The organism is Candidatus Desulfatibia sp. (assembly GCF_036446775.1).
GTDB lineage: Bacteria > Desulfobacterota > Desulfobacteria > Desulfobacterales > UBA11574 > Desulfatibia_A.
Window position 1 is genome coordinate 1 of record NZ_JAZFTO010000087.1, and the last position, 41,955, is coordinate 41,955.

Sequence of the window (41,955 nt, forward strand, 5' to 3'; positions counted from 1 at the left end):
CGGATTTGTGGAGTACGTCCTCGACCTCATCTTCCCGCACCTCATGTCTGTAAATGTGAGGAAGCCCGGATTCTTTATCAATATAAAAGCGAATCTTCATTAATTATACCAAAATACAATTTTTAGTCAATTCTTGGGGCATAACTATTGAGTGGTGCGCAAAAACGCGCAATATTACCGATGCATCAACTATATGGATATAACTAATTATTGTATTTTCAGACTATTATTAAATATTTACGTAAATATTGAAACCAGAAAAATGAGCGATTTTGCTTAATATCCCAATATTCAGACAAAAATGCACAATATCACTGATATACAGACAAATTTAGGAAAATATTCTCAATATTCAAAAAAAGTAGATACCCACGGGCTTACGCCCGTGGCACTTAAAATTTGAAATCGAAGCTTAATTGCAATTGCCCTTTATCCATTTTTTCTTGAAACTCTACATATTTTTTAATGACGTCTTCATCGATACCAACTGTGGACGAAAAGAAACCAGGAGACCAAAATTCATTGCGCTCATACATCTTTCTTATCCATTTGAAATGCTGTCGTATCTCTCGGCTTGTATTGGCCTTAATTTTTCCAATGATGCTCGAAACCGAATATTTGGGCGGAATGATAATCACTATATGCAAATGATCGTCTTGAATACTGTATTTCTCAACCTCGATATCCGGATGATACTTTTTGCGTTCGCGGCGCTCCATGTCTCCACTAACGGCGGCGGCTGCAATCCCTTGTGCATTAAAAGCGGCGGCTACACTGCGGGCATGGGCTACATCCACACAGAAACATATGGTCTGCCGGCTTTCAAGATGGCTGCGAAAGACCTTGACAACCAGATCATTGCGCGCCTCAACATTTACGGCCCGGGATAAATGTGAGACCACAAAATCACCCATCCGCGTTTTGACCCTCGACAGATCGATATCGGTCTCGATGCGATACCCCGCCATCGGCGCCAAGTAGCCGGCCTGGATCATCTCCGGCAATCCCTTGGAAAACACAATTTCCTGGAATACGGCGTCGAGTCCCTTGCCGTCACCGCGCTTGGGAGTGGCGGTGAAGCCGACCAGCAGCTTGCGGGTGTCAGGGGAAAACACGCCGAAGTATTCGAGGACTCGAATGTAGGTGGCTGCCGTGGCATGGTGCGCTTCATCAACCACGATCAAAAAGAAACGGTCCGGGTCAAGGCGCTGTAAACGTTTTGATCCTTTACGGCCCAAGGTGGGCACGCTGGCCACCACGACATCGCAATCGGGATCCGCGCTTCGTCCGGCCTGCTCCACCGCCACACACAGATTGGGGTTTGCGCGCCTGATCTTATCACAGGCCTGATCGAGAAGCTCCCGGCGATGAGCCAACACCAGCATCTGCTTTTTCATGCTGAAATAGCGGGGAAACTCAGCAAATATCACAGTTTTACCGGACCCGGTGGGAAGGCTTGTGAGCTGGCGACGCACACCGGCCCGGTAACGCTCAAGAATTGATTCCAGGCACTCTCTCTGGTAATCGCGCAGGCTGAAAATTATGCCGGACAAATTCTTTTTTCCTTAGGGTATCCTTGTAATCGGGGATATCTTTGATGCATAAATATCAAAGGGCAAGTAAATTTTAAGCGTTTAAGATATTAGGCTATTCAGCATCTATTACGGCTTTGACGGCGGCTTTAATAGAGGTTAAGATATCGGGTGAAACCGAGCCGAGTTTTTTGATAAATCTGGCGGTGGACACGGACCTGATCTGAAAGGTATCAATGGCGGATGGTTTTGAGAGTTTGTTTTCGATGCCCGGCTCAATTCTTACCATCCAGACGGCCCCGCTGAATTGATTCTTCCATTCTGTTACGGGGACAATTACTCTCAGAGGCAAAACTCCAATGGAATCATCATTTATTATCACTGCCGGGCGTTTCTTCTTAATTTCAGCGCCAATAGTGGGACTCAGGTTTATTTCCCATATTTCGCCTTGTTTCACCGGAAATCCTCCCCATCTAAATCGGTAAAGGCGGTAAGCTCTTGGTCTTGTGTGTAGTCAGGCAGAAGTTCTTTGGCTTTCTTTTGCATCAAGGCCTTACGCTCTTTTGTTGTTATTTCCCTTATGAACCGTGTGAGAGCTGCTCGAACAATGCTGCTTTGATCTGAAAATCCCCACTTTTTGTATTCAGCTAAGAACTGTTTTTGATCAAGGCTGATTGAAATCTTTTTTTGAGTCAACGTTTCCATAATAACGCCTCCAAATACTATTTCAATTGAGGTACTAATACTTACCCCAAAATAGTAGCCTAAAAAGGGCCCAAAGTCAACAGATCATAAATTGAGCGTTTCAAATCAAGTAGATGTTTCCTGCACTTGGAATGCGTTGTGTCAGCTACACATAACACCGGCAGCAGGGCTTGACACTAATATGATAATCTGATTTAGTAGGATTATCTGATAATCTAAAGCCTGCATAAAGATCTTAAAAAAAGATTTCTTTTTTGATTTGCATAATTTAAGTAAAAGACGGGGTGTAATCATGGGAATCATGACGGCAACGGAATTTGCCAAAAATCTGAAACGAGCATTGGACAGGGTCGAATTTGGCGGTGAGGAGATCATCATCGTTAGAAATAACCATAAGATCGCCCGCTTGATACCAGGCCCTCCTCACATGACGGCCCTGGAAGCCATGGCGGATCTTTACCGGACATTACCTCAGGATGCTGCCAAAGACTGGTTGGATGAGAGCCGCATGCCCGCAACCTTATCTGAAGAGCTTCGTGATCCATGGGATTCCTGATCGATACGTGCATTTGGATAGACGTCGAAAGAGGTTTGATTGCACCGGCCGATGTAACCAGGTATACCGGAGAAGACCCTGTGTTTATTTCACCGGTTTCATTGGCTGAATTGGCATTTGGGGCCGAGATGGCCAAAAACGAGCAGATTCGCCAGAAACGCCTGGCATCACTGGATCGGTTGCGAAAGAAGCCTTTTGTTATCATTGATGAGAATACCGGCTGGATCTTCGGCCGACTTGCCGCCTATCTCCGCAAAGAAGGAAGAGACCACCGCTATCGTGTACAGGATTTATGGCTGGCAAGCCAGGCAATTCAGAACGGGCTTACGCTGCTGACCGGAAATGAGAAGGATTTTAAAGGTATTCCAGGTTTGAATCTGGTGATTTATACCTGAACATCGCATTTAAATTTCGAAAGGCGAGCCGTTAGATAAAATGATCTGTGTTAATCTGCGTAATCTGCGGATAAGGTTATATAAAAAATTAGGTAACCGTTCATGGGTTCAAAGGTTCAGGGTTCAGAGGTTCAACGAATAAAGACAACCCTGAACCTCGCCTGCCGTCGGTCGGGCAGTGGTGAACTCTAATTCTGTGAACCCAACAGGAAGGTAACCCTGAACGTTGAACACTGAACCTGTGAACGCATACAAGAGTTGTTAATATTATGAAACCGATTGTCGCTATTGTAGGCCGGCCCAATGTGGGCAAATCCACCCTTTTTAACCGCATAACCCGCTCCCGCGACGCTATTGTGGATAATATGCCCGGCGTTACCAGAGATCGTCATTATGGTGATGCCGCCTGGGACGGTGTTGATTTTACGCTGGTAGATACGGGAGGATTCGTCGGTGAGGATCAGGATTGTTTTGCGCCCGAGATCCGCTTCCAGATCCTGCAGGCCATCGAAGATTCCGACGTTGTCGTTCTGCTGTTGGACGGCAAGGGCGGAATCTCTCCGTTTGATGAAGATATCGTCAAAATTCTGCGTGAAGTCGCCAAGCCGGTTTTTTATGTGGTCAACAAGATCGACGCACTTGAACAGGAGGTAAAGCTCTACGAATATTACAGCCTGGGTCTGGAGAAATTGTATCCTTTGTCGGCTGAACATCGCTACGGCGTGTCCGATTTTTTAGATGACCTGGTGCGGGTATTGCCGCCAACGGATGCCGCTGAAAGCGACGACATGGTCAAACTGGCAGTAGTGGGCAAGCCCAACGTGGGGAAATCTTCTTTGATTAACCGCATCCTGGGCCAAAAGCGCCTGGTGGTCAGTGAAATCCCGGGCACAACCCGCGATGCCATTGACTCAGCCGTCAAAATTGACGGGAAGTCATATTTACTTATTGACACCGCCGGTATCCGGCGTAAAAAAAAGGTGTCAAAAAAAATCGAGAAGTTTTCCATTATTAAAGCGTTAAAGAGCCTTGAACGCTGTGATGTGGCCCTGATTGTCATCGATGCTTTTGAAGGGGTTACCGAACAGGATGTCAATATCGCCGGGTATGCTTATGAGCGCGGGTGCGGATGCATTCTGCTGCTGAACAAGTGGGATATTGTGGAAAAAGACAGCAAAACCGAAAAAAAATACCGCGACCAGTTACGCATGGAGGCCAAATTCATAAGCTTTGCGCCGGCCATGACGATTTCAGCCCTGACGGGACAGAGGGTTGCTAAAATTTTCAAGATGGTAGATGAGGTCTACAACCAGTACACACGGCGCATCGGGACGGGGCAGATAAACAGGATCATGGAGCGCGCCATGGAGCGCAACGAGCCCTCGCTTTACCGGGGAAGACGCCTGAAAATTTACTATTTCGCCCAGGTGTCGACCAGGCCTCCCACGTTTGTCTGCTTTGTTAACTATCCGGAAGGCGTACATTTTTCCTATAAACGTTATCTTGCCAACCAGATCCGGGCCGGGGCCGGGCTTGACAAAACACCGCTTCGAATCATTTTCCGCAAGCGGACAGGACGAGGGCGGTGATCCCGTCTTCGCCAAGGCTACGCCGGGCAAGCAGTGATCGGCAACCCGAAACGGATAACGAGCAACTTGTAACGAGGAACGAGGATAAATTGGATCTGTTTGAATTTTCAGCCAGAAAAGCTGCCGATGAATCAAGGCCGCTGGCAGACCGCGTGCGCCCTGTAAATCTGGATGAATTTGTAGGGCAAAAGCATGCGGTGGGGCCGGGGACCCTGATTCGTCACGCCGTCGAGCAGGACCGAATTTTTTCCATGATTCTATGGGGGCCGCCCGGTTGCGGCAAAACAACCCTTGCCCGCATACTGGCTGCCGAAACCAGCAGCCATTTTGTTCAATTCTCGGCGGTGCTGTCAGGTATCAAGCAGATCCGTTCGGTGATTGAGGAGGCTGGAAAGCAGCAGAGCCTGTACCGCAAAAGGACGGTCCTGTTTGTGGATGAAATCCACAGGTTCAACAAGGCCCAGCAGGATGCCTTTCTCCACCATGTGGAAAGCGGGCTGATAACCTTAATAGGTGCGACGACAGAAAATCCTTCTTTTGAGGTGATTCCGGCCCTCATGTCAAGATGCCGCGTGATAACTTTAAATGCCCTGGGGCCGGATGAGCTTGAAGTTATAATTGACAGTGCCCTTAAAGCCAAGCAAAGGGGTCTTGGAACTTTGGAGTTGACTATCGATCCACAGGCAATGGCCCATTTGACACGAATTGCCGACGGCGATGCCCGCGCGGCCTTAAACAGCCTCGAAATAGCAGCTTCCCTGGCGGTTTCCGGCCAAGACCCGGACCCAGAGGGTAAAACCACAGGCATAACGCTTGAAAGCTTAGAGAAGGCTTTAGAACAAAAGGCCCTGGGATATGACAAGGATGGTGAAGAACATTACAATCTTATATCAGCCTTGCACAAAAGCTTAAGGGGCGGTGATCCGGATGCGGCTCTTTATTGGCTCGGTCGCATGCTTGCGGCCGGTGAAGACCCCTTTTATATTGCCCGCAGAATGGTCAGGTTTGCATCCGAGGATGTTGGCAATGCAGACCCGTACGCTCTCAGGCTTGCGTTGAGTGCCATGGAGGCTTTCAGATTTTTAGGGCATCCCGAAGGTGAACTGGCACTGGCCCAGGCCGCTGTTTATCTTGCCACGGCTCCCAAAAGCAACAGCATATATAAAGCCTACGAAGAGGTCAAAGCGTGTATTAAAGATACAGGTACGCTGCCTGTTCCTTTTTCTGTCCGCAATGCACCCACCGATCTGATGAAAGGGATGGGTTACGGCAAAGATTACAAGTATGCTCATAATTATAAAAATGCGTATGTTCCCCAGCAATATTTGCCCGATAAACTCGAGGGCGGTCGTTTTTACTCCCCCACCGGTCGAGGATACGAAAAAACCATTAAGCAGAGACTTGCTAAATGGCGCCGCCTGAAAGATCGGCAAAAACAGGGCAAAAACAGCTGAAAAATCAGCCTTTAGCACCCCAATTTCCAAGCTACTTTTTTTTTGTTTGACAGTCGCGCTGAAATCATTTACATTCATATTTCCTGTCTGGAATTTCATTAAAAATATATTCCGTGAAAAACCTCTTAACATTAATTGATTATCTGCCGATATAATTATTAGACAAAGAGCGAATCGGAATTGTGGCCGACCTGTTGCCTTTCGCGCAGCACTCCCATCAGAGAAAACCCGTCCTTTAAGACGGGGTCGAGGGGCCATTAAAATTTAATACTTCCTTTCCGGGCTGCGAAGCACTGCTGTTAGGTACAACCCCCTTCTTTTAAGCGGGTTCAAATTTTCGATTTATGTTTTTTTTTATTAAGGCAGCGGGTTTATCTTAATATATCTGGAGGTCTAAATGAATGATTTTCTTCACAATCTGCGCAGCGGTAAATTCAGGCAAAATGAAAGAAGCGGCCGGTCCTACAAAGATCCTCAACATCGGAGGTCACAATGGCGGGGAGATGCCGACGGCCGAAAGAGCCCCCATCACGCTTCGAGTGACATTGTTTTAGAACTTAATAAGGCTCTGAAAGATATTGCCGCCAGCCATCGACGCTTTGCCGATGCCTTTGAAACTATAGTTAAGGCAGATGAGCGCAGAGCCGCGGCCATGGAAAGTATTGCCGAGTTTCTAAAACAACGATTTGGAAGCGGCTTGGAGTCCATAGAGGAAGATCGAGCCGGTTCAGAATCGAAATCGGAGCCGGGGACCCCGGCAATACATGCTGGGCAGACCGTAAAAACCACCGATTTTAATCGCAAGAATTTACCGAACTATATTTTAGAGTTGAGAAAAGATGGTATGAGCTTCGACAAGATCGCACAGCACCTGGAATCGAATAGCGTGCCGACATTATCAGGCAGAGGCACATGGCGCGGGCCGGCCATTAGCAAGTTGTGTAAGGAAATGGAAGCAACAGGTTAAGGTTAAGGTCGAGTTGTCTGGGCCCAATGTCTTACGGCTTGTTAGTGCTTGTTATTTTTTGGATAATATCCTGACACTGTTTCATTTCCTCCAAAGCTTTTATATCGGCATCAACCATCAAGCGTACCAGTTCTTTAAAGCCGACCTCTGGTTCCCATCCCAGGTTTTTTTGGGCTTTACCGGCATCACCTAAAAGAAGTTCAACCTCCGTGGGCCTGAAATACCTCGGGTCGATTTCCACATACTCTTTCCAGTCTAAATCGGCATATGAGAAAGCTTCCTCCAAAAATTCCCTGACAGAATGGCTTTGGCCGGTAGCAATCACAAAGTCTTGAGGATCATCCTGCTGCAGCATCAACCACATCGCTTTTACATAATCAGGAGCATACCCCCAATCCCTTTTGGCATCCAGGTTGCCGAGATACAATTTGTCCTGCAGCCCAAATTTGATACGGGCGAGCGCCCGCGTAATTTTTCTAGTAACAAATGTTTCGCCGCGCAACGGAGATTCGTGGTTGAATAAAATACCATTGCAGGCAAACATATTGTAACCTTCTCTATAATTCCTTGTCATCCAGTAAGCATATACCTTGGCGGCTGCGTACGGGCTTCGGGGCCAGAAGGGCGTGTCTTCATTTTGGGGTGCCGGGGCGTCGCCAAACATTTCACTGCTGCTGGCCTGGTAAAACCGGGTTTTTATACCGCTTCGGCGTATGGCTTCCAGGATTCTGGTTGTCCCTAATCCTGTGATATCTCCGGTGAACTCAGGCATATCAAAGCTGACCCGGACATGGCTCTGAGCACCCAGATGGTAGATTTCGTCAGGGTGAATATTGTAAACCAGGTTGCTAAGCTGACCGCCGTCGTTCAGGTCCCCGTAGTGCAGGTAAAATTTTCCCTTGGGATCATGAGGATCGACATAGATATGATCGAGCCTATGGGTATTAAACGTACTGGACCGCCGAATAAGCCCATGGACTTCGTAGCCCTTGTTGAGCAGAAGGTCAGCCAGATAGCTGCCATCCTGGCCGGTGATTCCTGTTATTAGTGCTTTTTGAGGCATGGCTTTCTCCAGTGTTCTTGGAAAGTTTTATTTTAAAGAGGTGTAACTATAAATAAAATGTGACTATAGTGTCAAGCCCAACGGCAGGAGATTATAGCGATTCTGAAAATAGCGTTCCGTTTTCGCCGCCGGATAATTTCGTTTAGGTCGGCAAGAACTCGCCAATAAAAGCGCCTAAAAGCGAACATGGCTATGGTGTTAAGAATAGAGTACAACAAATTGATTTTATTCTCCAAATGGAGACACGTTGATGATGTTCGCTTTAACGCGCTCTAATTTGCTCAGACAGCTTCCCGACCTAAACGAAATCATCCGGCGGCTTTACTAAAACTATGAACCCAAGTGAATCAATCGGAACATGTTTATGGAAACCGGTATAATAATTCGTATAAAGCCGAATTCATCACGTTTTAGGTTTCAAGTCCGCCGCAGGCGGACGCTTTATAAAATCGTACAGCGATTTTATTTTTATAACTTGACAGTGGTAGAAAATGAAAATACAAAGCAGCTAAATTGCTGATCCGGCAGTTTATTTTTTTTACGGAATTGGTGATGTAGCAAGGTGGAAAAACTCGAAGGAATTGTTGCAGTTGTAGGAAATTACGGTAGTGGGAAAACCGAGGTTGCCATAAACTTTGCAGTGGACCGCAAGCGTGCAGGTATTGACGTTCGTATTGCGGATCTCGATCTTGTCAATCCTTATTTCAGAATGCGTGAGGCCCGCGGGCCGCTTTCTGATTTGGGGATAGATGTGGTATTGCCTCCGGAAGAACTTCTGCAAGCCGATCTGCCCATATTGAGCCCTGCTGTAGCCGGCATGCTCCGCCAAAGGGGCCGGCTGACAGTACTGGATGTCGGGGGCCAAGACTTCGGAGCCAGAGTGCTGGCAACCCTTGCTGACCCGTTGCGGGACAAGCATGTTAATATGCTGCTGGTTGTGAACCCGTTTCGACCTTTTACCGATACGGTGGCAGGATGTCTGAAAATTCGTGATAAGATCGAGAAAGCTTCCAAAATAGCTGTAACCGGTATCATCGGCAACGCTAATCTAATCGATGAAACCTCGCTGGAAGATGTCTATAAAGGTTACGATTTTGTCAGAGCCTTATCAAAAGAGAGCGCGTTACCGCTGATGTTTATTACCGTAGCGGCAGAACTGTTGCCGGCAATAGACAGTAAACGTTTTGACTGTCCGATTTTAGTCATAAAAAGACAGCTTGTTCCGCCGTGGAAAAAACCTGTGAGATTCAAGCAAAGAGGGTGAGATGTGCGGGAAAAAGGAGTTATAAGTTTATGGGATATGAACATATTATCGACAAAGATACGTGCAAAGGCTGCGGGCTATGTGTAGCCGTCTGCCCCAAGAAGGTTCTGGAAATCTCTGAAGAAGTCAATCCGATGGGTTACTTCCCGGCACATCAAGCACGTCCGGAGGACTGTGTTTTCTGCACAACCTGCTGTATTATGTGTCCTGATGTAGCGATTACAATTAATAAAACCGTTGAAGATGCCACCGAACCGGAACTGCAATAACAAGCGCATTTCCCGTACGGCTTTTAGTCCCGCCGTCAGCGGTACGGGGGTCTTCAACAAGTGGAGATAAGTCATGGGCAGAATATTGATGAAAGGAAATGAAGCCATCGGTGAGGCTGCCATAAGGGCCGGGTGCCTGAACTATTTTGCCTATCCGATTACACCTCAATCTGAAATCGCGGAATACCTCTCCTGGCGGATGCCTGAAGTAGGCGGAGTATTTTTACAGGGCGAAAGTGAAGTTGCTGTAGGATACATGGTTTTTGGAGCCGCCGGGTGTGGAGCCAGGGTTTTTACCACGTCTTCAAGCCCGGGTATCAGCCTGATGAGCGAAGCCATAAGCTATATTGCAGGGGCTCAGTGCCCGGCAGTTTTTGTCAATATTATGCGCGGCGGACCGGGACTGGGGGGCATCCTTCCATCCCAGGCGGATTATTTTCAGGCGACCAAAGGGGGCGGGCATGGTGACTACAGATTGCTGGTCATGGCGCCGGCAGGTGTTCAAGAAGCCGTTGAAATGGTGATGAAGGCATTTCCATTGGCTGAAAAATATCGTAACCCGGTGATGATTCTGGGGGATGGCTTGATCGGCCAGATGATGGAGCCCGTGGAATTTCCGGATGAACTCAAATCCGAGCCGAGCAATAAGGATGACTGGGCCACCAACGGGATGGAGACTCGCAAAAGCAGCCGGCGCAACCTGGTCAAGTCGCTTTTTCTGGATTCAGAGCAGTTGGAAGCCCATAATCGTGTCTTAAAGGCCAAGTATGATCGTATGCGACGCGAAGAGGTTCGCTATGAGTCTTATAACCTGGATGCCGATTACAAGGCACTGATCGTCAGCTACGGCACCATGAGCAGGGTGTGCCGTACTGCTATCGATATCTTAAAAGCTGAAGGATTCGAAGTGGGCATGGTAAGACCGCAAACCCTCTTTCCGTTTCCGGAAAGAGCCATTGAGGAAGCCGTCCGGCGAAAAAGCTGTAAGGTAGCCGTGAGTATTGAGATGAGCATGGGACAAATGGTTGAAGATGTAGAGCGCAGTGTTCGCGGCCGATGCCCGGTTGAATGGTTTGGGAAAGCAGGAGGCGATGTGCCGATCCCGGAAGAGATCATCGATGTGATTAAATCTTTCGTTAAGGAGCTGATATAATGGCAAAAACATTCAAAAAACCCGAAGCCCTTTCCGACCAGGCCACCCATTACTGTCCGGGTTGTACCCACGGGATCGCTCACCGCTTGATTGCCGAAGTCATCGACGAGCTGGGTATACGGGGGCGCACAGTCGGTATTGCACCTGTAGGATGTGCGGTTTTGGCCTATAATTACTTTACCTTTGATTTTCAAGAGGCTGCTCACGGACGAGCTCCGGCAGTGGCCACCGGCATAAAAAGGGTTCGACCTGACCTGGTTGTTTTTACCTATCAGGGTGACGGTGATCTGGCAAGCATAGGGATGGGAGAAATTATACATGCTGCCAACCGCGGCGAAAAGTTTACCACTATTTTTATCAACAATACGGTCTATGGTATGACCGGCGGCCAGATGGCGCCGACAACTCTGCCGGACCAGCGCACCACGACTTCTCCTGCCGGGCGCAAAGTTGAAGAGGTCGGAATGCCCATTAAGGTTGCTGAGTTGATTTCCGCCTTGGTGACACCGGCATTTGTGGCCCGACAGGCCGTGATAAAGCCAAAATATATTGTCAGGGCCAAAAAAGCCATCAAAAAGGCTTTTCAGTATCAGCTCGACGGGCGCTGCTTCAGCCTGGTGGAACTGATCAATACCTGCCCGACCAACTGGGGGCTTACTTCTTGGGAGGCGGTCAAATGGGCCGAGGAGAATATGCTTCCTTATTTCCCGCTGGGGGAATACAAGACACCCGAATAGTTAGGAGAACTGCATGCAGAAAGAAGTCATGTTTGCCGGTTTTGGCGGGCAGGGAATTTTATTGATCGGAGAGATCCTGGCGCACGCAGGTATGGAAGCGGGCTTCGAAGTGGCCTGGATCCCTTCCTACGGCCCGGAGATGCGGGGCGGGACCGCCTATTGCCTGGTGGTGATAAGTGACAGAGCCATTGGCTCTCCGGTTATCAGAAACCCTTTGCACTTGATTGCCATGAACCGGCCTTCTTTGGAGAAATTTGCACCGCTGGTGAAACCGGCCGGTGTGGTAGTGATTAACAGTTCTTTAATTTCCATCAATACGGGTCGTGACGATGTTGACGAGCTATTAATACCGGCCAACGACATTGCCCAAGACGTTGGGAGCGTAAAAGCGGCCAATGTTGTAGCATTGGCTGCTTTTGTTGCCCGCAGCAAAATTGTTGATTTTGATTTGCTGCGCGAGTGTGTCAAAGAACATTTTGCCGGTCGCGAAAAGCTTATTCCCATCAATCTGGAGGCCCTGGAACAGGGCCGCAAAGCGGCACTGCGAAACGGGAAATAGAGCCTGCTGACAAATTTTCTTTCGTGCTTTCGTACTTTCGCGTTTTCGTGATTAATGTTACGGTTTACAGCCACAAAAATACACAAATCTTGGCATTAAACGACTAAATTCCAAAGACGTCATATGAAAATATCCATTCCAGAAAACATTTTATCGATAAAGCCCTACAAGCCCGGAAAGCCTCTGGAGGAGCTTGAACGAGAATATGGTATTGCTAAATCCATTAAGCTTGCTTCCAATGAAAATCCACTGGGCCCGTCTCCAATGGCTGTTAAGGCCATGCAGGAGGCTTTAGGCAAACTCAACCGTTATCCTGATGGAAGCGGTTATGATCTTATCAAGAAAATGTCCCAACATCTGGAAGTGTCACCTAAGAATATCGTTTTAGGTAACGGTTCCGATGATATTATCGGTATGTTGACCTGGTCACTGCTGCAACCGGGCGATGAAGTGGTTCTGCCGCAGCCTTCTTTTCTAATGTACGATATAATGGTTCGAAGCGCCGCCGCAATACCCGTAGCGGTTCCCTTAAGTTCTCTTTCCATCGATTTGAAAGGGATGCAGGCTGAGATTACATCCAGAACCCGCATGGTTTTTTTGTGTAATCCCAATAATCCCACGGGAACCGTTATATTTAAAAAAGACTTTGAGAACTTTATGGCAAGCTTGCCGCCTGAAGTGGTTGTTGTCGTAGACGAGGCCTATTTTGAATTTATAAGAGATCAAAAAAACTGTGCCAGCGGCATTGAGTACCTTGACGAAGCCAGACCTCTGGTTACACTGCGTACATTTTCAAAAGCATACGGCCTGGCAGGGCTGCGAATCGGCTATGGTATCATGCCTGAAAAAATTGCGGGTCTGCTGAACAGAGTCAGACAGCCCTTTAATACCAGCTCTCTGGCCCAGATCGGCGCAAAAGCAGCGCTTGATGACAAAGCTTTTTTAAATAAGACCTTAAAACTTACTCATAAAGGTCTCGATTATTTGCATGCTGCCCTGGACCGGCTGGGGATTAAATATTTTCCAACTCAAACGAACTTTTTCCTCATTGACGTAGAAAAAGACGCTGATGAAATTTTTGAAAGCATGCTCAGACATGGAGTTATTGTACGGTCGATGAAATCATATGGGTATCCCCAATATATCAGGATTAATGTCGGTCTTGCCGAGGAGAATGCCCGCTTTATAGAAGTGTTGGAGAAAGTATTTTAAAACTATGAGGCGTCTTCTTGTTACAATAGACGGGCCTGCCAGTGCAGGCAAAACAACCGTAAGCCGGATGCTGGCCCATCGTCTGGCTCATAAATATATCGATACCGGTGCGCTGTACAGGGGGGTCGCGTTAGCGGCAATATCAGCAGAATTAAACTCGGACGATGATAAGGGCCTTGAAAAACTGTGCCGCACCCTGAAAATAAAATTTGTAACAGGCGAACAAGGTTTGCGCCTATTATTGAATGATGCGGATATTACGGATAAAATCCGTACACCCGAAATAACCATGTTTGCTTCGGCGGTTTCCGCCAGACCGGTAGTCAGAGGGTATCTTTTGGACTTGCAAAGGGAAATGGGACAGGAAAAAGGCGTTGTTTTCGAAGGGCGAGATATGGGTACGGTGGTGTTCCCGGATGCTGATATAAAGTTTTACCTGGATGCATCTCATAAAACAAGGTCTCTCAGGCGATACCGGGAGTTGGCAGGCAAAACCCAACAGACCTTGGAGGAAGTTGAGAGGGATATGGCCAGGCGGGATAAAAATGACAGCACCAGAGATTTGGCACCCTTGAAACCTGCCAAGGATGCGATAAGAATAGATTCTACTGAACTTTCTGTCAAAACGGTTGTCAAGTTGATGTTGTCTAAGATTGAGGCATTGTAAAAATAATCATTGTTTTTTCAAAATGAGTCTGATATCAAGATCGGTTATGCTGCCGCAGGCAGAGGATAGTATAAAAAAAAATGGTTAGGGGGTATTTTGTTTAATGGATAATCTTGAAAAAAACGATTCAACTAAAGAGTTAGAGCAAAAACAATCTTCTGAGGAGCCTGTTCAGACAAAATCAGACGCTGTTGATATGCAGTCAATAGAAGAGATTGATACAGATACATCTGTTGATAATGTGTCATCGGAAGCAGTCCAGGACCTGAGTGCAAAGACAGATGAAGTCCAAGAAACGGCTGATGACTTAGCATCGGAAGCAGTCCAGGACCTGAGTGCAAAGACAGATGAAGTCCAAGAAACGGCTGATGACTTAGCATCGGAAGCAGTCCAGGACCTGAGTGCAAAGACAGATGAAGTCCAGGAAACGGCCGATGACTTAGAGGAAGTCCAAACTGTGTCTGACACTGAAGAGGAGGTTCAAGCGACAACGAACGATATCGAAGAACCTCAAGCGGCAGTTGATATTGCGGAAAAAAATCAGGAAACAGTTGATACTTCAGAAAAGGTTGAGACAACTCCTGACAGCACGAAAGAGGCTAAAGACTCTCCTGGTAACATGGAAGACTTAATGGACATGTACGAGGAAAGCTTTAAGCGTTTTGCGGAAGGGGAGGTTGTTACCGGTAAGATCATTTCGGTGGACAAGGATCATGTCCTGGTTGATATAGGGTATAAATCAGAGGGTCAGATCCGAATAAATGAATTCAAAGATGAAGATGGCAACTTAAATGCCGAAGTCGGTGACCCTGTAGATGTTATGGTTGAATGGTGGGATGAAGAAGAAGAGCGCGTCGTCCTTTCAAAGGAAAAAGCCACCAAGGTTAGAGTATGGGAAGAGATCAAGAAATCGTATGATGAAGACGGAGTGGTCGAGGGCGTTATTGTAAATCGTGTCAAAGGTGGATTTTCAGTAGATATAGGGGTTCAGGCCTTCTTGCCGGGTTCCCAGGCAGACTTGCGGCCGATTCGCAATCTTGATGATATGGTTGGCGAAACGTTTTCTTTTAAAATATTAAAATATAATCGAAAACGCAGCAATATCGTTTTATCCAGAAGGGCTATCCTTGAACAGGAACGCGAAAGCCAACGAGCCGAGACATTAGCTGCTATTCATGAGGGAAAACTTGTTGAGGGCATTGTCAAAAATATTACAGAGTACGGTGTCTTTGTTGATCTTGGCGGAGTGGACGGTCTGCTGCATATTACCGACATTTCATGGGGACGGGTAAAACACCCTTCGGAACTCTTTGCAGTCGGCGACGAGATAACCGTAAAGGTTCTTAATCTTGATGTTGAAAGGGAGAGAGTCTCATTGGGCATGAAGCAGCTGACAGAGGATCCCTGGTCAACCGCTACTGAGAAATATCCGCTGAGCACCCGCGTAAGAGGGAAGGTTGTCAGCCTTACGGACTATGGTGCCTTTATAGAGTTGGAAGAGGGGATCGAGGGATTGATTCATGTTTCGGAAATGTCATGGACTCGCAAGGTTCGGCATCCTTCCAAAGTAGTCTCCGTGGGAGAGGAGGTTGAGGCTGTCGTCCTTGACATCAAGCCTGAAAACAGACGCATATCTCTGGGCATGAAGCAGGTGGTTCCAAATCCGTGGGATGTCATCAGCGAAAAATATCCGGTTGGTACGACCATAGAAGGAAAAATCAAAAACATAACCGATTTCGGTCTTTTTATCGGTATCGACGAAGGTATTGACGGTCTTGTACATATTTCAGATATTTCCTGGACAAAGCGCATAAAACATCCCTCTGAGATATTCAAGAAAGGTGAAGTTATACAGGCTGTAGTTCTTGATATTGAAAAAGAGCATGAAAGGTTCTCGTTGGGGATAAAGCAGTTGCAGACAGATCCCTGGACAACTGTAGCTGAGCGCTATGAAGTTGGCAAAGAAATAACCGGTACGGTTACCAACCTTACCGATTTTGGAGTTTTTGTAGAACTGGAAGAGGGCATCGAGGGGTTAGTGCATGTGTCTGAAATCAGCAAAGAAAAAATTAAAACCCCTGTTGGCAAATTCAACGTTGGGGATGTCATCACCGCCAGGGTTATGAATATCAACAGCGATGAAAGACGGATCGGCCTTTCAATTAAAAGACTTGAAATGGAGGACGAGCAGAACTTACTGAGTGACTATGTAAACAATATAAGGCCCACGACTTCAACTTTTGGAGAAATCTTGAGAGAGAATCTTCAAGAAAAATTAAACGGAGAATAGTAACCGAGTATCAAAATGTTCTCTCGCAGACACCCATATCTTTTTTTTCTTCTTACCTTCACATCTATCGTAGCGGTTGCAATGATAGTAATGGCTCTGCTGTTTGTAGTGGGTACCCGGACCGCTGATTTTGAATTTGGAGACAAAGTCGGTATTATTGAGGTCATCGGAATCATTACTGATTCTAAAAATGTTATCCAAAACCTGAAGCGCTTTCGGGAGGATAATTCTATTAAGGCGATCGTCATTCGGATCGATTCCCCGGGAGGCGCCGTGGGGCCTTCACAGGAGATTTTCAGGGAGATTAGAAAAACTTCAAGCAAAAAGAAAGTAATCGCTTCCATGGGTGCCATTGCAGCCTCCGGCGGATATTATGTTGCTGCCGGCACCGACGGGATTGTTGCCAACCCCGGCACGATAACGGGCAGCATTGGCGTTATTATGGGATTTACAAATTATCAGGAGCTGCTTCAAAAAATAGGATTGGTGCCTATTGTAGTAAAAAGTGGGGAATTCAAGGATATAGGCTCACCGGTCCGGGAGATGACGGCCAAAGAGAGGACTATTCTCCAGGATTTTGCCAGAAAAATTCACAGACAATTTATTATGGATATTGTTGCAGGTCGCAAAATGGATCAGGACAAAGTTGAATCTCTGGCTGATGGCCGTATTTTTACAGGAGAAGAGTCCAAAGATTTGGGGCTGGTTGATCGTCTCGGGAATCTTGAAGATGCCATCGAATGGGCCGGCCGCCTGGGCGGAATCAAAGGAAAGATTTCCACGGTTTATGCCCGGGAAAAAAAGTTCTCCTTTTTAAAATACCTGTCGGGATTATCCACAACAGAGTTTTTTAACCGCATCTTTCACCCCTTTTTGTCGGCGCAGTATATATACCGTCCCGCATAAACCCTTAATAAACCAGACCGGATCTTTATCCGGAGCAGACTCACATTCAGCACGGCGCTCCTTTTCGCGAGCGTTTTTTTTATTTAGACAGGATCTATCCCAGTACGATAGTTCCTACCTACGGGACAGGCAGGATTTTCAGGATTTTTTTGCCTTTCCCCCGCTCTGCGGAACAGGCCGCAGAAAGGCAAAAACCGATATCCCCTTTTAAATGAAAATGCCGACATCGCCTCTACCTTCGCGGATGACTTCGGGTATGTCATTAATCAGTGATATAACACTTGAAGGATATCCGGGAACAGGTCCACCATCAATGACAATATCAATTCTGAATTGAAAATAATCATGAATCAGAGAGGGGTCAAAAAAAAGAGTACCATCGGGCATGGAGGCGCTGGTGCTAATAATCGGATTTCCCAGCACTTTAACCAGTTCAAGACAAATCGAGTTGTCCGGCACCCGTATCCCGGCGGTTTTGCGCTTGGTAAGCATGATTTTGGGGACCAGCTTGGAACCTTCCAGCACAAAAGTATAGGGGCCCGGCAAAAGCCGCTTCATGGTTTTATAAGCATAGTTTGAAACTTTGGCGTAATGGCTGATGTTTTTGAGGTCTGAACATAGAAAGCTGAAAGGCTTAATTTTATCGCGCTGCTTTAAGAGATATATCTTCTCGATAGCCTTTTTGTTCATTATATCGCAACCAATTCCATAGTAAGTGTCGGTTGGATAGGCGATGATACCCCCTCTTTTAATAACGTCAACCACCTGTGTGATGAGTCGTTGCTGGGGGTTCTTGGTGTTGATTTCAATCAGCATGGCAATTTTTTACCCTATGAAAAATCAATTTTTTCGAATTTAAAATATTACGAGTACACTTTGAATGTCAAGGAGACAAATAAAGATTGCTAAAGCTAAGCCCTTTTGTTATTCGAGTTCAAAACACGCATTTTTCATAAAAGATCTATCTGAAATATTAATCTAATATCAACAAGCAATGAGACCTTTGATGGAGGGCTTTATGCTAAAAATACTGCCTGAAGAAGCTTATTCCTTTGACGATGTTTTATTGATTCCGGGGTATTCAGACGTATTACCAAGCGATGTTAATACCACTACCCGATTAACAAAAAACATTACCCTGAACATTCCCATTGTCAGCGCCGCGATGGACACCGTTACAGAATCACGCACATGCATCAGCCTGGCTCGTGAAGGCGGCGTCGGTTTTATACACCGGAATATGAGTGTCCAAAGTCAGGCAGTTGAGGTTGACAAAGTTAAAAAATCTGAAAGCGGCATGATTGTTGATCCTGTAACAATTCACCCGGATCAGCAGGTTTATGAAGTGCTGAAGCTGATGGAGAAGTATCGTATTTCAGGAGTTCCGGTTACCCAAGGCGAGCAACTGGCGGGTATTGTCACAAACCGGGATCTGCGATTTGAAACTGACCTTGAAAAGAGTGTTTCCGAGGTTATGACCAAGGATAACCTGGTTACGGTTTCTGAAGGAATTACGCTGGAAGATTCCAAAATGCTGCTGCATAAACACCGGATAGAGAAGCTTCTGGTGGTCGACAAAAATGAGCGGTTGATAGGCATGATAACCATCAAAGACATTGAAAAGATAAAAAAATATCCGAATGCATGCAAGGACGAGATGGGCAGGCTCAGAGTCGGTGCCGCTGTGGGTGTCGGCGCCGATATGGAGCAGCGCACGGAAGAACTTTTGAAGGCCGGAGCGGATGTTATTTTAATCGATACTTCTCACGGTCATTCCAAAAACGTTATTGAAGCAGTTAAAAGATTAAAAAGCACTTTTAAAGATTTTGAACTGATTGCCGGCAATGTAGGTACGGCCAAAGGGGCTGAAGACCTTATTAAAGCAGGCGTCGATGGTGTAAAAATCGGCATCGGACCAGGATCAATCTGTACCACCCGTATTGTAGCAGGTATCGGTGTACCCCAGGTAACCGCAATACTGAGTTGCAGACCTGTCTCCAGCAAAACAGGAGTTCCTTTAATTGCCGACGGCGGCATCAAATTTTCAGGTGATATTACCAAAGCTATCGGGGCCGGCGCTCATGTTGTAATGATCGGCGGACTTTTCGCCGGAACCGAGGAAAGCCCGGGTGAGTTGGTTATTTACCAGGGCCGCAGCTACAAAGTCTATCGGGGCATGGGCTCCATTGAAGCCATGCAAAAGGGTAGCAAGGACAGATACTATCAGGCTGATGATTTTGAAGGCGACAAACTGGTCCCGGAGGGTATTGTTGGGCGCGTTCCTTACCGGGGCAGTCTTTCCGATAATATCTTCCAACTTGTTGGAGGATTAAAGTCCGGTATGGGCTATGTGGGGTGCCGCACTCTGGAAGAACTCAAGGAAAAGGCCCGCTTCGTGAAAATCAGCACTGCCGGTATGCGCGAAAGCCATGTTCACGACGTAATCATTACTAAAGAGGCCCCCAACTACCGCCTGGAAGTTTCGACTTCATAATGAGACCTTTGAAAAACGCCCCCTTTTGCCCAATTCCGGCAAAATATTTTCGCCACCAAGACACCAAGACACGAAGTTAAATTATAATAAACAGTTGTTCTTTGTGTCTTGGTGCCTTTGTGGCTATTCTTTTAAAAAATTGTAAATATAACAATGCCAGATACGCCCTCCGATTTTGTTCATCTGCATGTTCATACCGAGTACAGCCTCCTGGACGGTGCTTTGCGGATAGGCCCTCTTTTAAAACGAGCCCGTGATTTTGGTATGGAAGCTGTGGCTATTACCGATCACGGCACCATGTTTGGCACCCTGGAGTTTTATCAAAAAGCCCACGGAGCCGGAATAAAACCGATCATAGGGTGCGAATGCTATGTGGCGCCTCGCAGTATCTCAGATCGAACCCCGCAGGACAATAAAGGCTTGACCCACCTGATTATTCTGGCTGAAAATCAGGAGGGGTACCGCAATCTGTGCCGGCTGGCCACCATAGCCCAACTCCAGGGATTTTACTACAGACCCCGCATAGATAAAGATGTTCTAAAGCAGCACAGCACCGGTCTTATCGGTCTGTCGGCCTGTCTGCACGGCGAAATTCCCAGGCTCGTTCAAGAAGGCAAACCAGAGCAGGCTGATGAAGCGGCACGCTTTTATCTTAATATCTTTGGTGAAGGCAATTTTTTTCTTGAAGTTCAAAACAACGGTATCGCAGTTCAGGAAGAAGTGAATCAGGCGCTGTTGGATATGAGCAAAAGACTTTCCATTCCGTTGGTTGCCTGCAATGATTGCCATTACCTCAACAAGGAAGATGTTCGGGCCCATGATGTACTTTTGTGTATCCAGACCGGCAAGACCGTTGACGACACGCAACGCTTAAAGTTTAGAACCGACCAGCTTTATTTTAAATCAAAAACCGAGATGCATGCCGCTTTTAAGAACTATCCGGGTGCCCTTGAAAACACCGTGGATATTGCCAAACGCTGCCATCTTGAATTCGATTTTGATAATTATTGTTTTCCCAAATTTGAAACTTCTTCGGAACAGACCCTGGCTGAACTTTTTGAAGCCAGTGTTCGGCAAGGGCTGGAAAGCAGACTGCAGCGTATGAAGGCCAAGAATGCCGATTTTGACGAAAAACCTTATATCGAACGTATCGAAAATGAGGTTGCCCTCATCAATTCCATGGATTTTGCCAGTTACTTTCTGATTGTGGCCGATTTTATACGCTATGCCAAAGATCATAACATTCCCGTGGGACCCGGCCGGGGGTCGGCGGCTGGGAGTCTTGTGGCCTATTCGCTTGGAATTACAGATCTGGATCCCCTGGAGCATGGCCTGATTTTCGAGCGTTTTCTCAATCCGGCTCGCAAAAGCATGCCGGATATTGATGTTGATTTTTGCATAAACGGAAGGGAAGAAGTCTTTAAGTACGTGGTAGATAAATACGGTGGCAATGATTTCGTTGCGCAGATCATCACTTTCGGAAAACTCAAGACCCGGGCCGTAATTCGTGACGTAGGCCGGGCTTTGGATATTCCGCTTTTTGAGGTGGATGCCATTGCCAAGATGATTCCGGATGTATTAAATATCAGCCTTGATGAAGCTCTTCAGCAGGAATCGCGACTTAAAGATCTGGTGCGGGAGAAACCTGAAATTGCCGATTTGATAAACATCTGCCGTGTTCTCGAAGGGCTCCCGCGGCATGCCTCAACCCATGCAGCCGGTGTTGTCATCGCCGACCGGCCGCTGGTGGAATATCTCCCGCTTTACAAAGGCAAAAAGGGTGAGGTTGTGACCCAGTTCGACATGAAATGTGTCGAGAAGATAGGGCTGGTGAAATTTGATTTTCTGGGCCTTCGCAACCTGACGGTTATTGCGGGTACCCTTGCGCTTATTGCCGAACAGGGCGGCAGCCCGCCCGACCTTTTAAGCCTCGATTTAAATGATCTTGACACATACAGTCTGCTTGCAGCCGGTAATACTACCGGTGTTTTCCAGCTTGAAAGCAGCGGCATGAAAGACCTGCTTGTCAGGCTCAGACCGGAAACCTTCGATGATATTATCGCGCTTGTTGCTCTATATCGTCCCGGCCCCCTTGACAGTGGTATGGTGGATGATTTTGTGGAAAGAAAGCATGGTAAAAGAGCGGTCGAATATATTGTACCCCAATTAGAATCGATTCTTAAAGAAACATACGGCGTTATTGTTTACCAGGAACAGGTTATGAACATTGCCGGTGACCTGGCAGATTATTCCATGGCTGAAGCCGACGATTTGAGAAAGGCCATGGGAAAGAAAATTCCAAAGATAATGGCCGAGCACAGAGAGCGCTTTATGCAGGGTGCCACAGCCAACGGCATACCATCTGACAAAGCCGGGAAAATCTTTTATCTCATGGAAAAGTTCGGGGGGTACGGGTTCAACAAGTCTCATAGCGCCGCCTATGCGCTGATTGCATACCAGACCGCCTTTCTTAAAGTACATTTTCCCGTGGAGTTCATGGCGTCACTGCTTACCAGTGAAATGCATTCCATTGACGGCGTCGTCAAATATATAGCCGAATGTCGCAGTCAGGGCATTGAAGTCCTTCCGCCGGATATCAATGAAAGCGGTAAGGAATTTACCGTTTCCGGTTCAAAAATAAGATTCGGACTTGTGGCTGTTAAAAACGTCGGCGCAAGTGCCATTGACGGCATTATTGAGGCCAGAAAAGATGGAAAATTCAACTCATTGTTTGAATTTTGCGATCGTGTTGATCTGAAAAAAGTGAACAAGCGTGTTGTCGAAAGCCTTATTAAATGCGGTGCCTTTGATTCCACCGGGCAGTACCGCAGCCGGATGACGGCGTCTTTGGAAGAGAGTCTCGAATATGGGCAGAGGCTCCAGAGGGAGCGGTCGGACCCACAGATGGGATTGTTCGACATGGAGGGCAGCCGGCCGGTTATCAACTTGCCGTCGGTACCGGTAATCGAAGAATGGGATGAAAAACAGATGTTGGCGTCTGAGAAAGAATCTCTGGGTTTTTATATTAGCGGGCACCCATTGTCCAGATATGAGGATATACTGGAAAAATTCGCCAATACCGACTCTGTGGGACTGCAGGAACGCAATGACGGAGAAATTGTCAGAATCGGCGCCCTGGTCAGAAATACCAAAACAATAAAGACCAAAAAGGGCGCTTTGATGGCTTTTGTGGCCATTGAGGATCTGCGCGGCTCGGTTGAAGTTGTGGTTTTTTCTTCAGTATATGTAAAAGTTTATGATTTGCTTGTCGATGATAATCCTATTATCGTTCAGGGGCAGCTGCAAAAGGATGAAAACTCGCTAAAAATTTTGGCAGATATAATCATACCCATAAAAAAAGCCGAAGAGACCTGGAGCGCAAGCATTCATTTCAATCTTGACATCAGCAATACGGATAAGGCCTCGTTGATTCAATTGCATAAAATATTTCAAAGACATCCGGGATCATGCCGGGGGTATGTTCACCTGCTGAGTCCCGGAAAGACAGAAACGATTATCGCTTTATCGGATACCCTGAAATTAAGGGCGGGGCGGGCCCTGACCCGGGAGGTTAATGGACTGATCGGCTATAATGCCGTTGAAACTGTTTGCAGCCCGGCCACATCTTCCGGAAGACACAACTCGAACAGGCTGATAAAAAGCAGGCAGTAATTTAGAAATTCTTTTGTGGAAGAAGCACAAATGCAAGTACCTTTACTCGACTTGAAAGCTCAGTACCAAACCATCAGGGCAGAGATCCTGAAGGCAACGGGTGAAGTCTTTGAGAGCCAGTATTTTATCCTTGGCCCCCAGGTTGAGAGGCTGGAAAAGGAGATTGCGGCGTATTGCTCTTCAAAGCACGCCGTGGGGGTTTCATCCGGAACTGATGCGCTTCTGATTGCACTGATGGCCGTTGAAATCGGACCGGGAGACGCGGTTATTACAACACCCTACACTTTTTTTGCAACAGCCGGGTCCATAACCCGAACAGGGGCCAGACCGGTTTTTGTCGATATTGATCCTGATACTTATAATATCTCTTGCGAACATTTAGAAAGTGTCTTATCTGCTATGACCAGCACGGAGCGGGCAAGTCTTAAAGCCGTTATTCCGGTCCATCTCTATGGTCAGTGTGCGGCCATGGACCCCATTTTAAAGGTTGCCGCTGAAAACAATCTTGTGGTTATAGAGGATGCCGCCCAGGCCATCGGGGCGGAATACAGAGGGCGGCGGGCAGGCTCCATGGGTAATTTCGGCTGCTTTTCATTTTTTCCTTCCAAAAATCTGGGCGCTTTTGGTGATGGAGGGGCTGTCACAACAAATACAGACGAATTTTACGATAAAGTGCGCACGCTGCGGGTGCATGGTTCCGGCCCTAAATATTACCATTCGCTCATAGGCGGAAATTTCAGGCTGGACGCACTGCAGGCAGCCGTTATTTGCGTAAAGTTGAAATTTCTTGACGACTGGACTGAAGTCCGCCGGGAAAACGCACGCAAATACAAAGAATTATTTACTTTGGCCCGACTTGATGATGTCGTCCGGATTCCGGCTGAAAGCCAAGACCGCCACGTATATAATCAGTTTGTCATCGGCGTCAAGGCCAAAAGAGACGAGCTGCGCGGGTTTTTAAATGCTGCCGGCATCGGCACGGAGGTATACTATCCGCTCCCTCTGCATCTACAGGAATGCTTTGCAGAACTGAATTACAGAAAAGGGGACTTCCCGGCAGCCGAACACGCCGCCGGCCACACCCTGGCCCTGCCTGTATATCCCGAGATGTCAGATGATCAGCAAATCTATGTGGTGGAAAAGATTAAGGCGTTCTATTCTTAAAAGTTGTATATTTTATAGCAAAACTTGTTTTTTTGCCACGAAGACACCAAGGCACGAAGATTATAGTACTAATTTAAATTGTCCGATTGGTTTTATTGGTTTAATTAGTTTTATTTGTTAACCAACCAAACCAATGGAACCAATAAAACTGAATCATTAAGGTTGATAATCCACACTCTTTCTTTGTGTCTTTGTGCCTTGGTGGCAATTTAGGTATTAGGCAGCGATTTTTTTATTTCTTTTTCATAGGCCTGGCGGGCCTCTTTTTCCAAAAGGTGCTCCCGGCCGGTGTATCTGGGAGAGAAATGGAAAGGGGTGAATTGTTTTGCCCGGGCCAGGCCGGCGATGCGGCCGGCCTGCCAGGCGGTAAGATGACCTTTTTCCCCGGCAATATCCCGGTCCTCTTCCAGAAAAGCGGCTTCAATAAAGAGGTGGTCCGCATCCTTGGCAAGCCTGACAATCTTTTCCACATTCGATTTGCTGTAAGCAACATCCGCGATATACGCTACTATCTGCCCCGGGGTAATAAGGGCAATCTGTTCAGCAAGCTCACCCATGACAAATCGTTTTTGTATTGAAAGGTTTTTCCCACATTTGACTTCAAATTCTGAATGCGGGTCCTGACTGTTGAACAGGGCCTGTTTGAATGCATTCAACCAGGGACCGGTTTCAAGTCCAAGCCGGGCAACACTCTCTTTCATAATGTTGATGTGAAAGCCTTCCTGGAGTCTAAAGCCGAGGCAGGGGATATCGTGGTCCAGCAATTCGGCACAAACAGACAGGCCGGCTTCCTGGTGCAGCATACCGTCAAAAGGTTGCTTGATATCCTTTTGGGCCGGGAGAAATCTGTTGTGGCACAGGTACTCTTTTGTTATCAAGTGGTCGGGGTGAACCTCGCTGACCTGTAAGCTGAATCGATAGCTATAATGCTTGGCCAGGTTCCAGGAATACCCGGCCAGTTTGCCCTCAACGTTTTGTATAAAGCCTTCCGGACCGTACATATAGATCGATTGATCTCGGCCGAGGAACAGGCGCAGCAGCCGGTCAAAGCCGATAAAATGGTCCATATGGGTATGGGTAATAAAGATATGGCTTATCTTGTGGATATCCCGCGGCGAAAGAGCGTGAATGTCGCCCAAATCGAACATGACAGCGCGTTTTTCGAGCAAAAAGGGCACGAACAGACCGGGGTCGTCAAAAGGTCCGTTCACCAGCTTGGGATAGAAGGAAGGGCGCATTGTTACGGCAGGAATTTAGTGACTTGCTGATTTATACAGCGGTATATTTCTTCGTCTGAACCGTAGATATCGACAACAACTTTATGGTTAATAAGGGTTTCGATTACAAAAGCGGTTACGTAAAGACTGACGACATGTGGCTGGAGCACAATGCTCCGAAAAGGTGCAGTTTGATAATCAATGTCAAAGTCTTCAGCACGGGTTAGCCTCCCGAGGCACTTTAAAATTTCTTCCTCAAGGGCGTCTTTGCTGGTGGTTTCCACCAGATTGCTTTCAACAAGTTTCATGGCGATGGCATTGGAAAGCGGTTCATCACAATCTCTCACGCCAGCTATCGCCTTTCGGCGGGCGTATTCTTTTGCAGATTCGATTTTCGATAATATGGTTGATTCGCGTGTACTCGTTCGGAATATTTTAGGCATATGTAATCACCTTTAGGGGCCTTTGAAAAACATCCCCTTTACTCCTGAGAATGGCATCGATTTTTAAGCATTGATCTTTGGGATAATAATGTCAAGCAATATGGATTGCAAGTAAAATATTGCACCCGGATTTTTCTATTGAAATCGAAAGTGATATGGTGATACCCTATTTGTGATAAATCACAAATAGGTGTTATCCGTTATCCGTTATTGGTTATTTGTTTAAGGTGAAACATAAGGGCGCTTTAGCGACGTTGGAAACCATCAAGCAATATTATCGTGTTGATCGGAGAGAAATCGCCTTTCTTAAATTTATTTTTGAGGCCTATGACGGTTTAGCAGTCTCATCAACACTCGATCCGGAGGCGGGCATCGTGATGTTTCAAATTGCACCCGGATGCGAGGCGGATGTCGAGATGATTTTGCAGGACCTTAAAAAAAATATCATGATTGAACAAGTACCTTCAATCTAAAGGTTCAGATACAAAGGCACCCCGGTTAAATAGCTTTCAGATTTAACCCCAGTACCATCTGCCGGAGCTACGGGGCAGGCTGGGCCGGCAAAGACATAAATGTAAGTGATCAGTTATCAGTTTTCCTTACTGATCACTACTCACTGATGACTGCTCACCCTTGATTATTTTAGTGCCTTTGTGGCTGAAATATTATGCGGCAGGGAAGCAGGGGGGGCTGGATTTAGAGGGTAATGGATACAAAATATCTATATATCAACACCATTGGATGTCAGATGAATCATTATGACTCCGATCAGATTGCAGCGGTTTTAAGGCCCCTTGAGTACCAGATGACCCCGTTGATGGAGATGGCGGATCTGATTATTGTCAATACCTGTGCAATTCGGGAAAAGGCTGAACAAAAAGTCTTCAGCTTTTTGGGGCGTCTGGCCGATATTAAAAGATCAAAGCCTGATCTTTTAATCGGCGTTGGAGGATGTGTGGCCCAGCAGGAAGGCGCCGGGATCATGGAGCGCATGGGACATGTGGATCTGGTTTTCGGGACAAGTGCCATCAGCCGGTTGCCGCGCTTAATAGAGCAGATCGAATCAGAAAGATGCCAGGTTATTGATGTTGACATGTCGGAAGGCATTGACGAATTTGATTTTGTCGGCAATGAATCTGACAATGGAGAGGTTACGCGTTTTGTGACCATCATGCAGGGGTGTGACAATTTTTGTTCATACTGCGTGGTCCCGTATGTGCGAGGCCGGGAAACCAGCCGGGAATCCGGGAAGATAATTAATGAAATCCGTACCCTGGTTAAAGCAGGTGTGCGTGAGGTTACCCTCCTGGGCCAAAATGTAAACAGCTACGGAAAAAAGGAAGGTCTTTTAACATTTTCACGGCTGCTGGAACTTGTGAACGAAGTTGACGGGCTTTTGAGAATTAAATTTACGACTTCGCACCCCAAAGACCTTTCAAAAGATCTTATGTTTGCGTTTAAAGATCTTGAAAAGCTGTGCAAGCATATTCATTTGCCCGTACAATCAGGATCAAACAGGGTCCTGGAAATGATGAATCGGAAATATACGCGCGAGTTGTACCTTGAAAAAGTAAAAAAACTGCGTACTATATGTCCTGAGATCGCTATTACATCCGATATTATCGTGGGATTTCCAGGAGAGACAAAACATGATTTTGAACAGACCCTGGAGTTGATCAAAGAAGTAAGATTTGACGGTCTGTTTGCGTTTAAGTATTCTGATCGTCCCAATGTAACGGCAACTCGTTTGCCGGAAAAGATTTCCGAACAGGAAAAGAGAGAAAGATTGAAAGAGGTTCTGGATCTGCAGGATTATTATACGACCCAAGCAAATGAGGCGCTGGTCGGATCTGAGGAAAAAATTCTTGTGGAGGGCTACAGCAAGAAACAAAAAGTAGTTGATTTACACGGCGGACGGCAGAATTTTCAATGGACCGGCCGGACATCTACAAATAAAATCGTCAATTTTGTTCAGGGTGACGGCGGTATCTCCGGCGATGAGATTATGGCCGGCAGATTGGTTAGCATCAGAATTATGAAAGCGTTTTCCCATTCACTCTGGGGCGAACCGGTCAAGGCGACAAATATACCCCTTGGATTGAGAGGAGAAAAAACCCATGTTGCATGAAGTAACCGTAGCGGGCATGACCATGGATCCGGCATCAAATACACCGATTATCATATTAAAGTTGGTGAAAGGCGACCAGGCCATCCCTATATGGATCGGACTGCTCGAAGCCACGTCCATAGCTTCGGCACTCAGAAACATCAAGTTTGATCGGCCCATGACTCATGATCTTTTTAAAAATTTCATTGAGACTATGAATCTAGATGTCTCCAAGATTGAAGTGTGTGATTTAAAGAATAATACTTTTTACGCCAAAATATATTTTACTTCCGAAGAGACAAATTTCCATATGGACGCCCGTCCCAGCGATGCGATTGCGATTGCAATCCGATTTAGCGCTCCAATTTATGTGGATGACAAAATCATCGAACAATCTCAGATGGTTGACACCGATTATGAGATGACAGATGACACTGAAGAAGGAAAAAAGTGGGCCGAATATCTTGAAAAACTTACACCTGACGATTTCGGAAAATACAAAGTTTAATTTTAGTCTTCGTATAAGGCCCGGTATCTAGTCGAACTCCCTTTTGCTTACGCCCCTTTCAAGGCCGCATTCAGAATTTTTTTCTTTGGCAAAACCTACCTGCCTTTCTAACCCCCAATGTTAGAATTTTCGCTAAATTCCAAGGCGATACGACATGTTCAGAAAAAGAGAGATACTATTTAAACATTAATAATATAGAAATATACTATTTAGATATTTACTTTTAAGATATTAAAGTATATGAATGCCGGATAAACATAAAACAAAGGGATTGAGATAATGGTTACTGAAGATAAATGGGACAACCAGGGGCAGTATACCGAGAAGCGCATCATGCTTTACGAGCAGATATTTGGCAAGGGGTATATCAGTGCCGGCGGACACAGGATGACGGAGCAGATGTGTCTACCATTGCAAAATCTCAAAAAAGATGCCCGCGTTCTGGATATCGGAAGCGGCATTGGCGGCCCCGTATTTTTTTTGGAGTCTCAATACGATTGCAGCCTTACCGGCGTTGATCTTTGTGGTGATATTTTCACCATGGCAACGGAAAGAGCAGCCGCAAGGGGAAGCAAGGTGAATTTCATGTGCGGGGACATCCTGAACATGGATTTTGCCTCCAAGTCTTTGGATGTCATCATGAGCCGCGATACGCTCCTTCATTTCCCGGAGGCTAAAAAACGCGAGCTTTTTGCGAAATGCATCCAATGGCTCGACGACAACGGCGAGATAATCATCGGAGATTATTGTCGGCGTCCCAGAAGCGAGGAAATTTGCGAGTCTTTTAAAGAGTACATACTCGATCGCGGATATGATCTGCACGAGCCTTTGGCATACGGAAAACTGCTGGAGGATGCAGGTTTCAAGCAGGTGGAAGCAAAGGACGTTTCCATCGATTTTCTCGAGATGCTTGAGACTGAACTGGAGCGATTTCGAAACAATAGCCATCAGCTGTCAGAGAACTTTACAAAGGATGACTATGAAAGCATCGAAAAGAGTTGGCTTACAAAAATTGAGTGGGTTCGCAACGGTGACATGAGGAAAGGTATTATGTTTGGCAGACAGGGATAGCCGAGTGTTTTAGTTATTGATTTTTTCGTATAATTTTGAGTAATTAACTGCGTATCAATCTAGCGATGGTGTCAAGGATGATAATTTTAACAAATGAAGAAAAAGCTATTGTCAACGCTATAAAACAGCTAAGCGATGAAGCAGGTTCACATTCTCCAAGCATATTTACAATTGCTGAAGAGTTGCCCCAACTGGAGATAAAAGTAGATGCGTGTTTTTTATCCAATCCATATGCTACGGATTTGGTTTTGGATAACTTTACAAAGGAGTTAATCCATACCGACAAGTTCAGGAAAGTAATAGAGTTTTATCCCTCCCAAAATCAGGTGATAGCTAACGTTTTATCAAACCATTTGAATGTGCCGGCAAAAAATATTTTTATCGGAAATGGGGCGACTGAAATTATTCAAGCGGTTCTTCAAAACTTCACAACGCGGAAAATAATTGTCAACATCCCTACATTCTCACCATATTATGAGTTTGTGAAAAGCGGCGTAGAAGTTGTTTTTGAAGAACTCAATCAAGATGACAATTTGAGGATAAATATTGAAAAGTATATTCAGCTTGTCGAAAAAGAAAAGCCGGATACGATTGTATTGATCAATCCTAACAACCCCAGTGGGGGATATATTAACCTGGCAGATATTAAATACCTTTTAAATCAATTGTGGTGGGTTGAAAATATCATCATTGACGAGAGCTTTATTCATTTTGCCCATGAAGATGAGACGTATGCAATAAAAAGTGCAACAATGATGACCAAAGAATTTAAAAATCTAATAATTGTCAAAAGCATGACCAAAGATTTCGGGATAGCTGGTATTCGTGCCGGATATGCGGTTATGGATAAAGAAAAAGTCAATTATTTGCTCCGATATGGTCATCTTTGGAATGTGTCTGGATTAGCTGAATATTTTTTCAGGCTTTATGTGCAGGATGAATTTCAAAAAAAATATGAAAAAGTACGTATTCGTTATATTCAGGAAGCTAAACATTTATTTTCTGAAATAGCAGCTATAGCGGGTCTTAAAGTCTATCCAAGCATGGCAAATTTCATCTTAGTTGAGTTGACGAACGGTGCGACGTCCTCTGATTTCGTTTCAAAATTATTAATTAAATATGGTGTCTACATCCGAGACTGCTCTGACAAGATAGGGCTTGACGGAGAATTTGTTCGGATTGCTTCAAGAACGCAAGCCGAAAATGAGATAATTGTGTCCTCGGTAAAAGATGTTCTTCTAAATGAGAACATCCGTGAGAACTTGCGAATGCTCGCCGTTGCCTAAATATGAGATGGAATTTAGTATTATGTGCGGTAATGATAATGAACGACTAAATTTCTGGAAACAAAAAAACGATGATGCGACCGGTATGATGTGCAATCCTGATGCCCTGGAGTTGGATGTTTCTGAAAGAAGTGAAATTATCAGCTATTTACCTGATCTAAAAGGAAAGCAAGTATTAGAACCGGCCGCCGGCATAGGTCGGTTTACTACATATTTTGCTTCGGTGGCCGAACATGTCACCGCTATAGATTTCGTAGATAAGTTTATAGAAAAAAACAAAAAAGAGTGTTCAAATTGTTTTAATACTACTCATCTGGTTACAAATGTGATGGACTTAAATATCGAAAATGAACGTTTTGATTTTGTTTTTGTTAACTGGCTGTTTATGTACCTAAAGGATGATGAAATTCGCATACTGGGCGATCGGATATATCAATGGCTTAAACCGGAAGGATTATTTTTTTTCAGAGAGAGTTGTGTCAGTGCTTCAAACCCGAATAGGGCTCATCCCCATACTCATTATAGAGACCCCAAGTTTTATGCGGATCTATTAATGACAAAATTTATCCTTTTATCTCAAGGGAATGTTGCGATCTATGAACAGAAATATGGCAATCCCAACCAACTCTGGTGGCTATACCAAAAAATCTGAAATAAACCCCACCATTTTAGATAAATTATGCACCCTACGCCCTGTCCTAAATGACCCCATTTGTCCCGCCTGTCAAAGCATTGTTCCGTTTCCGGCGGCATCCTTTGCTTTTTTCATTAAGACATAGTGAAAAAGCTGGCCCACAACTTTATTAGGCCCTGTTAAAAATCCGTTAGGCAACTAATCATTGACAATTGTTCCTTGAATATATATCGATGGCAAAAGACGCGTTGTGGAGTAAGGGATGTATACTGAAAATGAATTGCTAATTAAGGAAATCGTAGGCGCGATTCGCAAGTTTGTTCGGGCTGTATCACTCGACGCTTATACGATGAGCAAACAATACAACCTGACAGGACCGCAAAGCACGATATTAAGGACCCTGGTCAAAGACGGCCCCCTTCCATCGGCATCTTTGAGCCGCAGGCTATACGTTACACCCGCCAACATAACAGGTATCGTGGATCGCCTGGAAAAAAGGGGACTGGTGCAACGGGTCGGTAAAGAGGGAGATCGCCGGGTTGTGTTGGTTGCGCTGACGGAAAGCGGTGAGGAACTGAGCAAAACATTACCTGACCCGCTCGAAAAGAGATTAATCTACGAACTTGCCGACCTGGAAACGGAGCATGTTCGCATACTCGCATTGGTGATGAACCAAATTTTCAACCTGATAGACGCCAAGGGTGTCGACAATGCATTTCTGGAGTTACATCAGAGCGCAAAACCCGAACACAACAACCTGGATCACCATGAATCGTAAATCTGTCCGCTAACCGCCCGCTTATTAAAAATATTTGTCCTAACCCAGTCAAGCCGGAGCCAAAAAATATTTGCCACACCTGCCCGCCATCCAGTAGGCGGGGTGGCAATGAAAAAAGTTTGCCACAAAATCCATTTCTAAGTACCGAATTAAGGGAAATGAAACCTCGAGGATTAATCGTTTTTGATATGGATGGGGTTATTGTTGATGTCTCAGGGTCATACCGTGAGACTGTAAGACAAACCGCCAGATTATTTTTCAAGGGGGCCTGTTCAGGGGAGGATCTTCCAGACCCTTTATTTCCACTGGCAGATCTTGCCAGAGTTAAACAAAGCGGAGGACTCAATAATGATTGGGACTTGACCGTTTTGGTCGTTAATCTTTTATTCACTTTGGTAAAGGGCTTCACAAACCATAAAGACCCGAACCCCTGGTCCAGGTATGACAAAACGATCAGTAGTTGTGATGTTGCCGCCCTGGCTCAATTTATAAACTCCACCCAAAGACCGCTAACCATTCTGCTGGAAAGAAATGGAAAACGAAAGCACGAATTCATCACCGGCCTTTACACCGGCGATGTTGGGAGCGGAAATATTATAAAGCAGATTTTTCAGGAGATATATCTTGGAAAGGACCTGTTTGAATCCACCTATGGCATCCCGGCCAAAGTGTATTATGAAGAGGGCTATATCAACAGAGAAAAACTTCTTGTCGACACGCCCATCCTCGAAGGCCTCTCAAAACGCAATATTCTGGCCATTGCTACAGGACGGCCCAAAGCCGAGGCAGACTATCCGTTAGATTTTTTCGGTCTCAGAAAATTTTTCTCGTCTGTCATCACACTGGACGATTGCCTTGAAGAAGAGCATCGAATATTCGAGCAGAAAAATATAAACGTATCGCTCAGCAAACCGAATCCCTATATGCTGGATGCCGTTGCAGGGACCTTCAAATCTCAGGTTTCAGAATTCTATTACATCGGAGATATGCCTGATGATATGGTGGCGGCTTCGAGGTCTATGACGGAATTTGTTGGGATCGGCATTCTTATCTCATCCTCTGAAAAAGATGCGCTCAGACAAGACCTGCTGCGGGCCGGTGCTGATTACATTATTGAAGATTTTGAGGAATTAAGAGGGATAGTCAAATACAATAAAAGCTGAGGTCCGATTTAATAGGTAAATTTGCCGTTTTCGTAGATGGTGAGCTTTTTGCCGGATGCAAGGTGGGCGACCACCCTTTTCTTTTCGGTATTCACCAGATCCCAGTGGAGGGCCGAATCGTTAAAACCTAATTTTTTCTTTGCTTTTTTTGTTAATTTTTTGGGATCACCGTCATAGGCGTCTGAATAGGAAGAACCCAGAGCCACGTGGCAATTGCCATATTTGCCGCCGTAGTTTTCATCAAACAGCGTATTGGCCATAAAAGTATTGATTTTTGAAAATCTTTTGTCAGTCAGAGAGAATTCACCCAGCTTGTCGGCCCCTTTATCCATTGAAAGCTGTTTTTTGACAAAATCTTCTCCCTTTTGAGCCCGGGCTTTGACCACCGCACCTTTTTGAAATTCGAGCCGCACGCCTTCTACATAATTACCGCTGCGGAATGAAGGCTGGTTGGCAAAGTACTTCCCCTTTGTTCCTCTCCAGTCCGGTACGGTAAATATTTCAAAGCTCGGCATATTATGTCCGGAGATGCCAATCCATTTTCGTTTTTCGCCGGGAGTGATTTCAAGGTCGATATTTGCAGATTCGATGTGGTAATAGTTTACTTGCATGCTGTTGAGCCATTTCTTGATGGATTGCACTTTTTTATAAATAGACTTCCAGTGGGATACCGGCGACGTTCTGTTCAGAAAGCAGGCCTTGATGACCTGGCCGGTGTAGTTCTTTAATGAGAGCCCGGCGTGACGGGCCAGGGCTTTGGTAGGGAAGATACACAGGGTCCAGCCGAAAGCGCCTTCATCATCGCGTTTGTCGAGAATATCGCGCAAATATTTCCTGGCCACGGCAACTTTCCCGATCTTTTTGGGAGCTATATCGCTTAGGTGAGTCAACGATTGCGGGGCATGCAGAAAAATTCCGCCGTTAAGACTCTTAGAAAGGAATTCATCACCCGGGGGCGTGAAAACGAGTTGTTTGCTGTTTGACAGCTTATAAAAATCGAGTTCCATTGTGGTGGTATGATTCAGGCGCGGCACAGGGTTCAACCCCATAGCCAAAAGTTTGGCATAAAGGATTTCAGCAAGCCGTATTGCCGGCCTGTCAAACCGGACTAAAACAATATCACCTTTTTTGAATCGTCCGGTTCGGGCGGTCTTCAGCCCCCACCAAAGAACGTCCGCATATCTTTCCAATTGCCTGGCAGTAAACATAATTCCTTCCTCATTTTAAAAATCGGCTTTTTGCGAATTCATCATAGGTTATCTTTAAGAAAAAGAGTGTGATATTCTCTGTTTGTCAAATGATTTTTAAGAAGACGGGTCAGCATGCTGAATATTTCCTCAAGTTCATCTGCGCTAAGTTTTTTGATTATTGTTCTCATCAGCTCGTCATCGGAAAACTTTTGCAGGTAATAGATAACCGTATTTTCATCAGTTTCCCGGTCAAGACCGAATCCTATGAGACCATCATAGGTCTCGACATGATTGTGAGAGTGCTTGGCCATTTTTTCTCCAGAAAAAAGTTGACATTATTTGTTGTTCATTTATTCTTTTGTCCGAATGTCGCTAAAGTATGGTAGTTAACTACTGAAAGCATAAAGGAAAAGCACAAAGTCGTCAATGTGCACTTTCAACCCGAATATTCATGGACATGAAAAAAAGTTACAAGCATACTATCAACAGAATTCGGGTAGGGCGGATTATAATATTTACAGGGATTTTACTGATGATGCAACAGCATTCGGCAGCCCGGGAAAGCATGTTATCACCGTTTGGCATGATGACCACAAGTGATAACTATTCATTACGTTACGGTATCTGGCGCAGTGATAAAACTGCAAGTCGGGGCACAGTGATCCTGTTGAGCGGCAGAACGGAATTTATGGAAAAATACGCTGAGATCATCGGCGAACTGCAGCAGAGAGGCTTTGATGTTTATAGTTTTGACTGGCGCGGCCAGGGGCTTTCATCGCGGATGCTGTTGAACCGGCATAAAGGATTTGTCAAAACCTACGATGACTATATCAGCGATTTGGCCGTATTTGTTGATAAAATCGTTAAGCCGCAAGCCGTATCTCCTTTGATCATCCTGGCACATTCCATGGGCGGCCATATTGCTCTGCGTTATCTTCATGAACATCACGGGGCCATCGAACGCGCGATTTTGGTATCGCCCATGATCGATATTTTAACGCCCCCCTTTCCCCGATGGTTTGCCAGGGGCATTACTCGCCTTGCCGGCCAGGCCGGCTGGGAACAGGCTTATGCCATCGGTTCCGGCGATTATTCTCCTGAAGATGAAAAATTTGAAGGCAACCTTCTGACTTCGGATCCTGTGCGGTTTATGGATGAAAAAAGAGCCATTAAAGAAAATCCGGGTCTTGCGCTTGGCGGTGTAACTTATGGGTGGCTGTCAGCGACGTTTGAGTCGATAGCTATTTTGGTCGCACCCGGGTTTGGCAAAGAGATCACCATCCCGATTCTGATGGTAAGCGCCGGATCGGACAAAATTGTTTCCCTGGACGCTCAACAATCGATTTGCGCCCGGCTGCAACAATGCCGGTCGAAGGTTATTTCAGAAGCACGCCACGAAATCCTCAAAGAGACAGATGCTGTCCGGTCGGTCTTCTGGGATGAATTCGACGGGTTTACCACCGCTCCAGCTATACCTGACCTGCAATAGCGAGCGCATATTTACCATGCGGCGGAAGTATTTCTTGGAATACCCGGGAGCCAAGGTCGTAATGCTTTCGTCATTAAACTTAAGCCGTATTTGCCCCTTTTCCTGGGTAACGATAGTATCACCATCAAAGAGCGGAAGACCTTTTTTAGCCTGATAGGTATGTTTCAAATCCCTTTTCAGGATCATTGCATTTCCTCGAACCAAAAGGACCTTTCCCACTGGTTTCGTTTCCTCCGGGCGAAATATATTAAATTGCGTTTTAGATATAATTTTTTCTGGCGCCTTTTGCGTTTTGAAAAAAATAGCCCGCTTCCGAAAAGAAAAAGCGGGCTTCAATTTTATTTTTCCATTCGCCAGGTTTAAAACCTTCGCCTTTTAGGCGAAAAGCTTTAGCATCATAATGATTTGCGGTTAAGGTTCAAGGTTGAAAGGTTCAGAGGTTCAGCCTGCGACGAGCTCAGCCGAGTCGGGTTCAAAGGTTTAAGGGTTAACGCAGAATCCGAACCCAGAGCGCAGAACCTGGAACTCAGAACCTAGAACGAATAACCCAGAACGGTGAACCTAATTCGTCCAAGTACCTTTAGACTGACTTTCAGTCAGAACAGAAATCTACCTGCTTTAGCAGGTAGTGGTTTAATCGTCATTAGAATCTCAATCTTTCTTTTTCGGCTTGGGTATCAAAAATCTAAAGGCCACCGCTCCGACTAAAAGAACTATTTGAACCAGGCCCTGGAGGCCAACGGCTTCGATCGGTATCTGCTGAAATGATTGATAGAGTGCTTCCATGTGTCATCTCACTTTCCCAAAAGATTTATAAACAGCCCTTCTGAACAGACTGAACGTCGAACATCGAACGTCCAACGTTGAACATCGAATAATGATGTCGCTCCGCTCTGCAATTTAATTTCATTCGTTTTTTTTTATTCACCATTCGATGTTGGACGTTCGATGTTCGATGTTCATCTTTTAAGTAAACCTTCCACAGTCCATCCGGCACAAAAAATGAGGGGATGCAATCATTGTTAAATTAGGAGTGGTCCCCTCAGCCACATCTGTCCCAGAAAAGAGTACCAGATTAAGTATAAGTTTTTGCGGCGCGAAATGAACCTTGCCCGCCGGACTGCAAACGTCCATGAAAAACTCGCACCAACCATCAGCTGTGAAAAGCAAAAATGGAATAACTAAATAATTGCAAAATAAAGTGGCATGGTGATGACCTAAGAGGCCATCACCATGCCTTTCCTTTTACTAAAAGCGACGAAGTCGCCCGCCCGCTCTCCGAGGCGTAGGCCTCGCCTGCCTGTCCCGGACCGATACGGAGCGGGGAGCGAGAGTGATGGCGGGCAGGCGTTTTTTTGTCCGATAAACGATTTTGCTAAAAATCTTTAAAATCGTCATCACTCATCGGAATGACCTGCTCAGGACCTACTTCCCTGGCCTGGTGCACGGCCACTTCTTTAGTTTTTTTGGTTTTGACCTTTTTTACAATAGCTGCCAGGCCTCTCTTTGCAATGCCTTTTGAAGCCGCAGCCTTGGTCCGGGTAACTCTCTGAGCTGCACCGGCACTGCCGGCCACCAGCGCAACAAGTTCATCGACAAAACCCTTCATCTGTTCGGCCTGGGCGCTCATTTCCTCGGAAGCAGAGGCAGACTCCTCGGCATTGGCGGCATTCTGCTGGACCACCTTGTCCATTTCCACCACGGCCTTGTTGACCTGCTCGATCCCGTCGGCCTGCTCGTTGGATGCCGCCGCAATTTCACCGACCAGCTCACCCACCTTGGCAGAGCTTTCAGCAACTTGTGCGAAGGCCTCATTGGTGGTACTCACCAGCTCTCCGCCTTCATTGACTTTCTTGACCGTGCCTTCGATCAGATCGGCCGTATTTTTGGCTGCATCAGCCGCTCGCATGGCCAGGTTTCTGACTTCATCGGCCACCACCGCAAATCCGGCCCCGGCCTCACCGGCCCGCGCTGCTTCAACGGCAGCATTTAAGGCCAGCAGGTTGGTCTGGAAAGCTATCTCATCAATGGTCTTGATGATCTTGGAAGTCTCTTCGCTGGCCTTGGAAATCTCCTCCATGGATCCCGTCAGTTCGGTCATGGATTCGTTGGCCTTGGTAACAACCTGGTTGGCCTCTTTCATGAGGTTGTCGGCCTGGTTGGCGTTGTCGGCGTTCTGCTTGGTCATGGAGGCCATCTCTTCCAGTGAGGAAGAGGTCTCCTCGATGGATGCGGCCTGCTCGCCGGAGCCTTCGGCCAGCTCCTGGCTGGAGGAAGATACCTGCCCTGAAGCCGAAGCCACCTGGTCGGCGCCTTCGTTCAGTCCCTCGACAATGCGGTTGATGGGAGTGGTGATGGAATTGGTGATCAAAAGGGCGATGATAATGATAGCCGCTATACCCACAGCAGCCACTATCCCGATCATCCATTCCATCATTTTAACCGCCTCAAAGGCCTCGGCCTCATCAATCTCGGCGATCAGCGCCCAGGTGGTGTCCCCGATCTTCAAAGGCGCATAGGCTGAAAGCACCGGGTTGCCGTTGTAGTCTATGATGAGCTTCTGATCGGTCTTGCCGGAAAGGGCCTCACGGGCAGCTTCGGTATCCACGCTGCCCTTGCCCGGGTTGGCAAAAGAAGCCTTGACCGAATGGTTGGTGGGATCGAGAAAAGAATCGGAACGCATCAGCTTATCCGATCCTACCAGGTAGGTTTCACCGGTCTTGCCCATGCCGTCACGCTGCTGCATGATAGTGTTGATGGCATCCAAAGAAAGCTGCAAGGCCACCACGATTTCCACCTTGCCGTTATGCATCACCGGCTGGGCGATAAAAGCCGCCGGTTCATCGTTGCTGGGTGCATACGGTTCAAAATCAGCGATACCGTACTGTTTTGTACCTAGAACCTGCCGGGTAAGCTTGCCCAGGCCTGAAGATGCATACTTGCCGCTGACTATATTGGTCTGGTAGTCGGACTCCTTGGCGACGGTATAGAAAACATAGCCGTCGGGATTCACCAGGAACAGATCATAATAGCCGTACATCTGTGTGTACTTGGCATAAAACTCATTGCCGTTGTCGTCAACAGGTGAAAAGGCCTCGGCCACATCGATCTCTGCTAAGATAGCCCAGTGCAGACCCTTGATGTTAACGGGGGCGTAGGCCGACAGTACCGGATTGCCGTTGTAATCGATAATGACATCAGCACCTGATTTGCCTGACAGAGCATTGCGGGTGGCTTCGGTATCGGCGCTGCCTTTATCAGGATTGGCAAAAGAAGCCTTGACCGAATGGTTGACCGGATCAAGGAATGAATCAGAGCGCATCAGTTTGTCAGGTCCCACCAGGTAGGTCTCGCCGGTCTTGCCTAAGCCCGCCCGCTCATTCATAATGGCATTGACATCCTTCAAAGAAACCTGGAAGGCGGCGCTCCCCCAATACTTGCCCGAACCGTCAATAAGCGGTGTGGCAATGAAAGCAGCAGGCTCATTGGAAGGATCATACCAGGTAAAGTCCTCTACAGCAATCTGGTTTCGAGAGTTGGCAAAGACCCTGCCCAGCCCGGATTCTTTCAGGGGGCCTGTCTTAAGGTTGGCAGCCAGATCCGATTCCTTTGTCACTGTATAGACCACATTGCCGTCTGCATCTATCAGAAATACGTCATAGAAACCGAAGTTTTCCATGAAGATGGAAAAACCCTTTTCCCTAACGGTGCTTAGCTCCTGGTACTCCCTGCTCTCCAGGCCTTTTTGGAATGCAGCGGTAAAAAGTTTTATTCCTCCCGTGAAGCGAAGGTTTTGCTGAACATCCTTCAACAGGTTTAACCGCTGAGTGAAATAACTTTCAATCTGGGCCTTTTTGATCGTCAGCACAGCCTCAAGCTTGGCAAAGGCCTCGCGCCTGAGGGTTCCCACGGTCTCAATCAGAACACCCATATCGCCCTGGCGTTCGGCAAAGAAATTTTCAATCTGGGCCTTTTTGACCCCGCGCATGCCTTCAAGCTGACCATAGGCCAAGGTGGAAAGGGCGTTGCTGGATTTATACAGCGACATGCCCCCGACCACGGCAAATGGGAGTACACCCACGGCCAGAAAGAAAATTAGTAGTTTGGCTTTTAAGCTAATGTTTTTCATGGTAATTAATCTCCGTTTTTTAGATTTTTGTCATTTGTTACTGGATGCTGGAACTGGATACTGGATACTTGAAACTCGTAACCCGTACCCGCAACTCGTAACTCGCAACCTGTAACGCCCATTACGCTGCTTTTTCGAGAAGTTCTATTTCTTCTCCACTAAGTACCCGATCAATATCTAATAAAATCTTCACACCTCCTTCCATCTTGGCCATACCCAGAATATGCTCCGTGTTCAGCTTGGCGCCGAACGTGGGAGTATCCTCGACATCTTCGCCGCTGATATTTAATACTTCCGAAACCGCATCGACTACCATACCGATCTGTATGGTCCCGGCAGACCCTCCGATTTTCACCACGATGATGCCGGAGCGATTGAACTTAATTATTGTTATTACAAGAATATATATAGCAAAAAACATGCCAGATAGATTATCAATTTTGGAAGGCTAAATTATAAGCAGGAATAATAATATGATGGATGGATGCTAAGCTATTAAGCCTTGCTAACAATGACTGTTCGAAATTATCGGACAAAATCCGATAAAACAGGATTTTTTCCGAAATGATCGGACTTTCGTTAAATAAAAAGAATAGAAATGTTTAGGCTGGAATGAATTTTAAGCTGATTTTGAGGCTTGATAAAATGACTTCGTTCTATTCACATATAGTGTACAATCTTGATTTATTCATAAAATCTAAGAAGGCACGACCTATAGTTGCATTCGTGACTTTTTACGAGAGCAGCAATATTGACTAATCTATAATCTCTATGACAGCATGCTTTTTTGCCTTGCCGGAAGCAGCGTTTAAAATGGTCCGTATGGCGCGAGCAGTCCGGCCCTGCTTGCCGATTATCTTCCCAATGTCCTCTTTAGCCACCTTAAGTTCTAATACCAAGATCTGTTCACCCTCCACCTCCAAAACCTCTACCTGTTCCGGATGGTCAACCAATGCCTTTGCTATGCGTTTGATCAGATCTTTCAAGGCTATATCTCCTTTATCGGCAGCTGGGAATTAAGGAAGAAAATATGATGCAGGGTTTGCAATAAATCTTTTTGCCAAATTGCAGACATTTTCTATTTCCCGATTGCCCTTATAATTGAATAAACTGCCCATTTTTCAAAATATATGTTAAAAAAGATAATAATGCAAATCAGGTTTAGAAACATTTTAAATCAGCAAAGCACATTAATTTTTTTTACATGAGGTAGCAGCTTGTGAATCGGTTTAATAAGTATCTGGCTTTATGGATTATTATTCCAGTATTAGTAATTGTTCTCTATACTTTTT

Annotated in this window: 39 protein-coding genes; 26 read left to right on the forward strand and 13 right to left on the reverse strand. The window is 46.1% G+C overall.

Annotation, left to right across the window (positions count from 1 at the left end):
• Window positions 1-392 precede the first annotated feature (392 nt).
• The 3 genes from tnpA to V3S16_RS03825 all read right to left on the reverse strand — a co-directional run bounded on the left by tnpA (window position 393) and on the right by V3S16_RS03825 (window position 2,237).
• The gene (gene tnpA, locus V3S16_RS03815; RefSeq protein WP_413883350.1) at window positions 393-1,553 is read right to left on the reverse strand and encodes an IS200/IS605 family transposase; all 1,161 of its coding nucleotides are present in this window, start codon (window positions 1,551-1,553) and stop codon (window positions 393-395) included.
• 94 nt (window positions 1,554-1,647) lie between these two features.
• Window positions 1,648-1,989 carry a type II toxin-antitoxin system PemK/MazF family toxin gene (locus V3S16_RS03820; protein ID WP_413883351.1) on the reverse strand — a complete coding sequence of 114 codons (342 nt, stop codon included), beginning with the start codon at window positions 1,987-1,989 and terminating at the stop codon, window positions 1,648-1,650.
• On the reverse strand, window positions 1,986-2,237 hold the full coding sequence (locus V3S16_RS03825; protein WP_413883352.1) for a hypothetical protein: 252 nt from the start codon (window positions 2,235-2,237) through the stop codon (window positions 1,986-1,988). Before V3S16_RS03825 ends, V3S16_RS03820 begins: the two co-directional genes overlap by 4 nt.
• 292 nt (window positions 2,238-2,529) lie before the next feature.
• Between V3S16_RS03825 and V3S16_RS03830 the strand changes: the two genes are divergently transcribed.
• From V3S16_RS03830 to V3S16_RS03850, 5 genes are all read left to right on the forward strand, one after another.
• Entirely contained in the window at window positions 2,530-2,793 is a 264-nt protein-coding gene (locus V3S16_RS03830; RefSeq protein ID WP_413883353.1) for a type II toxin-antitoxin system Phd/YefM family antitoxin, read from the forward strand.
• Window positions 2,781-3,188 carry a type II toxin-antitoxin system VapC family toxin gene (locus tag V3S16_RS03835; RefSeq protein ID WP_413883354.1) on the forward strand — a complete coding sequence of 136 codons (408 nt, stop codon included), beginning with the start codon at window positions 2,781-2,783 and terminating at the stop codon, window positions 3,186-3,188. Before V3S16_RS03830 ends, V3S16_RS03835 begins: the two co-directional genes overlap by 13 nt.
• A 269-nt stretch (window positions 3,189-3,457) precedes the next feature.
• Window positions 3,458-4,777 carry a ribosome biogenesis GTPase Der gene (der, locus tag V3S16_RS03840; protein WP_413883355.1) on the forward strand — a complete coding sequence of 440 codons (1,320 nt, stop codon included), beginning with the start codon at window positions 3,458-3,460 and terminating at the stop codon, window positions 4,775-4,777.
• 89 nt (window positions 4,778-4,866) lie between these two features.
• Complete coding sequence (locus tag V3S16_RS03845; RefSeq protein WP_413883356.1) at window positions 4,867-6,231, forward strand: replication-associated recombination protein A; 1,365 nt, start codon at window positions 4,867-4,869, stop codon at window positions 6,229-6,231.
• A gap of 397 nt (window positions 6,232-6,628) precedes the next feature.
• Window positions 6,629-7,198, forward strand: coding sequence for a hypothetical protein (locus V3S16_RS03850; RefSeq protein ID WP_413883357.1), 570 nt, complete (start codon window positions 6,629-6,631; stop codon window positions 7,196-7,198).
• Between the two features lie 31 nt (window positions 7,199-7,229).
• On the opposite strand, the gene gmd is transcribed toward V3S16_RS03850, so the two are convergent.
• On the reverse strand, window positions 7,230-8,261 hold the full coding sequence (gene gmd / locus V3S16_RS03855) for a GDP-mannose 4,6-dehydratase (RefSeq protein WP_413883358.1): 1,032 nt from the start codon (window positions 8,259-8,261) through the stop codon (window positions 7,230-7,232).
• Window positions 8,262-8,823: 562 nt separating this feature from the next.
• Between gmd and V3S16_RS03860 the strand changes: the two genes are divergently transcribed.
• From V3S16_RS03860 to sppA, 9 genes are all read left to right on the forward strand, one after another.
• The gene (locus V3S16_RS03860) at window positions 8,824-9,525 is read left to right on the forward strand and encodes a cobalamin biosynthesis protein CbiA (protein WP_413883359.1); all 702 of its coding nucleotides are present in this window, start codon (window positions 8,824-8,826) and stop codon (window positions 9,523-9,525) included.
• A 29-nt stretch (window positions 9,526-9,554) separates the two neighbouring features.
• Window positions 9,555-9,794 carry a ferredoxin family protein gene (locus tag V3S16_RS03865; protein ID WP_413883360.1) on the forward strand — a complete coding sequence of 80 codons (240 nt, stop codon included), beginning with the start codon at window positions 9,555-9,557 and terminating at the stop codon, window positions 9,792-9,794.
• Between the two features lie 73 nt (window positions 9,795-9,867).
• Window positions 9,868-10,947, forward strand: a complete 1,080-nt coding sequence (gene vorB, locus V3S16_RS03870) for a 3-methyl-2-oxobutanoate dehydrogenase subunit VorB (protein ID WP_413883361.1) — start codon at window positions 9,868-9,870, stop codon at window positions 10,945-10,947.
• Entirely contained in the window at window positions 10,947-11,684 is a 738-nt protein-coding gene (locus V3S16_RS03875; protein ID WP_413883362.1) for a thiamine pyrophosphate-dependent enzyme, read from the forward strand. The genes vorB and V3S16_RS03875 overlap by 1 nt, the downstream gene beginning before the upstream one ends.
• Before the next feature lie 13 nt (window positions 11,685-11,697).
• Window positions 11,698-12,243, forward strand: coding sequence for a 2-oxoacid:acceptor oxidoreductase family protein (locus V3S16_RS03880; protein WP_413883363.1), 546 nt, complete (start codon window positions 11,698-11,700; stop codon window positions 12,241-12,243).
• A 123-nt stretch (window positions 12,244-12,366) separates the two neighbouring features.
• Complete coding sequence (gene hisC, locus V3S16_RS03885) at window positions 12,367-13,455, forward strand: histidinol-phosphate transaminase (RefSeq protein WP_413883364.1); 1,089 nt, start codon at window positions 12,367-12,369, stop codon at window positions 13,453-13,455.
• A 4-nt stretch (window positions 13,456-13,459) separates the two neighbouring features.
• Window positions 13,460-14,122, forward strand: a complete 663-nt coding sequence (gene cmk, locus V3S16_RS03890; RefSeq protein WP_413883365.1) for a (d)CMP kinase — start codon at window positions 13,460-13,462, stop codon at window positions 14,120-14,122.
• Between the two features lie 103 nt (window positions 14,123-14,225).
• The gene (locus tag V3S16_RS03895) at window positions 14,226-16,412 is read left to right on the forward strand and encodes a 30S ribosomal protein S1 (protein WP_413883366.1); all 2,187 of its coding nucleotides are present in this window, start codon (window positions 14,226-14,228) and stop codon (window positions 16,410-16,412) included.
• Between the two features lie 81 nt (window positions 16,413-16,493).
• Window positions 16,494-17,318: a signal peptide peptidase SppA gene (sppA, locus tag V3S16_RS03900; RefSeq protein ID WP_413883367.1), complete on the forward strand. Its 825-nt coding sequence runs from the start codon at window positions 16,494-16,496 to the stop codon at window positions 17,316-17,318.
• Between the two features lie 207 nt (window positions 17,319-17,525).
• Here the strand turns inward: sppA and V3S16_RS03905 are convergent, their stop codons facing one another.
• Window positions 17,526-18,134 (reverse strand): L-threonylcarbamoyladenylate synthase, encoded by a 609-nt coding sequence (locus V3S16_RS03905; RefSeq protein WP_413883368.1) that lies wholly within the window; start codon window positions 18,132-18,134, stop codon window positions 17,526-17,528.
• 202 nt (window positions 18,135-18,336) lie between these two features.
• Here V3S16_RS03905 and guaB point away from each other — a divergent pair, with 202 nt between their 5' ends.
• From guaB to V3S16_RS03920, 3 genes are all read left to right on the forward strand, one after another.
• A complete protein-coding gene (guaB, locus tag V3S16_RS03910) occupies window positions 18,337-19,812 on the forward strand; it encodes an IMP dehydrogenase (RefSeq protein WP_413883369.1) in 1,476 nt (491 codons plus the stop codon).
• Between the two features lie 153 nt (window positions 19,813-19,965).
• Window positions 19,966-23,484, forward strand: a complete 3,519-nt coding sequence (locus V3S16_RS03915; RefSeq protein WP_413883370.1) for a DNA polymerase III subunit alpha — start codon at window positions 19,966-19,968, stop codon at window positions 23,482-23,484.
• A gap of 15 nt (window positions 23,485-23,499) precedes the next feature.
• Window positions 23,500-24,648: a DegT/DnrJ/EryC1/StrS family aminotransferase gene (locus V3S16_RS03920; RefSeq protein ID WP_413883371.1), complete on the forward strand. Its 1,149-nt coding sequence runs from the start codon at window positions 23,500-23,502 to the stop codon at window positions 24,646-24,648.
• Between the two features lie 209 nt (window positions 24,649-24,857).
• On the opposite strand, the gene V3S16_RS03925 is transcribed toward V3S16_RS03920, so the two are convergent.
• On the reverse strand, window positions 24,858-25,886 hold the full coding sequence (locus tag V3S16_RS03925; protein ID WP_413883372.1) for a ribonuclease Z: 1,029 nt from the start codon (window positions 25,884-25,886) through the stop codon (window positions 24,858-24,860).
• A 2-nt stretch (window positions 25,887-25,888) separates the two neighbouring features.
• Complete coding sequence (locus V3S16_RS03930; RefSeq protein WP_413883373.1) at window positions 25,889-26,308, reverse strand: hypothetical protein; 420 nt, start codon at window positions 26,306-26,308, stop codon at window positions 25,889-25,891.
• A gap of 227 nt (window positions 26,309-26,535) precedes the next feature.
• On the opposite strand from V3S16_RS03930, the gene V3S16_RS03935 reads away from it, so the two are divergent.
• The 8 genes from V3S16_RS03935 to V3S16_RS03970 all read left to right on the forward strand — a co-directional run bounded on the left by V3S16_RS03935 (window position 26,536) and on the right by V3S16_RS03970 (window position 33,855).
• Window positions 26,536-26,781: a DUF4911 domain-containing protein gene (locus V3S16_RS03935; RefSeq protein ID WP_413883374.1), complete on the forward strand. Its 246-nt coding sequence runs from the start codon at window positions 26,536-26,538 to the stop codon at window positions 26,779-26,781.
• 233 nt (window positions 26,782-27,014) lie between these two features.
• Entirely contained in the window at window positions 27,015-28,436 is a 1,422-nt protein-coding gene (miaB, locus tag V3S16_RS03940; RefSeq protein WP_413883375.1) for a tRNA (N6-isopentenyl adenosine(37)-C2)-methylthiotransferase MiaB, read from the forward strand.
• Window positions 28,426-28,923: a bifunctional nuclease family protein gene (locus V3S16_RS03945; protein ID WP_413883376.1), complete on the forward strand. Its 498-nt coding sequence runs from the start codon at window positions 28,426-28,428 to the stop codon at window positions 28,921-28,923. The genes miaB and V3S16_RS03945 overlap by 11 nt, the downstream gene beginning before the upstream one ends.
• Window positions 28,924-29,202: 279 nt before the next feature.
• Window positions 29,203-29,994 carry a methyltransferase domain-containing protein gene (locus V3S16_RS03950; protein ID WP_413883377.1) on the forward strand — a complete coding sequence of 264 codons (792 nt, stop codon included), beginning with the start codon at window positions 29,203-29,205 and terminating at the stop codon, window positions 29,992-29,994.
• A 77-nt stretch (window positions 29,995-30,071) separates the two neighbouring features.
• On the forward strand, window positions 30,072-31,280 hold the full coding sequence (locus tag V3S16_RS03955; RefSeq protein ID WP_413883378.1) for a pyridoxal phosphate-dependent aminotransferase: 1,209 nt from the start codon (window positions 30,072-30,074) through the stop codon (window positions 31,278-31,280).
• Window positions 31,273-31,932: a methyltransferase domain-containing protein gene (locus tag V3S16_RS03960; protein ID WP_413883379.1), complete on the forward strand. Its 660-nt coding sequence runs from the start codon at window positions 31,273-31,275 to the stop codon at window positions 31,930-31,932. Before V3S16_RS03955 ends, V3S16_RS03960 begins: the two co-directional genes overlap by 8 nt.
• A 244-nt stretch (window positions 31,933-32,176) precedes the next feature.
• A complete protein-coding gene (locus tag V3S16_RS03965) occupies window positions 32,177-32,692 on the forward strand; it encodes a MarR family winged helix-turn-helix transcriptional regulator (protein WP_413883380.1) in 516 nt (171 codons plus the stop codon).
• A gap of 158 nt (window positions 32,693-32,850) precedes the next feature.
• Window positions 32,851-33,855: an HAD family hydrolase gene (locus V3S16_RS03970; protein ID WP_413883381.1), complete on the forward strand. Its 1,005-nt coding sequence runs from the start codon at window positions 32,851-32,853 to the stop codon at window positions 33,853-33,855.
• A gap of 8 nt (window positions 33,856-33,863) precedes the next feature.
• Here V3S16_RS03970 and V3S16_RS03975 read toward each other — a convergent pair whose 3' ends face one another.
• Both V3S16_RS03975 and V3S16_RS03980 read right to left on the reverse strand, forming a co-directional pair.
• On the reverse strand, window positions 33,864-35,063 hold the full coding sequence (locus V3S16_RS03975) for an aminopeptidase (RefSeq protein WP_413883382.1): 1,200 nt from the start codon (window positions 35,061-35,063) through the stop codon (window positions 33,864-33,866).
• Between the two features lie 41 nt (window positions 35,064-35,104).
• A complete protein-coding gene (locus V3S16_RS03980) occupies window positions 35,105-35,356 on the reverse strand; it encodes a cytoplasmic protein (RefSeq protein ID WP_413883383.1) in 252 nt (83 codons plus the stop codon).
• Window positions 35,357-35,577: 221 nt separating this feature from the next.
• On the opposite strand from V3S16_RS03980, the gene V3S16_RS03985 reads away from it, so the two are divergent.
• Window positions 35,578-36,534, forward strand: a complete 957-nt coding sequence (locus V3S16_RS03985; RefSeq protein WP_413883384.1) for an alpha/beta fold hydrolase — start codon at window positions 35,578-35,580, stop codon at window positions 36,532-36,534.
• A gap of 651 nt (window positions 36,535-37,185) precedes the next feature.
• On the opposite strand, the gene V3S16_RS03990 is transcribed toward V3S16_RS03985, so the two are convergent.
• The 4 genes from V3S16_RS03990 to V3S16_RS04005 all read right to left on the reverse strand — a co-directional run bounded on the left by V3S16_RS03990 (window position 37,186) and on the right by V3S16_RS04005 (window position 41,649).
• Window positions 37,186-37,320 (reverse strand): hypothetical protein, encoded by a 135-nt coding sequence (locus V3S16_RS03990; RefSeq protein WP_413883385.1) that lies wholly within the window; start codon window positions 37,318-37,320, stop codon window positions 37,186-37,188.
• Window positions 37,321-37,909: 589 nt separating this feature from the next.
• Window positions 37,910-40,663, reverse strand: coding sequence for a methyl-accepting chemotaxis protein (locus V3S16_RS03995; RefSeq protein ID WP_413883386.1), 2,754 nt, complete (start codon window positions 40,661-40,663; stop codon window positions 37,910-37,912).
• A 121-nt stretch (window positions 40,664-40,784) separates the two neighbouring features.
• A complete protein-coding gene (locus tag V3S16_RS04000) occupies window positions 40,785-41,084 on the reverse strand; it encodes a chemotaxis protein CheW (RefSeq protein WP_413883387.1) in 300 nt (99 codons plus the stop codon).
• Window positions 41,085-41,418: 334 nt separating this feature from the next.
• Complete coding sequence (locus V3S16_RS04005) at window positions 41,419-41,649, reverse strand: KH domain-containing protein (RefSeq protein ID WP_413883388.1); 231 nt, start codon at window positions 41,647-41,649, stop codon at window positions 41,419-41,421.
• Window positions 41,650-41,955: the final 306 nt, after the last annotated feature.

Excerpts from the sequence above, each read along its gene's own strand:
- V3S16_RS03825 (WP_413883352.1), bottom strand. The coding sequence starts at position 2,237 with ATGGAAACGTTGACTCAAAAAAAGATTTCAATCAGCCTTGATCAAAAA.
- V3S16_RS03830 (WP_413883353.1), top strand. The coding sequence starts at position 2,530 with ATGGGAATCATGACGGCAACGGAATTTGCCAAAAATCTGAAACGAGCA.
- V3S16_RS03835 (WP_413883354.1), top strand. The coding sequence starts at position 2,781 with ATGGGATTCCTGATCGATACGTGCATTTGGATAGACGTCGAAAGAGGT.
- der (WP_413883355.1), top strand. The coding sequence starts at position 3,458 with ATGAAACCGATTGTCGCTATTGTAGGCCGGCCCAATGTGGGCAAATCC.
- V3S16_RS03850 (WP_413883357.1), top strand. The coding sequence starts at position 6,629 with ATGAATGATTTTCTTCACAATCTGCGCAGCGGTAAATTCAGGCAAAAT.
- gmd (WP_413883358.1), bottom strand. The coding sequence starts at position 8,261 with ATGCCTCAAAAAGCACTAATAACAGGAATCACCGGCCAGGATGGCAGC.
- V3S16_RS03865 (WP_413883360.1), top strand. The coding sequence starts at position 9,555 with ATGGGATATGAACATATTATCGACAAAGATACGTGCAAAGGCTGCGGG.
- vorB (WP_413883361.1), top strand. The coding sequence starts at position 9,868 with ATGGGCAGAATATTGATGAAAGGAAATGAAGCCATCGGTGAGGCTGCC.
- V3S16_RS03875 (WP_413883362.1), top strand. The coding sequence starts at position 10,947 with ATGGCAAAAACATTCAAAAAACCCGAAGCCCTTTCCGACCAGGCCACC.
- V3S16_RS03880 (WP_413883363.1), top strand. The coding sequence starts at position 11,698 with ATGCAGAAAGAAGTCATGTTTGCCGGTTTTGGCGGGCAGGGAATTTTA.
- hisC (WP_413883364.1), top strand. The coding sequence starts at position 12,367 with ATGAAAATATCCATTCCAGAAAACATTTTATCGATAAAGCCCTACAAG.
- cmk (WP_413883365.1), top strand. The coding sequence starts at position 13,460 with ATGAGGCGTCTTCTTGTTACAATAGACGGGCCTGCCAGTGCAGGCAAA.
- V3S16_RS03895 (WP_413883366.1), top strand. The coding sequence starts at position 14,226 with ATGGATAATCTTGAAAAAAACGATTCAACTAAAGAGTTAGAGCAAAAA.
- sppA (WP_413883367.1), top strand. The coding sequence starts at position 16,494 with ATGATAGTAATGGCTCTGCTGTTTGTAGTGGGTACCCGGACCGCTGAT.
- V3S16_RS03905 (WP_413883368.1), bottom strand. The coding sequence starts at position 18,134 with ATGCTGATTGAAATCAACACCAAGAACCCCCAGCAACGACTCATCACA.
- guaB (WP_413883369.1), top strand. The coding sequence starts at position 18,337 with ATGCTAAAAATACTGCCTGAAGAAGCTTATTCCTTTGACGATGTTTTA.
- V3S16_RS03915 (WP_413883370.1), top strand. The coding sequence starts at position 19,966 with ATGCCAGATACGCCCTCCGATTTTGTTCATCTGCATGTTCATACCGAG.
- V3S16_RS03925 (WP_413883372.1), bottom strand. The coding sequence starts at position 25,886 with ATGCGCCCTTCCTTCTATCCCAAGCTGGTGAACGGACCTTTTGACGAC.
- V3S16_RS03930 (WP_413883373.1), bottom strand. The coding sequence starts at position 26,308 with ATGCCTAAAATATTCCGAACGAGTACACGCGAATCAACCATATTATCG.
- miaB (WP_413883375.1), top strand. The coding sequence starts at position 27,015 with ATGGATACAAAATATCTATATATCAACACCATTGGATGTCAGATGAAT.
- V3S16_RS03945 (WP_413883376.1), top strand. The coding sequence starts at position 28,426 with ATGTTGCATGAAGTAACCGTAGCGGGCATGACCATGGATCCGGCATCA.
- V3S16_RS03950 (WP_413883377.1), top strand. The coding sequence starts at position 29,203 with ATGGTTACTGAAGATAAATGGGACAACCAGGGGCAGTATACCGAGAAG.
- V3S16_RS03955 (WP_413883378.1), top strand. The coding sequence starts at position 30,072 with ATGATAATTTTAACAAATGAAGAAAAAGCTATTGTCAACGCTATAAAA.
- V3S16_RS03965 (WP_413883380.1), top strand. The coding sequence starts at position 32,177 with ATGTATACTGAAAATGAATTGCTAATTAAGGAAATCGTAGGCGCGATT.
- V3S16_RS03970 (WP_413883381.1), top strand. The coding sequence starts at position 32,851 with ATGAAACCTCGAGGATTAATCGTTTTTGATATGGATGGGGTTATTGTT.
- V3S16_RS03975 (WP_413883382.1), bottom strand. The coding sequence starts at position 35,063 with ATGTTTACTGCCAGGCAATTGGAAAGATATGCGGACGTTCTTTGGTGG.
- V3S16_RS03980 (WP_413883383.1), bottom strand. The coding sequence starts at position 35,356 with ATGGCCAAGCACTCTCACAATCATGTCGAGACCTATGATGGTCTCATA.
- V3S16_RS03985 (WP_413883384.1), top strand. The coding sequence starts at position 35,578 with ATGATGCAACAGCATTCGGCAGCCCGGGAAAGCATGTTATCACCGTTT.
- V3S16_RS03990 (WP_413883385.1), bottom strand. The coding sequence starts at position 37,320 with ATGGAAGCACTCTATCAATCATTTCAGCAGATACCGATCGAAGCCGTT.
- V3S16_RS03995 (WP_413883386.1), bottom strand. The coding sequence starts at position 40,663 with ATGAAAAACATTAGCTTAAAAGCCAAACTACTAATTTTCTTTCTGGCC.
- V3S16_RS04000 (WP_413883387.1), bottom strand. The coding sequence starts at position 41,084 with ATGTTTTTTGCTATATATATTCTTGTAATAACAATAATTAAGTTCAAT.